The 57,671-nt window shown below is 70.6% G+C and carries 45 protein-coding genes and 1 pseudogene (2 of these 46 running past the window's edge); 21 read left to right on the forward strand and 25 right to left on the reverse strand.

Going from position 1 to position 57,671, the window contains the following annotated elements; all coding sequences use genetic code 11:
• Nucleotides 1–1,613 carry the 3' portion of an N-acetylmuramoyl-L-alanine amidase gene (locus tag ACTWPV_RS33710; protein ID WP_443154852.1) on the forward strand. 301 nt of this gene lie to the left of the window's left edge, so 1,613 of the gene's 1,914 nt are visible here — the last part of the coding sequence; its start codon lies off the left edge, out of view; the stop codon is at nt 1,611–1,613.
• Here ACTWPV_RS33710 and ACTWPV_RS33715 read toward each other — a convergent pair.
• Nucleotides 1,576–2,472 carry a MurR/RpiR family transcriptional regulator gene (locus ACTWPV_RS33715; protein ID WP_132604877.1) on the reverse strand — a complete coding sequence of 299 codons (897 nt, stop codon included), beginning with the start codon at nt 2,470–2,472 and terminating at the stop codon, nt 1,576–1,578. The two genes, ACTWPV_RS33710 and ACTWPV_RS33715, sit on opposite strands and share 38 nt — an antisense overlap.
• A gap of 42 nt (nt 2,473–2,514) precedes the next feature.
• Nucleotides 2,515–5,097 (reverse strand): alpha-glucan family phosphorylase, encoded by a 2,583-nt coding sequence (gene glgP, locus ACTWPV_RS33720; protein WP_443154853.1) that lies wholly within the window; start codon nt 5,095–5,097, stop codon nt 2,515–2,517.
• A 289-nt stretch (nt 5,098–5,386) separates the two neighbouring features.
• Here glgP and ACTWPV_RS33725 point away from each other — a divergent pair, with 289 nt between their 5' ends.
• The 8 genes from ACTWPV_RS33725 to ACTWPV_RS33760 all read left to right on the forward strand — a co-directional run bounded on the left by ACTWPV_RS33725 (nt 5,387) and on the right by ACTWPV_RS33760 (nt 18,816).
• Nucleotides 5,387–7,477 carry an alpha-1,4-glucan--maltose-1-phosphate maltosyltransferase gene (locus tag ACTWPV_RS33725; RefSeq protein WP_347645449.1) on the forward strand — a complete coding sequence of 697 codons (2,091 nt, stop codon included), beginning with the start codon at nt 5,387–5,389 and terminating at the stop codon, nt 7,475–7,477.
• Between the two features lie 71 nt (nt 7,478–7,548).
• On the forward strand, nt 7,549–9,249 hold the full coding sequence (gene treS / locus ACTWPV_RS33730) for a maltose alpha-D-glucosyltransferase (protein WP_443154854.1): 1,701 nt from the start codon (nt 7,549–7,551) through the stop codon (nt 9,247–9,249).
• Between the two features lie 3 nt (nt 9,250–9,252).
• Nucleotides 9,253–10,578: a maltokinase N-terminal cap-like domain-containing protein gene (locus ACTWPV_RS33735; protein ID WP_443154855.1), complete on the forward strand. Its 1,326-nt coding sequence runs from the start codon at nt 9,253–9,255 to the stop codon at nt 10,576–10,578.
• Between the two features lie 64 nt (nt 10,579–10,642).
• Nucleotides 10,643–11,158: a pyridoxamine 5'-phosphate oxidase family protein gene (locus tag ACTWPV_RS33740; protein ID WP_443154856.1), complete on the forward strand. Its 516-nt coding sequence runs from the start codon at nt 10,643–10,645 to the stop codon at nt 11,156–11,158.
• Between the two features lie 223 nt (nt 11,159–11,381).
• The gene (gene glgB / locus ACTWPV_RS33745; protein ID WP_443154894.1) at nt 11,382–13,568 is read left to right on the forward strand and encodes a 1,4-alpha-glucan branching protein GlgB; all 2,187 of its coding nucleotides are present in this window, start codon (nt 11,382–11,384) and stop codon (nt 13,566–13,568) included.
• A 152-nt stretch (nt 13,569–13,720) separates the two neighbouring features.
• Nucleotides 13,721–15,751: a S8 family serine peptidase gene (locus ACTWPV_RS33750; RefSeq protein ID WP_443154857.1), complete on the forward strand. Its 2,031-nt coding sequence runs from the start codon at nt 13,721–13,723 to the stop codon at nt 15,749–15,751.
• 186 nt (nt 15,752–15,937) lie between these two features.
• On the forward strand, nt 15,938–17,311 hold the full coding sequence (locus tag ACTWPV_RS33755) for a S8 family peptidase (RefSeq protein ID WP_347645455.1): 1,374 nt from the start codon (nt 15,938–15,940) through the stop codon (nt 17,309–17,311).
• A 149-nt stretch (nt 17,312–17,460) separates the two neighbouring features.
• A complete protein-coding gene (locus ACTWPV_RS33760) occupies nt 17,461–18,816 on the forward strand; it encodes a S8 family peptidase (protein ID WP_347645456.1) in 1,356 nt (451 codons plus the stop codon).
• Nucleotides 18,817–19,059: 243 nt separating this feature from the next.
• Here the strand turns inward: ACTWPV_RS33760 and ACTWPV_RS33765 are convergent, their stop codons facing one another.
• On the reverse strand, nt 19,060–21,822 hold the full coding sequence (locus ACTWPV_RS33765; protein WP_443154858.1) for a BTAD domain-containing putative transcriptional regulator: 2,763 nt from the start codon (nt 21,820–21,822) through the stop codon (nt 19,060–19,062).
• A 61-nt stretch (nt 21,823–21,883) separates the two neighbouring features.
• Complete coding sequence (locus ACTWPV_RS33770; protein ID WP_443154859.1) at nt 21,884–23,323, reverse strand: AAA family ATPase; 1,440 nt, start codon at nt 23,321–23,323, stop codon at nt 21,884–21,886.
• Between the two features lie 83 nt (nt 23,324–23,406).
• On the opposite strand from ACTWPV_RS33770, the gene sppA reads away from it, so the two are divergent.
• Nucleotides 23,407–25,104 carry a signal peptide peptidase SppA gene (sppA, locus tag ACTWPV_RS33775; protein ID WP_443154860.1) on the forward strand — a complete coding sequence of 566 codons (1,698 nt, stop codon included), beginning with the start codon at nt 23,407–23,409 and terminating at the stop codon, nt 25,102–25,104.
• Between the two features lie 76 nt (nt 25,105–25,180).
• On the opposite strand, the gene ACTWPV_RS33780 is transcribed toward sppA, so the two are convergent.
• From ACTWPV_RS33780 to ACTWPV_RS33800, 5 genes are read right to left on the reverse strand one after another with little or no spacing between them, the layout of a single operon-like run.
• Nucleotides 25,181–25,663: a flavin reductase family protein gene (locus ACTWPV_RS33780; RefSeq protein WP_347645459.1), complete on the reverse strand. Its 483-nt coding sequence runs from the start codon at nt 25,661–25,663 to the stop codon at nt 25,181–25,183.
• Nucleotides 25,664–25,703: 40 nt separating this feature from the next.
• A complete protein-coding gene (locus ACTWPV_RS33785; protein ID WP_443154861.1) occupies nt 25,704–26,624 on the reverse strand; it encodes a glycine betaine ABC transporter substrate-binding protein in 921 nt (306 codons plus the stop codon).
• Nucleotides 26,625–26,661: 37 nt separating this feature from the next.
• Complete coding sequence (locus ACTWPV_RS33790; protein WP_443154862.1) at nt 26,662–27,354, reverse strand: ABC transporter permease; 693 nt, start codon at nt 27,352–27,354, stop codon at nt 26,662–26,664.
• Nucleotides 27,351–28,031 carry an ABC transporter permease gene (locus tag ACTWPV_RS33795; protein ID WP_347645462.1) on the reverse strand — a complete coding sequence of 227 codons (681 nt, stop codon included), beginning with the start codon at nt 28,029–28,031 and terminating at the stop codon, nt 27,351–27,353. The genes ACTWPV_RS33790 and ACTWPV_RS33795 overlap by 4 nt, the downstream gene beginning before the upstream one ends.
• Complete coding sequence (locus ACTWPV_RS33800; protein WP_443154863.1) at nt 28,024–29,085, reverse strand: ABC transporter ATP-binding protein; 1,062 nt, start codon at nt 29,083–29,085, stop codon at nt 28,024–28,026. The genes ACTWPV_RS33795 and ACTWPV_RS33800 overlap by 8 nt, the downstream gene beginning before the upstream one ends.
• Before the next feature lie 266 nt (nt 29,086–29,351).
• Between ACTWPV_RS33800 and ACTWPV_RS33805 the strand changes: the two genes are divergently transcribed.
• Nucleotides 29,352–30,875 carry a hypothetical protein gene (locus ACTWPV_RS33805; protein ID WP_443154864.1) on the forward strand — a complete coding sequence of 508 codons (1,524 nt, stop codon included), beginning with the start codon at nt 29,352–29,354 and terminating at the stop codon, nt 30,873–30,875.
• 28 nt (nt 30,876–30,903) lie between these two features.
• On the opposite strand, the gene ACTWPV_RS33810 is transcribed toward ACTWPV_RS33805, so the two are convergent.
• From ACTWPV_RS33810 to ACTWPV_RS33835, 6 genes are read right to left on the reverse strand one after another with little or no spacing between them, the layout of a single operon-like run.
• The gene (locus ACTWPV_RS33810) at nt 30,904–32,070 is read right to left on the reverse strand and encodes a lipid-transfer protein (RefSeq protein ID WP_443154865.1); all 1,167 of its coding nucleotides are present in this window, start codon (nt 32,068–32,070) and stop codon (nt 30,904–30,906) included.
• A 17-nt stretch (nt 32,071–32,087) separates the two neighbouring features.
• On the reverse strand, nt 32,088–32,501 hold the full coding sequence (locus tag ACTWPV_RS33815; RefSeq protein WP_443154866.1) for a MaoC/PaaZ C-terminal domain-containing protein: 414 nt from the start codon (nt 32,499–32,501) through the stop codon (nt 32,088–32,090).
• Entirely contained in the window at nt 32,501–33,433 is a 933-nt protein-coding gene (locus tag ACTWPV_RS33820) for a bifunctional MaoC family dehydratase N-terminal/OB-fold nucleic acid binding domain-containing protein (protein WP_443154867.1), read from the reverse strand. The genes ACTWPV_RS33815 and ACTWPV_RS33820 overlap by 1 nt, the downstream gene beginning before the upstream one ends.
• Entirely contained in the window at nt 33,430–34,584 is a 1,155-nt protein-coding gene (locus ACTWPV_RS33825; RefSeq protein ID WP_347645468.1) for an acyl-CoA dehydrogenase family protein, read from the reverse strand. The genes ACTWPV_RS33820 and ACTWPV_RS33825 overlap by 4 nt, the downstream gene beginning before the upstream one ends.
• Nucleotides 34,584–35,753: an acyl-CoA dehydrogenase family protein gene (locus ACTWPV_RS33830; RefSeq protein WP_443154868.1), complete on the reverse strand. Its 1,170-nt coding sequence runs from the start codon at nt 35,751–35,753 to the stop codon at nt 34,584–34,586. Before ACTWPV_RS33830 ends, ACTWPV_RS33825 begins: the two co-directional genes overlap by 1 nt.
• Nucleotides 35,753–37,369: an AMP-binding protein gene (locus tag ACTWPV_RS33835; protein WP_443154869.1), complete on the reverse strand. Its 1,617-nt coding sequence runs from the start codon at nt 37,367–37,369 to the stop codon at nt 35,753–35,755. The genes ACTWPV_RS33830 and ACTWPV_RS33835 overlap by 1 nt, the downstream gene beginning before the upstream one ends.
• A gap of 187 nt (nt 37,370–37,556) precedes the next feature.
• Between ACTWPV_RS33835 and ACTWPV_RS33840 the strand changes: the two genes are divergently transcribed.
• The 5 genes from ACTWPV_RS33840 (at nt 37,557) to ACTWPV_RS33860 (ending at nt 42,372) form a co-directional block, all read left to right on the forward strand.
• Complete coding sequence (locus ACTWPV_RS33840) at nt 37,557–38,219, forward strand: TetR family transcriptional regulator (protein WP_347645471.1); 663 nt, start codon at nt 37,557–37,559, stop codon at nt 38,217–38,219.
• A gap of 225 nt (nt 38,220–38,444) precedes the next feature.
• Nucleotides 38,445–39,440, forward strand: coding sequence for a sigma-70 family RNA polymerase sigma factor (locus ACTWPV_RS33845; RefSeq protein WP_347645472.1), 996 nt, complete (start codon nt 38,445–38,447; stop codon nt 39,438–39,440).
• Between the two features lie 43 nt (nt 39,441–39,483).
• Complete coding sequence (locus ACTWPV_RS33850; protein ID WP_347645547.1) at nt 39,484–40,599, forward strand: steroid 3-ketoacyl-CoA thiolase; 1,116 nt, start codon at nt 39,484–39,486, stop codon at nt 40,597–40,599.
• 44 nt (nt 40,600–40,643) lie between these two features.
• Nucleotides 40,644–41,666, forward strand: coding sequence for an MBL fold metallo-hydrolase (locus tag ACTWPV_RS33855; protein ID WP_347645473.1), 1,023 nt, complete (start codon nt 40,644–40,646; stop codon nt 41,664–41,666).
• 25 nt (nt 41,667–41,691) lie between these two features.
• The gene (locus tag ACTWPV_RS33860) at nt 41,692–42,372 is read left to right on the forward strand and encodes a FadR/GntR family transcriptional regulator (RefSeq protein WP_347645474.1); all 681 of its coding nucleotides are present in this window, start codon (nt 41,692–41,694) and stop codon (nt 42,370–42,372) included.
• On the opposite strand, the gene ACTWPV_RS33865 is transcribed toward ACTWPV_RS33860, so the two are convergent.
• Nucleotides 42,373–43,104 (reverse strand): SDR family NAD(P)-dependent oxidoreductase, encoded by a 732-nt coding sequence (locus ACTWPV_RS33865; RefSeq protein WP_443154870.1) that lies wholly within the window; start codon nt 43,102–43,104, stop codon nt 42,373–42,375. It abuts the gene before it with no gap.
• A gap of 101 nt (nt 43,105–43,205) precedes the next feature.
• Between ACTWPV_RS33865 and ACTWPV_RS33870 the strand changes: the two genes are divergently transcribed.
• The gene (locus ACTWPV_RS33870) at nt 43,206–44,066 is read left to right on the forward strand and encodes a helix-turn-helix transcriptional regulator (protein WP_443154871.1); all 861 of its coding nucleotides are present in this window, start codon (nt 43,206–43,208) and stop codon (nt 44,064–44,066) included.
• A 309-nt stretch (nt 44,067–44,375) separates the two neighbouring features.
• On the opposite strand, the gene arfA is transcribed toward ACTWPV_RS33870, so the two are convergent.
• Nucleotides 44,376–45,872 carry an arabinosylfuranosidase ArfA gene (arfA, locus tag ACTWPV_RS33875; protein WP_347645477.1) on the reverse strand — a complete coding sequence of 499 codons (1,497 nt, stop codon included), beginning with the start codon at nt 45,870–45,872 and terminating at the stop codon, nt 44,376–44,378.
• Nucleotides 45,873–45,955: 83 nt separating this feature from the next.
• Here arfA and ACTWPV_RS33880 point away from each other — a divergent pair, with 83 nt between their 5' ends.
• The 3 genes and pseudogenes from ACTWPV_RS33880 to ACTWPV_RS33890 form a co-directional block, all read left to right on the forward strand.
• The gene (locus ACTWPV_RS33880; protein ID WP_347645478.1) at nt 45,956–46,972 is read left to right on the forward strand and encodes a LacI family DNA-binding transcriptional regulator; all 1,017 of its coding nucleotides are present in this window, start codon (nt 45,956–45,958) and stop codon (nt 46,970–46,972) included.
• 9 nt (nt 46,973–46,981) lie between these two features.
• Nucleotides 46,982–47,929: a DNA polymerase ligase N-terminal domain-containing protein gene (locus ACTWPV_RS33885; protein ID WP_443154872.1), complete on the forward strand. Its 948-nt coding sequence runs from the start codon at nt 46,982–46,984 to the stop codon at nt 47,927–47,929.
• Between the two features lie 370 nt (nt 47,930–48,299).
• Nucleotides 48,300–48,557, forward strand: a pseudogene (locus tag ACTWPV_RS33890) (DUF4143 domain-containing protein); the annotation flags it as partial.
• A gap of 10 nt (nt 48,558–48,567) precedes the next feature.
• On the opposite strand, the gene ACTWPV_RS33895 reads toward ACTWPV_RS33890, so the two are convergent.
• From ACTWPV_RS33895 to ACTWPV_RS33925, 7 genes are read right to left on the reverse strand one after another with little or no spacing between them, the layout of a single operon-like run.
• Nucleotides 48,568–49,491 carry an aldo/keto reductase gene (locus ACTWPV_RS33895; protein ID WP_347645480.1) on the reverse strand — a complete coding sequence of 308 codons (924 nt, stop codon included), beginning with the start codon at nt 49,489–49,491 and terminating at the stop codon, nt 48,568–48,570.
• 5 nt (nt 49,492–49,496) lie between these two features.
• Nucleotides 49,497–50,471: an ABC transporter permease gene (locus ACTWPV_RS33900; RefSeq protein ID WP_347645548.1), complete on the reverse strand. Its 975-nt coding sequence runs from the start codon at nt 50,469–50,471 to the stop codon at nt 49,497–49,499.
• 11 nt (nt 50,472–50,482) lie between these two features.
• Entirely contained in the window at nt 50,483–51,964 is a 1,482-nt protein-coding gene (locus ACTWPV_RS33905; RefSeq protein ID WP_347645481.1) for a sugar ABC transporter ATP-binding protein, read from the reverse strand.
• A complete protein-coding gene (locus ACTWPV_RS33910) occupies nt 51,964–52,986 on the reverse strand; it encodes a sugar ABC transporter substrate-binding protein (RefSeq protein WP_443154873.1) in 1,023 nt (340 codons plus the stop codon). The genes ACTWPV_RS33905 and ACTWPV_RS33910 overlap by 1 nt, the downstream gene beginning before the upstream one ends.
• Before the next feature lie 21 nt (nt 52,987–53,007).
• Nucleotides 53,008–53,739, reverse strand: a complete 732-nt coding sequence (locus ACTWPV_RS33915) for an SDR family NAD(P)-dependent oxidoreductase (RefSeq protein WP_443154874.1) — start codon at nt 53,737–53,739, stop codon at nt 53,008–53,010.
• A complete protein-coding gene (locus tag ACTWPV_RS33920) occupies nt 53,736–55,028 on the reverse strand; it encodes an L-fuconate dehydratase (protein WP_443154875.1) in 1,293 nt (430 codons plus the stop codon). Before ACTWPV_RS33920 ends, ACTWPV_RS33915 begins: the two co-directional genes overlap by 4 nt.
• On the reverse strand, nt 55,025–55,870 hold the full coding sequence (locus ACTWPV_RS33925) for a fumarylacetoacetate hydrolase family protein (RefSeq protein WP_443154876.1): 846 nt from the start codon (nt 55,868–55,870) through the stop codon (nt 55,025–55,027). The genes ACTWPV_RS33920 and ACTWPV_RS33925 overlap by 4 nt, the downstream gene beginning before the upstream one ends.
• A gap of 365 nt (nt 55,871–56,235) precedes the next feature.
• On the opposite strand from ACTWPV_RS33925, the gene ACTWPV_RS33930 reads away from it, so the two are divergent.
• Entirely contained in the window at nt 56,236–57,420 is a 1,185-nt protein-coding gene (locus tag ACTWPV_RS33930; RefSeq protein ID WP_443154877.1) for a cytochrome P450, read from the forward strand.
• 66 nt (nt 57,421–57,486) lie between these two features.
• Here ACTWPV_RS33930 and ACTWPV_RS33935 read toward each other — a convergent pair whose 3' ends face one another.
• Nucleotides 57,487–57,671, reverse strand: partial view of a hypothetical protein gene (locus ACTWPV_RS33935; RefSeq protein ID WP_443154878.1) — the 3' portion only. 685 nt of this gene lie beyond the right edge of the window; only the last 185 of its 870 coding nucleotides appear in the window; its start codon lies beyond the right edge, outside the window; the stop codon is at nt 57,487–57,489.

Here is a 57,671-nt window from a genome sequence, read left to right on the forward strand (position 1 = left end):
CCCTCCCCGCCCCGAGCGCGCGTCCCGCGCCCGCCGACCTCCCCGCCTCGCTCCGCACGATGGAGAAGGCCGCCGAACTCACCGGCGAGAGCCGCGAGCGCCTGCGTACGGACGCCGCCGCCAACATCCGCGGCGGCGCGGCGCTGCTCGCGGACTACCAGAAGGCGCTCGGCGCGCCGCTGAGCGACGAGCCAGGCGACTGGTACGGCGCCGTCGCGAGATACTCCGGAGCCGAGGAGGCGGGCGCGGCCAGGTTCTTCGCCGACGAGGTCTTCGCGACGATCAAGGAGGGCGCCGAGCGGACGACGGACGACGGCCACCAGGTCAGGCTGGCTCCCGTCCCCGGGCTCACGAAGATCGAGAAGTGGCTGGACAAGCTCGGACTGCGCAAGCCGAGGACCGGCGGCGTGGAGTGCCCGGCGTCGATCTCGTGCGAGTGGATCCCGTCGGCGTACCAGGAGCTTCCGAACGACGACTACGGCCACTACGACCTGGCGAACCGCCCGTTCAGCCAGAAGATCGAGTACATCATCATTCACGACATGGAGGGATATTTCCTGCCCTCCATCCGCCTCAACCAGGACCCCGCCTACGGCGCCAGCTGGCAGTACTCCGTCCGCTCCACCGACGGCCACATCGCCCAGCACATCAAGGCCAAGGACGTCGCCTGGCAGGCGGGCAACTGGTACGTCAACGCCAAGTCCATCGGCATCGAGCACGAGGGTTTCCTGGCCGAGGGCGGCACCTGGTACACCGAGGCGATGTACCGCTCCTCCGCCCGCCTGGTCCGCTACCTGGCGCTGCGGCACGGCGTCCCGATGGACCGGGCCCACATCCTGGGCCACGACAACGTCCCGGGCACGCTGCCGACCACGGTCAGGCAGATGCACGAGGACCCGGGCCCGTTCTGGGACTGGGCGCACTACTTCCAGCTGATGGGCGCGCCGCTGCACGGCCTCGGCGGCCCCAGATCCGGCTCGGTCATGATAAAGCCGGACTTCGCGACGAATAAGCCGTACTTCTATGGCTGCGACCGCCAGAACCCCGAGGCCGCCTGCCCGCCGCTTCCCGCCCACACCGTCTGGCTCCGCACCGAGCCGCGCGACGACGCCCCGCTCGTCAAGGACATCGGCAAGCACCCCACGGGCGAGTCGCTCTACAGCGTGTACGACCACAGCGCCCGCGCGAGCACCGGCCAGCGCTTCGCCGTGGCCGGCCGGCAGGGCGACTGGACCGCCATCTGGTACCTCGGCCAGAAGGCCTGGTTCCACAACCCGAAGAGCGCGCCCACGGCCGTGCCCTCCATGGGCCTGGTGGTCACCCCCAAGCCCGGCAAGGCGACCGTCCCGGTCTACGGCCGGGCGTACCCGGAGGCGGAGGCCTACCCCGAGGGCATCCCCCACCAGGAGGTGACCCCGCTGCAGTACACGTTCTCGGCCGGCGAGAAGTACACCCTCGCGGGGCCGGCCGCGACGGAGTACTACCGGGCGGTCACGTTCAACCTGGAGGACCACAAGGTGGTGCGGGGCAGGACGAAGTACCTGCAGATCCAGTTCGGCCACCGCGTGATGTTCGTCAAGGCTGACGACGTGCGGGTGACGTTCTCCGGGTGAACGCGTTGACGGCGCGCCTGGTGCTCGCGAGCGCCTCCTGAGAGGAGTCGAACGTACGCTGGGCGACGCCGACGAACACGCAGTCGACGACGAGGAGCTGGCTGATCCGGCTGGCCAGGGCGCCGGGACGGAACTCCGTCTCGCGCCCGGCCGAGATCAGCACGTGTTCGGCCAGCTCCGCGATGGTGGAGCGGGGGTTGTTGGTGATGGCGACGGTCGTGGCCCCGCCCTCGGCAGCCCGGGTCAGCGGCTCGATCACGTCGGGGGTCTCCCCCGACGTGCTGACCCCGAGCGCCACGTCGCCGTGTTTCAGCAGCACCGCGCTGGTCAGCGCCAGGTGCGCGTCCTGGAACGCGTGGCTGGACAGCCCGATGCGCAGCAGCTTCTGGGCGAAGTCCTCGGCCACCAGGCCCGACGCGCCGACGCCGTAGGCGTCGATCCGCCGCGCGCCGACGACGGCGTCGACCACGAGCCCGAGCCGCTCGGAGGTCAGCTGCGCGACCGTGTCGTTGATCGCCTCCGACTCGGCCCGCGCCACCTTGTGGATGACCTCCGAGAGCGGGTCGTCGGGGGCCAGGTCGCCGGGCACCAGCCGGTCGGGCTGCGCGGCGGCGGCCGCCAGGGCTAACCGGAGTTGCGGATAGCCCGCGAACCCGAGCAGCCGCGCCGTGCGCACGATCGTGGCCTCGCTCGTGCCGGAGGCGGCGGAGAGCTCCGTGATGGTGCTCCGCGCCACCGTCGCGGGGTCTTCGAGGATGAGGCGGGCGACGGTCTGGGCGGCAGGCGTCAGGGACGGCAGCACACCGCGGACCGTGGCCACCAGAGTGTCGGCCCGCAGGCCGTTGCCGCTGTCGTCCACGGTCCCGATTATGCCGCTTGCGCCGGGATCCCGAGCTGCTGGTTAGCGCAGAGTCCCGTTCGTCATGCCCGCGGGCTCCTCGGGCACCGTGATGAGGCCCAGCTCGGCCGGGGTGACGACGAGCGGGTGGTGCGGGACGACGCGCACGGTGTAGCCGAAGGCGCCCGTGTGGTCGAGCGGGACGACGCCGGTGAAGTGCGCCCGCCCGTCGTCCTCCGCCGAGGCCATCTCCAGCTTCGCGTACGCGGGACGCACCAGCTCGTCGTGCGGCCCGACCCTGCCGTAGACGGCCTCGACCCGCACGTCGGCGGCCTCCAGATCGCCGAGCGCGATCGTGGCGTGCAGCTCGATGGACGAACCGACCTCCGGGGTGTCGCCCACCCCCGTGGCCTCGGCGTGCTCGACCCTGACGCCCGGCCACGCCTTGGCGACCCGCAGCCGCCAGGCGGCGAACGCCTTCGCCGGCGCGTAGCCGTCGGCGGACAGCGCCCTGGCCGCGCCGGCCGCCGGGTTGTACAGGGTCACGACGTAGTCGCGCAGCATGCGCCCGGCGAGCACCTTCGGCCCGAGCGAGGCCAGCGTGTGCTTGACCATCTCCATCCACCGCCGGGGCAGCCCGTCACCGGGACGGTCGTAGAACCGGTCGGACACCTCGTGCTCGATCAGGTCGTAGAGAGCGGCGGCCTCCAGCTCGTCGCGGCGGTCGGTGTCGGCCACGCCGTCCGCGGTGGGGATCGCCCAGCCGTTGGAGCCGTCGTACCACTCGTCCCACCAGCCGTCGCGGATGGACAGATTGAGGCCGCCGTTGAGCGCGGACTTCATCCCGGACGTACCGGACGCCTCCAGCGGGCGCAGCGGGTTGTTCAGCCAGACGTCGCAACCCTGCACCATGAGCCGGCCGAGCGCCATGTCGTAGTCGGGCAGGAAGACGATGCGGTGGCGGACCTTCTGCTGGTCGGCGAACTTGACGATCTGCTGGATCAGCTTCTTGCCGCCCTCGTCGGCCGGATGGGCCTTGCCCGCGATCACGATCTGGACCGGCTTGTCGGGGTCGAGCAGCAGCTCGGTGAGCCGCTCGGGGTCGCGCAGCATGAGCGTGAGCCGCTTGTAGGAGGGGACGCGCCTGGCGAACCCGATCGTGAGCACGTCGGGGTCGAGCGCGTCGTCGATCCACCCCAGCTCGGCGTCGGAGGCCCCGCGCTCGCGCCATGACCGGCGCAACCGCACGCGGGCGCCCTCGACGAGCTGCCTGCGCAGCGTCCCCCTGATCTGCCAGATGTCGCCGTCGGGGATCTTCTGGATGCCGTCCCAGCCGCGGGCGCGTTCGATCAGGGAGGGCAGCTCGCGGTCGGCCAGCTCCATGAACTCGCGCCCCACCCACGTGGGGGCGTGCACGCCGTTCGTGATCGAGCCGATCGGCACCTCGTCCAGGTCGAAGCCCGGCCAGAGGCCCTTGAACATCTCCCTGCTGACCTCGCCGTGGAGGCGGGACACGCCGTTGACGCGCTGCGCCAGGCGCATGCCCATGACGGCCATGTTGAACCGCTGGGGATCGGACTCCGCGCCCAGTGCCAGGATGCGGTCGACGGGCACGGTGGGCCAGGCGTTCGATCCGCCGAAGTGGCGGGCGATCATCTCGACGGGGAAGCGGTCGATCCCGGCGGGCACGGGCGTGTGCGTGGTGAACACCGTGCCGGCCCGCACCGCCTCCCACGCCTCGTCGAAGGAGAGCCGGGCCTCGGTCAGCTCGCGGATGCGCTCGAGGCCCAGGAATCCGGCGTGGCCCTCGTTGGTGTGGAACACCTCGGGTTCGGCATGCCCGGTGATCTTGCAGTACGCCCTGATCGCGCGCACACCGCCCACGCCCAGCAGCAGCTCCTGCATGAGCCGGTGGTCGGTGCCGCCGCCGTAGAGCCGGTCGGTGACGTCGCGGGCGGCGGTGTCGTTGTCGGCCACGTCGGAGTCGAGCAGCAGCAGCGGCACCCGGCCCACCTGCGCCACCCACACCTGGGCGTGCAACATCCGCTCGTCCGGCAGGCCGATGCGGATCTTGACCGGCGCGTCGTCGGCGTCCTTGAGCAGGGTGAGCGGCAGCCCGCCGGCGTCGAGCGACGGGTAGTGCTCCTGCTGCCAGCCCTCGGGCGACAACGACTGCGTGAAGTAGCCGTGGCGGTAGAGCAGGCCGACCGCGAGGATCGGCACGCCCAGGTCGCTGGCGGCCTTGAGGTGGTCTCCCGCCAGGATGCCGAGACCGCCCGAATATTGCGGGAGAGCCGCGGCGATGCCGTACTCGGGGGAGAAGTAGGCGATGGCGCGCGCGGCGTCGGGCAGCGTCTGGTACCACCGCGGCGAGGTCATGTACTCGCGCAGGTCGTCGGCGGCGTCGGCGAGGCGGCGCAGGAAGCGGCGGTCGGCGGCCAGCTCGGACAGCCTGGCGGGGGTGACCGCGCCGAGCAGGGCGACGGGGTCGTGCCCGACCCGCTCCCAGAGGCCGGCGTCGACCTCGGAGAAGAGGTCCATCGTCTCCGGGTGCCAGGACCAGCGGAGATTGTGCACGAGCTCGCCGAGGGCGGCCAGCTCCGCGGGCAGGACGGTGCGGACGGTAAACCGGCGGATAGCTCTCACGTTTCTGCACCCTACGGGCTAGGAGGGACCTCTCAGTCCTTCACCCTCATGATGACCGTTCAAACCCCTTCCAGGAACAAGCATGAAGAGGCACCATTGGGGCAACTTTCCTCTTTGTTGGCCCTCCCACAGACACACTCGGGAGGTCTATCCGCTGCTGTCCAGAAATAACGTGCAAGGATCGTTACTGCCAGGGTAGGCCGCCTCCAGCGGACCACCGGCAACGGCGTGTGCATCCACGGAAAGCCTCCGGCGGCACCGAGTGTGTCGCCGCAAACCCTTGAATGCGATGATCGGACGAATTCCCATCACGGACATCTCCCCCGTCGTCGACTGCGGGCAGTGGCCCGCCAAGGCGGTCGCCGGCGAGACCTTCGAGGTCTCGGCGACCGTGTTCAGAGAGGGCCACGACGCTGTGGCCGCGGGCGTGGTGATGACCGCGCCCGACGGGCAGCGCGGGCGGTTGAGACCGATGCGCGAGCTGGCGCCGGGCACCGACCGCTGGGGCGTGGAGGTGTGCCTGCCGGCCGAGGGCGACTGGCTGTTCCGCGTGGAGGCGTGGAGCGATCCGATCAGCACGTGGCTGCACGACGCCGAGATCAAGATCCCGCGCGGGATGGACGTCGACCTCATGTGCGAGGAGGGCGCGCGACTGTTCGAGCGGGCCGCCAGGGCCGTGCGGGTGGCCGACTGCGCGAACGACCGGCCGGCCCAGGAGGGGCACGCCGGCGCGAACGGGCAGCGCAGGCAGAACGGCAACGGCGACAGCGCGTGCGGGCACCGCGCGGCGCTGCTGTCGATCTCCGCCACGCTGCGGGACGAGGATCTCGACCCGCGGGCGCGGTTGTCGATCGCCCAGCTTCCCGAGACCGCCGCGCTGCTGCAGGCCCACCCGTTCCGCGAGCTGGTGACCAGGTCCAGGTCGCACAAGGTCAGGGTCGACCGGCGCAGGGCGCTCTACGGCTCCTGGTACGAGTTCTTTCCCCGGTCGGAGGGGGCGATCGTCGACGAGTTCGGCGTCTCCAAGTCCGGCACCTTCCAGACCGCCGCCAGGCGGCTGCCCGCGATCGCCAAGATGGGCTTCGACGTCGTCTACCTGCCGCCCGTCCACCCGATCGGCACGACGCACCGCAAGGGGCGCAACAACACGCTCAGCCCCGAGCCCGACGATCCCGGCTCGCCGTGGGCGATCGGCTCGGAGGACGGCGGTCACGACGCCGTCCACCCCGACCTCGGCACGCTGGAGGACTTCGACGAGTTCGTCGGCCGGGCCAGGGAGCTGGGCATGGAGGTGGCGCTCGACTTCGCGCTGCAGTGCTCGCCCGACCACCCGTGGGTGAAGGAGCACCCGGAGTGGTTCACGATCAGGGCGGACGGGTCGATCGCGTACGCCGAGAACCCGCCGAAGAAATATCAGGACATCTACCCGGTCAACTTCGACAAGGACCCGGAGGGCGTCTACGCCGAGGTCAAGCGGGTGCTGCTGCACTGGATGCGGCACGGCGTGCGGATCTTCCGGGTGGACAACCCGCACACGAAGCCCGTGGCGTTCTGGGAGCGGCTGCTGGCCGACATCCACACGACCGATCCCGACGTGATCTTCCTGTCGGAGGCGTTCACCCGGCCGGCGATGATGCGCGCGCTGGCCAAGGTCGGCTTCCACCAGTCGTACACGTACTACACGTGGAAGAACTCCAAGTACGACGTGGAGGGCTACCTGTCGGAGCTGGCCCACGAGACCTCGCACTATCTGCGGCCGAACCTGTTCGTCAACACGCCGGACATCCTGCACGAGTACCTGCAACACGGCGGCGTCCCTGCGTTCAAGATCAGGGCGGTGCTGGCGGCGCTGACGTCGCCGGCCTGGGGTGTCTACTCCGGGTATGAACTGGGGGAGAACGTACCGGTACGCCCGGGTAGCGAAGAATACCTGGATAGCGAAAAATATCAGTACAAGCCTCGCGATTGGGTTACAGCCGAACGCGAGGGACGTAGTCTGGCTCCCTTCATCACTCACCTGAATTTGTTCCGAAGAGCGCATCCGGCACTGCAGGAATTGCGTAACCTACGATTCCACAGGGTCGATCAACCGGACATCGTTTGCTTCTCCAAACGGCTGCCGGGCGCCTACGACCCGGCCACACGAAGGCACGGGATGGGCGACGTCGTACTGGCGGTCATCAACTTGGATCCACACCACACCCATGAGGCGACCGTGGATCTCGACCTGCCCGCCATCGGTCTCGACTGGAACGCGGAGTTCGTCGTCGACGACGAGCTGTCGGGCGAGTCGTACCGCTGGAGGCAGAGCAACTACGTACGCCTCGACCCCCACATCCAGCCTGCCCATATTCTCACCGTACGAGCCGCGCCACGGTAGAACTGAATTCAGCGGGGAGTCTTCAACGTGTGTGACAGCGCCTCCCTCATGAGCACCCTGCGAGGCCGCTCATGAGCATCACACCCATTCCCAACACTTTTGACGAAGAGAAGCCGCGCGACCCCTACTGGTACAAACGCGCGGTCTTCTACGAGGTCCTGATCAGGGGTTTCGCCGACTCCAACGGTGACGGGACCGGCGACATGCGCGGGCTCATCAGCCGGCTCGACTATCTGCAGTGGCTCGGCGTCGACTGCCTGTGGCTGCTGCCGCTGTACGAGTCGCCGCTGCGCGACGGCGGCTACGACATCGCCGACTTCATGAAGATCCTGCCCGAGTTCGGGGATCTGGGAGACTTCGTGAAACTCGTGGACGAGGCGCACAAGCGCGGCATGCGCGTCATCGCCGACCTCGTCATGAACCACACCAGCGACGCCCACCCCTGGTTCCAGGCGTCGCGACACGACCCCGAGGGCCCGTTCGGCGACTTCTACGTGTGGTCCGACACCGACGAGAAGTACCAGGACGCCCGGATCATCTTCATCGACACCGAGACGTCCAACTGGACCTACGACCCCGTACGCGGCCAGTACTACTGGCACCGGTTCTTCCACCACCAGCCCGACCTCAACTACGAGAACCCGGCCGTGCAGGACGCGATGCTGGAGGTGCTGCGGTTCTGGCTGGACCTGGGCATCGACGGGTTCCGGCTGGACGCGGTCCCCTACCTCTTCGAGGAGGAGAACACCAACTGCGAGAACCTCCCGAGGACCCACCAGTACCTCAAGCGGATCAGGTCGGAGGTCGACCGCCTCTTCCCCGACCGGGTGCTGCTCGCGGAGGCGAACCAGTGGCCGTCGGACGTCGTGGAGTATTTCGGTGACCCGGTGGGCGGCGGGGACGAATGCCATATGGCATTCCATTTCCCTCTGATGCCGCGCATCTTCATGGCCGTACGCCGGGAATCCCGCTACCCCATTTCCGAAATTCTGGCCCAAACGCCGAAAATTCCGGAAAATTGCCAATGGGGAATCTTCCTCCGCAACCATGACGAGCTCACCCTCGAAATGGTCACGGACGAGGAACGCGACTACATGTACACCGAGTACGCCAAAGACCCCCGTATGCGGGCGAATGTCGGCATACGCCGCCGCCTGGCCCCCTTGCTGGAGAACGACCGCAACCAGATCGAGCTGTTCACCGCGCTGCTCCTGTCGCTGCCGGGCTCCCCGGTGCTCTACTACGGCGACGAGATCGGCATGGGCGACAACATCTGGCTCGGCGACCGCGACGGCGTGCGCACCCCCATGCAGTGGGACCCCGACCGCAACGCCGGCTTCTCCGACTGCGACCCCGGGCGGCTCTACCTGCCGGTCATCATGGACCCGATCTACGGCTACCAGGCCATCAACGTCGAGGCCCACCAGAAGAACGCCGGCTCCCTGCTGCACTGGACCAGGCGCATGATCGAGATCCGCAAGCGGCACCCGGTCTTCGGGCTGGGCGGTTACGCCGAGCTCAACTCCTCCAACCCCAGCGTGCTGGCGTTCGTACGCGAGCTGGGCGACGACCGCATGTTGTGCGTGAACAACCTGTCGCGCTTCCCGCAGCCGGTCGAGCTCGATCTGCGCAGGTTCGTCGGCGTCGCTCCCGTGGAGACGATGGGTGGGGTCCCATTCCCGGCAATTGGCGAACTTCCGTATCTTTTGACGCTTCCCGGGCATGGGTTCTACTGGTTCACGCTCCCGCCGGCCGTCATCCAGGAGGAGTAGGACGTGCTTGACGAGCTCCTTGCCGCATGGATCGGCCGCCAGCGTTGGTTCGGTGGCAAGGGGCGCCCGATCGACCATCTGTCGATCGACTCGGACGTCGAGCTGACCCTCGGGCTCCGGCATCTGATCGTCGCCGTCTGGCAGGAGGGCTCGCGCGAGCGCTACCAGGTTCTGCTCGGGGAGCGCCCCTCGCTCCCCGACCGGCTCGCCCACGCGCTGATCGGCACGATCGGCGACGTCTACCTCTACGACGCCGTGCACGACGCCGAGCGCACGGACTGGCTGCTCGACGGGATGGCCCGCGACGAGGAGCGCAGCGGCCTGCGCATGCGCCACGTCCCCGGCGCCGCCATCGACACCGAGCCGCGCAGCGTGGTGCTGAGCGCCGAGCAGTCCAACACCTCTCTCGTGTACGGCGACGCCTACATCTGCAAGCTGTTCCGCCGCCTCATCCCCGGCGTCAACCCCGAACTGGAGATCGTCACCGCGCTGGCCGCCAGGAACGCGCCGCACATCGCGCAGCCGTACGGGTGGATCGAGACCGACCTCGACGGCACCGGCACCACGCTCGCGTTCATGCAGGAGTTCCTGTCCACCGCGAACGACGGCTGGGACCTCGCCCTGGCCAGCGTGCGCGACCTCTACGCCTCGCTGCCCGAGGTCCCGGCGTCCGAGGCCGGAGGGGACTTCGCGGCCGAGTCGCTGCGGCTGGGCACGGCCACCGCCCGCGTGCACCGCGAGCTGGCCGCCGCCTTCCCCACGGACCTCATCGAGACCCACGAGGTCAAGCGCATGGCCGAGGGCTTCCGACGCCGGCTCGGCCGCGCCGTGTCCGAGGTTCCCGCGTTGCGCCAGCATGTGACCGTCATTGAGCACGCCTACCACCAGGTGGAACTGCTCACCAACGAGGTGCCCGTGCAGCGTGTTCACGGCGACTACCACCTCGGCCAGGTGATGCGCACCACGACGGACTGGGTGGTGCTGGACTTCGAGGGCGAGCCGGGGCAGCCGCTGGCCGAGCGCAGGGCGCTGTCGTCGCCGCTGCGCGACGTGGCAGGGATGTTGCGCTCGTTCGACTACGCGGCCAGGCACCTGCTGGCCGGCCACTCCGAGGCCGAGGCGCTGGAGCCGCGGGCCCAGGAGTGGGCCGACCGCAACAGGGCCGCGTTCCTCGACGGGTACACCGAGGGCGGCGGCGTGATCACACGCGGCGACGCGGTGCTGCTGAGGGCGTTCGAGCTGTCGAAGGCCGTGTACGAGGTCGTCTACGAGGCCCGCAACCGGCCCTCGTGGCTGCCGATCCCCCTGGCCGCCTTCCGCCCCCGCTAGAGGCCAGAGATCGGGGTAGAAGGGGTAACCCGTGTGGTTCGTCGACCGCCGTTGAGGGGGGACCATGGTTCGTACGCCGGAAACCACCATCGATCCGCGGTACAGCAGCGACGACGCTCGGCCCACCCCGTGGCCGGACGCTGTCGCCCACCTCCGGGACGCGGAGCTGTTCTGGGTGTCCACCGTCCGTCCCGACGGGCGGCCCCACGTCACTCCGGTCGTCGGGGTCTGGCTGGACGACGCCTTCTACTTCTCCAGCGGACCGGAGGAGCAGAAGTCGAAGAACCTCGCGGCCAGCGCGCATTGCGCGGTGACCACCGGGTGCAACCGGTGGAACGACGGCCTGGACCTCGTCCTGCACGGCGACGCCGTCGCGGTGCGGGACCGGCGGCTACTGCGCCAGGTGGCCGATGCCCACACCGCCAAATACGGCAGCGCCTGGGCCGCCGAGGTCGACGACGACGGCGTCTTCCGCATGCACGGGCACGAACCCGTGGTGTACCAGGTGCGCCCGGCCCAGGCCCTGGGGTTCGGCAAGACGGACGGGTTCAGCCACACGCGGTGGGACTTCACCGCCTAGCCCGCCTGGCCTGACGCGGCGCGGCAGGACCGGCCCGCCGGGAAATGGTCTGGCGCTGGTGGCGCGGCGGCGGGGGGACGGTGTGCCGGGTTAAGAACGGGAAAAGACTCTGAGCTCCGCCTTGTGGATGAACCCGGATTTTGCACTTTCGGTGATTGTCTCGGTGATAGCGGGCAGTGCCTGGGATGGACGGTCATCATGGGGCAAGGTGGGGAGTATGCCGATGAGGACAGAGCTCGACCGCCTGGCGGGCGGGGCGCATCACGATCCGCACTCCGTGCTGGGCGCGCATCCCGTGGCGGGCGGGATGGTCTTCCGCGCCCTGCGACCGCTGGCCGAGCGGGTCGAGGTGGTGTTCGACGACGGTACGGCCCACACCATGAAACACCAGGCCCACGGCGTGTTCGAGGTCACCGTCCCCGGGCTCGACAAGGTCCCCGGCTACGCGTTGAGGATCAGGTACGCCGGCGCGGAACCGTACATGATGCGCGACCCCTACCGGCACTGGCCCACGCTCGGCGAGGTGGACCTGCACCTCATCGGCGAAGGGCGGCACGAGCGGCTCTGGGAGGTGCTCGGCGCCCGCGTGATGGAGCACGAGGACATCGACGGCACGGCGTTCGCGGTGTGGGCGCCCAACGCGCGCGGCATCAGGGTCGTCGGCGACTTCAACCACTGGGACGGCACCGGCTACCCGATGCGCTCGCTGGGGCGTTCGGGGGTGTGGGAGTTGTTCATTCCGGGGCTCGGGGTGGGCGAGCGGTACAAGTACCAGATTCTCGGCGCCGACGGGATGTGGCGCGACAAGGCCGACCCGATGGCCAGGCGGACCGAGGTGCCGCCGATGACGGCGTCCGTGGTGGACAGGTCCGAGCACGTCTGGGAGGACGGCACGTGGATGGCCGAGCGGCGGGAGCGGCAGCCGCAGCACGGCCCCATGAGCATCTACGAGGTGCACCTGGGTTCGTGGCGACCGGGGCTGTCGTACGTCGAGCTGGCCGAGCAGCTCTCCGCGTACGTGTCCGACCTGGGATTCACCCACGTGGAGCTGCTGCCGGTGGCCGAGCACCCGTTCGGGGGTTCGTGGGGCTACCAGGTGACGTCCTACTACGCGCCGACGGCCAGGTTCGGCACGCCTGACGACTTCCGCACGTTCGTGGACCTGCTGCACCAGCGCGGCGTCGGGGTGCTGCTCGACTGGGTGCCGGCCCACTTCCCCATGGACGACTGGGCGCTCGCGCGCTTCGACGGCACGCCGCTGTACGAGCACGCCGACCCGGCCAGGGGCGAGCACCCCGACTGGGGCACGTACGTGTTCGACTTCGGTCGCAGGGAGGTCAGGAACTTCCTGGTGGCGAACGCCCTCTACTGGCTGAAGGAGTTCCACGTCGACGGGCTGCGGGTGGACGCGGTGGCGTCGATGCTCTACCTCGACTACTCGCGCCGCGAGGGCGAGTGGACGCCGAACGTCTACGGCGGCAGGGAGAACCTCGACGCGGTGGACTTCCTCAAGGAGATGAACTCCGTGTGCTACCGCGAGGCGCCCGGCATCTCTACCGTGGCCGAGGAGTCGACGGCCTGGCCGGGGGTGTCGCGCCCGGTGCATCTTGGCGGTCTCGGCTTCGGGTTCAAGTGGAACATGGGCTGGATGCACGACACGCTCGAATACCTGCGCCACGAGCCGGTCTTCCGCCAGTACCACCACCATCAGATGACGTTCTCGCTGCTGTACGCGTACTCGGAGAACTACGTGCTGCCGCTGTCGCACGACGAGGTCGTGCACGGCAAGGGTTCGCTGCTGGGCAAGATGCCCGGCGACGAGTGGCAGCGCTTCGCGCAGGTGCGGGCGCTGCTGGCGTTCATGTGGGCCCATCCGGGCAAGCAGCTGCTGTTCATGGGCAGCGAGTTCGGCCAGGGCTCGGAGTGGTCGGAGGAGCGCGGGCTCGACTGGTGGGTGCTGGAGTTCGACGGCCACCAGGGCGTGCAGCGGCTCGTACGCGACCTCAACCGCGTCTACAAGGAGACCCCCGCGCTGTGGCAGCAGGACCACGCGCCCGAGGGGTTCCGCTGGATCGACGCCGACGACGCCTCGGGCAACACGTTCTCGTTCGTCCGTTACGGGACCGACGGGTCCGCGGTGGCGTGCGTGGTCAACTTCAGCGGCGGGCCGCACGAGAGCTACCGGCTCGGGCTTCCGTACGGCGGCCAGTGGACGGAGATCGTCAACACCGACGCCTACGACTACTGGGGCAGCGGCGTGGGGAACATGGGCATGGTGGAGGCGGGTGACGAGCCGTGGCACGGGTTGCCCTACTCGACGACGCTGCGGGTGCCGCCGCTCGGCGCGGTCTGGCTCACGCACGAGGCGCCGGCGGCGGACGGCGACCGATCGGTGCCGGACGAGGGCTGATCGGCGGCTGATCGGCGGTCGATCGGCTGCTGATCGGCGGTGCACGGTGGTTGACCGGCGGTCACTGAAAGTTCGGTGAGAAAGCGGCGGGAGCCCTGTGCCTGTCGGGCAAATCACCATAAACTCCGAGATCATCCCTTCTCGGAGGACGCGTGCGACTTCGCCCCCTGATCGTATGCTCGATCGCCCTGGCCCTGCTGCCGCTGTCCGGCCCGGCCCATGCCGACGATCCGACGACCACCCCGTCGCCCACCGTGACGGAGTCGCAGGCGCCCCCGGCCGAGTCCCCGTCCCCGGCCGGGTCCGAGGCCACTCCGGACGCACCCCTCGGGACACCGGCGGACACACCGGCTGAGTCCCCTGCCCCCACCCCCTCCTCGCCCGAGGACAAGGTCGAGGAGGGCTTAGGGGTCGACGGCGGCACGGCGCGGGCCATCGTCGAGCTGACCGGCCCCACGGAGAACGCGCCCGTGGCGGCCCAGGCCGCCGCCGAGAGCGTGGACGTGGTGCTGCAGCCGCAGAACCAGACGTTCATGGTCGTGAACGGCACCGCGGAGGAGCTGGCCAAGCTGGCCGAGGACCCGCGGGTCGCCTCCATCCGCCGTGACAGGACGTACACGCCCACCCAGGTCGGCTCCAACCTCACGCTGATCGGCGCCGACCAGGCGCACGCGAAGGGCCACACCGGCGCCGGTCAGGCGGTGGCGGTGCTCGACACCGGCATCGACCCCGACCACCCGTGGTACAACGGCAGGGTCGTGGCCGAGGCCTGCTTCTCCGCGGTGGAGCCCGGCGTCGAGACGCTCTGCCCGAACCAGCAGACGCAGCAGACCGGGCCCGGCGCGGCGGACGCGACCACCGAGAAGTGCCTGTCCGGCGGCGTGAACCTGTGCGACCACGGCTCCCACGTGGCCGGCATCGCGGCCGGCAGCAGCGGCGTGGCGCCGGGGGCGAGCATCGTGGCGGTGCAGGTGTTCAGCCGGGTCAACGACGAGAACCTCTGCGGCGAGCCGTCGTGCCTGCTGGCCTACGAGTCGTCGTTGCTGCAGGCCATGGACTACGTCGCCGGGCTGAGCCAGCCGATCGCCGCGGTCAACCTGAGCCTGGGCGGGATGTTGTACGAAGGCGCGTGCGACACCTCCGAGGAAGGCTCGGTCTTCAAGCCGAAGATCGACGCGCTGCTGGCCAGGGGCATCGCCACCGTGGTGGCCGCGGGCAACGAGTACTTCGAAGGGGCTTCGTACCCGGCCTGCATCTCCAGCGCCGTGGCCGTGGGCGCGAACGACGGAGGCGACGCCATCGCGGACTTCTCCAACCGCGGCGCCCTGCTTGACCTGTTCGCGCCCGGCGTGGACATCGAGTCGTCGGTGCCGGACAACGCGACCACCGTCTACAGCGGCACCTCCATGGCGACACCGCACGTGGCCGGCGCGCTGGCACTGATGAAGGCGGCCTCCCCGGACACCCCGATGGCCGACCTGATCGACAAGCTGAAGACGACCGGCAGGCCGTACGTGTACGAGGCCAACGGCGCCCAGGTCACCACGCCGCGCCTCGACCTGGCGGCGGCACTGGCCGGGACGGCCCCGCAGCCGCCGATCTCGCAGAGCCCGGTGCCCCCGCCCGACCAGGACCCCGAGCCCGACCCTGGCGACAGCAGCGGGCCCTCCCCCGAGCCCGACGACCCGGCGGATCCGGGCCCGGACCCCGCCCCCGACCCCGACCCCGACCCCGACCCCGAGCCGGTGCCGCTGCCCACCGTGACGGTCACGGTGACGGTCACCGCGAGCCCGGTCGCGAAACCGGCGGCCACCGTCTGCACGCGGGGCAAGGCGGCCAGGAAGCTGACGGTCAAGAAGTGGGCCGTGGAGATCCACCGCAGCAGCGGGACGATCCCCGACGACACACTCACCTGCTACCTGAAGCTGATCAGCAAGTCGAGCAAGGTGTTCCCCGAGCTGACGAAGGCGTCCTCGCTCGGCAAGGCGTACCGGGTGCTGAAGAACACCCGCACCGGCAAGGCCAAGCTGGACCGCGCGCTGCTGACGGCCTGGCTGAACTGGGCGCACGGCACGAACGGCACCACGACGCTGGCCGCCGCCGAGAAGGTGCGGCTCGGCAAGAAGCCGTCCGCGGCGGCGCTGAAGAAGGCGGCCGACAAGGTCATCAAGTCCACCAAGTGATCCATGGGAAAGGGCCGGTCTCTTTCGACCGGCCCTTTCCCATGGGTCGCCCTGAGGCAAAAACGTCTCCAAGGTCGCGCTGCTCGCTTTCATCCCCCACATCACCCTTGTGGCAAGGGGGATGTATGCGGCTGTACGCGGGCGAACGCTCCCGCCTCGAGGACGAACCGACCTTCGGAGGAACATGTGAGGCTACGGTCTCTGCCGGCCCGCGCGAGCGCGCTGGCCGTCCTGTGCGCCGTGCTGTGCGCGGCCCCGCCGCTGCAAGCCGACACGAAAAACACCAACGACCCCGTCATCAGCCCCGCGCTCGTCGCGGAGATCAAGGCGAAGACCCGGGTCCGATCCATCATCCAGGTCAAGCCGGGCCAGAACGCCGAGGCCGTGGCCCAGGACCTGGAACAGGCCTCGGAGGGGAGCCGGGTCCTGGAGGCGGCGTCATCGCCGCACTTCTTCGTCGCCGAGGTGGACCGGCGCACGCTGGCCAAGCTCAGGAAGGACGCGAGGGTCCAGTCCGTCTACAAGGACGAGCTGCGCCACCCGACGCTGGACTCCAGCACCGCCTTGATCCGCTCGGACCGGGCGAACACCGCCGGCTGGACCGGCAGGGGCACGACGGTCGCCGTGCTCGACACGGGGATCGACCGCGACCACCCGTTCTTCCGCGGCCGGCTGGTGGACGAGGCGTGTTTCTCCTCCTCCGACGCCAGCGACGGCACCGTCTCGCTCTGCCCGAACAGCCAGCCGAGCCAGACCGGGCCGGGCTCGGCGGACGCCGAGACCGCCCAGTGCCAGGTCAACGGGTCGAACGCCTGCTCGCACGGCACGCACGTGGCCGGCATCGCGGCGGGCGCCGTGACCGCGGGGGCGCCGTCCAACGGCGTCGCCCCCGCGGCGCGCATCCTGGCGATCCAGGTCTTCAGCCGCGTGGACAACCCGCTGACCTGCGGGTCGGGCGGCGGCAGCGCCCCCTGCTTCCTCAGCTACACCTCGGACCAGAAGCTGGCGCTGGAGTACGTGGCCCGGGTCGCCAGGGCCAGCAACGTCGCGGCGGTGAACCTGAGCATGTCCGGCGGGAGCCTGTTCACCGAGGCGTGCGACGCCGACCCCGCCGCCGCGGGGGTCAAGCCGGAGTTCGACGCGCTCGTGGCGCTGGGCGTGGCGCCGGTCGTGGCGGCCGGCAACAGCGGATCCCCGAACGGCGTCTCCTCCCCTGCCTGCATCTCCACCGCCGTGACGGTGGGCGCGACCGGCGACGACGACACCCCCGCCTCGTTCAGCAACCGGGGGGCCATGCTGGACCTGTTCGCGCCCGGGGTGGACATCAACTCCTCGGTTCCCGACGACGCGTACCGCGAGCTGAGCGGCACCTCGATGGCCGCGCCCCACGTGGCCGGGATGTTCGCGCTGATGAAGCAGGCGTACGCGAACAACACCGTCGCGCAGAGCCTGCAGCGGTTGAAGAGCACGGGCACGCCCATCCGGTACGGCGCCGGTGGCACGTCGACGGTCACCGCCAGGATCGACGCCGAGCGGGCCACCCCTGCCGCACGCGTCTGAACGGGCGTCACGGCCGGAGCCCCGGAGACTCCGGTCACCTCCCTGACCAGAACAAGAACAGGTAACAGAACGCATCCACCCCTCTGACAACAGTTGTCCGATTACTACACTTTCGGCGAGAAATGCCCCCCGAACCACCGGAGGATCAGTTGAGACTGTCGTCTCTGCTGGCAGGCGCGATCGCCTTGGCCGCCTCCGCGGCCGCGCTCGTCGCCACACCCGCCCTCGCCGACCCCAAAACGAAGATCGACCCTGCGATCACGGCGAGCGGCGAGCACCGCGCCATCGTCCGCGTGCAACAGCCCGACCAGGTGAAGTCCCTGCTGTCCAGCGCTGAGAAGATCAAGCGGGGCAAGAAGAACCTCATCGCGGAACCGCCCGCCGCAGTGGCCGGCGCGCTGGACTTCTTCGTCTACCGCGGGACCCGCGCCGAACTCGAGAAGCTCGCCGAGCAGACCGCGGTCGTCTCGATCCGCAAGGACAAGCTCAACAAACCCTCGCTGGTGGAGAGCATCCCCCTGATCGGCGCCGACCAGGCGCACGCCGGCGGCACCACTGGCAAGGGCACGGCCGTCGCGATCCTGGACACCGGGATCGACACCGACCACCCCGCCTTCGGCGACCGCATCGTGTCCGAGGCGTGCTTCTCCGCCGAAGACCCCGCCGACGGCTCCACGCCGCTGTGCCCCAACGGCGCCGAGTCCCAGGTCGGCGCGGGCGCCGCAAGCGCCGAGAGCGCCGCCTGCCTGAAGGACGCCCCGCAGCCGCAGTACGGCCTCTGCTACCACGGCACCCACGTCGCCGGCATCACCGCCGGCCAGCGGACCGCCGACTTCGCCGCCGACGGCGTCGCCCCCAAGGCGCTCATCGTGCCGGTGCAGGTGTTCAGCCGGTTCGACGACTCGCCGTACTGCTCCGGCCGGCCCGTCTGCATCCTGGCCTACGACTCGTCGATCCTGACCGGCATGGCGTACGCCGACCTGATGACGTCCCAGTACAAGATCGCTTCTGTCAACCTCAGCCTGGGCGGCGGCGCCTACACCGCCGCCTGCGACACGGGCGACGGGGCCGACTTCAAGGCCGAGGTCGACAAGCTGCAGGCCAAGGGCGTCGCCACGGTGGTCGCCTCGGGCAACGAGGGCTTCGACGCGTCGGTGTCGTGGCCGGCGTGCGTCTCGAACACCGTCGCCGTGGGCGCCACGGACAAGAAGGACGCCGTGGCCACCTTCTCCAACCGCGGCACGCTGATCGACGTCTACGCGCCGGGCGTGTCCATCACGGGGGCGATCGCCAGCAACACGTACGCGACGCTCAGCGGCACCTCGATGGCCGCCCCGCACGTGGCGGGCGCCTTCGCGCTGCTGCACCAGAAGCGCCCCAACGCCTCGGTGGACACGCTGCTGGAGACGTTGAAGAGCACCGGCAAGCCGATCACGTACAAGAGCGGGAACACGGAGGTCACCACGCCCCGCATCGACGTGTGGGCCGCGCTGAGCGCCAGGTAACCATCGAACACCCCGGGTGGGTGCGGCACCTACCGCCACCCACCCGGTCGGGTGCGCGAAACCCGCCCGATTCGCGCCCCGCTCCGCCCCGCTCTCCGTGGCGGTCAGAAAGTGAGAGCGATCTGATAGCGAGCCCTGATGTGCTGGTCCGACGTCAACCGACGTGTCCGCACATACAGGAGGAAAGCTCGTGACCCGCACGTCGCGGAACTCGTTCCGCCCGAGGCCGCGCACGCTGCGTGATCAGCAGCCCAGGCCCCTGAGCAGCTGATCGAGCCTGGCGTAGTTGGGATCAGCAGGCCTGAGCAGTGCGCGCGCCTCCTCCCAGGAGGCGCGCGCGTCGTCCGGGCGGCCCATCGCGAGCTGGATCTCGCCCCGGGTCGTCAGCGCCTCGACCTGGCCGCTCACGTCGGCCAGCCGCAGGGAGATCACCAGCGCCTGCCGGCAGTGTTCCAGGGCCGTCGGGTATTCGGCGGTCCCCTCGCACGCCGCGGCGAGGTTGGTCAACGCGCACGCCTCCTGCAGCTCCAGGCCGTGCTCCTGGTAGATCTCCAGCGCCTCGCGGGTGTGCCCCAGGGCGTCGGCGCAGCGCCCGGCCAGGATCTCGGTGGCGCCGTAGTTGAGCAGCGCGTGCGCCCGTACCACCGCGGAGGCCGCCGGCCGGGCGGCGATCTCCGCCTCCCGGTGGCAGGCGAGCGCGCGGTCGAAGTCCTCGGCCCGCTGCCAGACCAGCCCGAGCACGCTCAACGCCCGTGACGTCTTCGCGGGGTCGCCGAGCCGCTCGGCGTGCCGCAGGGCTTCGCGCAGCGTCGCGTCGGCTTCGTCGTACGCGCCGGTGACGGAGTAGGCGCCGCCGAGCACGAACGCGGCCTGGTATCCGGCCAGCGGATCGCCGAGCTCCTCCGCGCACTCCAGGCCGGACCGGCCCGCCGCCAGCCAGTCCGCGAAATAGCGTGACCGGTCGAGGAAGTCGCGTATCTCGACAGCCAGCTGCCAGCCGTGGTCCGGCAGGCCGTGATCGGCAGCGGCGCCGACGGCGGCGACCAGCGTGCTCCGTTCGGTCTCGAACCATTCGGTTGCCGCACCGCTGCTGGGAAGGGCGGGCAGCGGAACCGCGCTCTCGCCGATGCCGCGCGAGAGCGGGATCGGGCGTGAGAAGCCGAGCGCGATCCGCGCCTCGTTCGCCGCCCGGACATACCAGTCGAGCACCCGGCGCAACGCCGCCGCGCCCGCCTCGGACCTGTCGGCGGCCAGCCGCTCGGCGGCGTACTCCCTGAGCAGGTCGTGCAGCCGGTAGCGCCCCGGCCGGCGCGCTTCCAGTAGGTGCACGGCGGCCAGCCGGTCGAGCAGGGCGCGCGCCGCGGCCGGCACGACGTCCAGCAGCGCCGCCGCGCCCGGCAACCCGATGTCGCTGCCCGGGTAACAGCCGAGGTGGGTGAACGCGCGCGCCAGGTCCGGCGGAAGCAGGTCGTACGACCACGAGAACACCGTACGCAGGTCGGCTCCCGGATCGCTGTCGGCCAGGGCGTCCAGCGGGCTCCGGCGCTGCCGCAGATCGTCGACCAGCTCGGCGAGGGAACGGTCGGGGTGCTGGGATCCCAGCTCGGCGGCGATGCGCAGGGCCAGCGGCAACCGTCCGCACAGCAGGGCCAGCTCGGCCAGCGCGTCGGGTTCCGCCTCCGCCCTGTGCCGCGGGATCGCCGCCGTCAGCAGCGCCATGGCGTCGGCGTCGGGCAGCTCGCGCAGCGCCACCCGGTGCGCCCCATCGCGCGCGGCCAGGCCGCGCAGGTCGCTCCGGCTGGTCACGATCACGAAGCAGTGGGAGCCCGGCAGCAGCGGCCGGACGTGCTCGGCGTCGTGGGCGTTGTCGAGGAGCAGCAACATCCGGCGGCCGACGAGCAGGGTGCGCAGCAGCGCCGCGGCCTCGCCCGCGTCGTTCGGAACCCGGTCCGCCGGCGTGCCGATCGCGCGCAGCAGCCGGCCGAGCGCCGCCTCCGCCGTGACCGGCCGGCCAGGGCCGTAGCCGTGCAGGTCGAGGTAGAGCTGCCCGTCGGAGAAACGATCCTGCCTCAGCCTGGCCCAGTGCACCGCGAGCGCGGTCTTGCCCGCGCCGCCGACGCCGTGAACCGCCACCAGGGCAAGCCCGCTGCCGGACCAGCGGTCGAGGTGCTCGTCGAGTGCGGCCAGCTCGGCCGTCCGACCGGCGAAGCCCGCCGGCGCCGGGGGCAGCTGCCGCGGCGTCACGCGTTCCGGCTCTGGGCTTCCCGCCAGCAACCGCCGGTGCAGGCGTTGCAGGCGCGCCGACGGGTCCGCGCCGAGGGTGTCCGCAAGCGTGTTCCGTACGGACTCGTACGCCTCCAGCGCCTCGGCCTGCCGCCGGTCCGCGATCAGCACGGTCAGCAGCCGCTCCCAGAGCGACTCGCGTACGGGGAAGCGCGCGGTCAGCACGCGCAGCTCGGCGATCATCGCGCTCGGCGCGCGGTCGCCGAGCGCCAGGTCCAGATCGAGCCGCCGCTCGACGGCCGCCAGGTAACGCTCGGTCAGCGCGGGCGCGTGGTCGCGCTCGAGCGAGTCGGACGCGACGTCGCCGAGCGGCTCGCCCCGCCACAACTCCAGCGCGTCCCGCAGCAGCTCACGGGCGCGCCCGGGCTCGTCGTCCGTGGCCTGCTCCGCGGCGCGGACGAGCCGGTCGAAGCGCGACGCGTCCACCTGATCGGGGTCGACGTCCAGCAGGTAGCCGTCGACGACGTTGCGCACCAGCCCGCCGAACTCCGGCCCGAGCAGCCGCCGGAGCCGGTGCACGTTGTTCTGCACGGCCTCGCGAGGGCTCGACGGCAGGTCGGCGCCCCAGATGCGCTCGATCAGGACGTCGACGGGCACGACGCGCCCCGGCAGCACGGCCAGGCTCGCCAGCAGAGCCCGCTGCCGTTTCGAGGCGATCCTCACGGTACGGTCCGGCAGCCGCACCTCGAACGGTCCGAGAAGGCGGATCGAAACCTCGGGCACCCCGCCGCGCTCCTTTCCCCTGAGCCATGCGTTCAGGTCGAAACTATCTGCAACCGGGCGCTCACGCGTACAGGTCGTCGAGGGCGACCAGCCGGACGTCTCCCGGCATGCCTTCCTGGAAGCCCGCGCCGCCGTAGCAGGTCAGCACCGTCCCGCTGGTGTCGTATCCTTTGACCGCCAGCAGGTCCCTGGCCCGTCGCAGCCGCTCCACGTGGCCGGTGGTCATGACCTTGTCCCACTTCGCCTCCCCCAAGGAGAGCACGCGGCGCGGCCGCCCATGCTCCTCCTGGGCGAGAACCGCCACGTCCACCTCAATCTGCGTGCGATTGTGCGGGTCCGCCACGGTTCCGGCGGCCACCCTGCCGGGAAGCTCGCCGAACATCTCCCCGTCCGAGAGCATCGTCCACTCGCGGCAGATGGCTTCGAAGTGCGGGCCCACCACCTGTGACAGGAAGGTGGCACGGGAGTTGCGCCAAGCGGCCTCGGGCTGGCCGCGCTCCAGCCGGTCCCATTCGCGCCGCATCACTGCCTCATAGAAGACGATCAAAGGTTCGCAGATGCGATAGAGGGATCTGCCTTTTCTGAACGCGTCCGCCTCACGAGCGATCAGTTGTGAATCTTCCAAGACCGATAGCGGGTGCCCGATATCCGGGGATTTCCGGCCTATATGGGAGGCGATGCCACCACGCGTGGCGTTCCCCGAGGCAATGGCCCCCAGCACCGCGTGGTAGATGGCCGTGTCACGGATATCCGACTCCTCCGCCAGCAGGTAGCGCGCCTCGCGGTACAGCGGGATCTGCGCGTTGAGCACCGTACGCCCCACCCAGTCGTCGAAGTCCTCCATCGACTCGGGGGCGTCACCGGCCACGAACTCCCGCCGGTACGCGGGAGTGCCGCCCACGATCGAGTGCACCAGCACCGCGAGTCGTGGGTCGTCGATCCCCCAGAACCTGGCGGCGGCCCGGTAGTCCAACGGCTTGACCACGAGTTCGAGGCTCGCCCGTCCGCGCAAAGGCGCGTTGCCCGCCAAAAGGCGGCCCATCACACCCAGCGCCGAGCCGCACAGCAGCAGCCGCGCCTTTCCCCGCCGCGCGTATCCCCGGGGATCAAGGGCGTGCTGGATCAGTGAGGGCAGGGAGGGGGAGGCCTTGCTCAGGTAGGGAAACTCGTCGATCACCACGAGCCCGTCAGGAACGACGGCGAACAGCCGCTCGAGCGCCTCGTCCCAGTCGGCGAACGCGTATCGCCCGCCTCCGGTCTGCGCTGCCAGAGCCCGGCCGAAGCGAGTCAGCGCCTCGGTCTCCGTCTCGTCCGTGGCCGCGAAGAAGAATCCGCCGACCTCCCGGATCAGGGCGTCGAGCAGATAGGTCTTGCCCTGGCGACGCCTCCCGCTCACGATGCCGAGCCGCACGTCGGGACTGGGAGAGGTGGCGAATCTGACCAGGCCGGCCCATTCGCGCTCGCGGTCGAAGACCTGGGCGGGCTTCTGGATCGTCTGCATCGTAGAAGTGTACAGCTAAGGTGTATAGACCTTAGCTGCATACTCCTAAGCGCGTATCGAATCGTGTCGCTTAGGGTGGCTTCATGGACGCAGGCAAGGCGATCTTCGAAACCGTCGACAAGCTTCGCCAGCGGCGCACCGCCCCGCTGGTGCTGGAGCTCGACCTCACCGAGGGCCTCACCGAGGGCCCGCCGTCGGATCCGCTCGCCGCGGTGTTGTCGATGCGCAAGCCGCGCCTGTCCGACGTCCTGTCGGGGCTGCGGCGGGCCAGGCAGGACCCCAGGGTCAGAGGGCTGGTCGTCAAGGTCGGGGGCAACCCGATGGGCCTGGCCATGGTGCAGGAGTTGCGCCAGGCGGTGACCCACTTCCGCGCCTCGGGCAAGCCGGCCGTCGCGTTCGCCGAGACGTTCGGCGAGTTCGGCGGCGGCACCGTGCCCTACTACCTGGCCACCGCCTTCGAGCGCGTCTACCTGCAGCCGAGCGGCGACGTCGGGCTGACCGGCGTGGCGGTCGAGCAGCGCTTCGTCAAGGGGACGCTGGCCAAGCTGGGCGTCGGCTACGAAGTGGGCCAGCGGCACGAGTACAAAACCGCCGCCAACACCTTCACCCAGGACCACATGACCGAGGCCCACCGCGAGTCGATCGGCCGCATCGTGGAGTCGGTCACCGAGGGCCTGGTCGCGGGCATCGCCGAGGGGCGCAGGCTCGACCCCGCCAAGGTGCGCGAGCTGATCGACCGGGGCCCGTTCACCGCCGCCGAGGCGCTGGAGGCGGGGCTGGTCGACGAGCTGGCCTACCGCGACGAGGTCTACGACGAGGTCAAGCGTTCTGCGGGGGCCGAGGCGCACCTGCTGTACGTCTCCCGCTACGCCAGGGGCACGGCCGTACGCAAGCTGCCGCAGCCGATGGCCGACGCGGTCGCGCTCGTCCACGGCCACGGCATGATCAGGTCCGGCCGCAGCGGGCGCAGCCCGGTGGGCGGGGGCGGGGCGATGGGCTCCGACACGATCAGCGCCGCGTTCCGGGCGGCCCGGCGCGACGAGCACGTCAAGGCCGTCGTGTTCCGGGTCGACAGCCCGGGCGGCTCCTACGTCGCCAGCGACACGGTGTGGCGCGAGGTGACGCTGACGCGCAAGGTCAAGCCGGTGATCGTGTCGATGGGCGACGTGGCCGCCTCCGGCGGCTACTTCGTGTCGATGGGCGCCGACGTGATCGTGGCGCAGCCGGGCACGCTGACGGGCTCGATCGGGGTCTACGGCGGCAAGGCCGTCCTCGCCGAGCTGTTCGAGAAGATCGGGATGAACACCGAGCTCGTGGGCAGCGGGGCCAACGCCGGGATGTTCGCCACGTCCCGCGGGTTCTCCTCCGAGCAGTGGGAGCGGATCAACGCCTGGCTCGACCGGATCTACGACGACTTCGTGAGCAAGGTGGCCGCGAGCCGCGACCTCACCCGCGACCGCGCACACGAGCTGGCGAGGGGCCGGGTGTGGACCGGCGCCGACGCGCAGGCGAGCGGGCTGGTCGACGAGCTGGGCGGGCTGGAGGACGCGCTGGCCCTGGCGCGCGGGCGGGCCGGGCTGGCCGACGACGCGCCGGTGCGCGCCTATCCCCGGCTCAACCCGCTGGAGCGCCTGCGCGGCCCCGACTCGAGCGAGGACAAGTCGGCCGCGCTGGCCAGGATCCGCATGGACGCCTGGGGCCCGCTGGCCCGGCTGTCGGCCGAGCTCGGCCTGCCCGTCGCGGGTCCGCTCATCCTGCCCGCGTGGTACACGATCCGCTGACCTCGGCCGGCGTGCGGCCCGCCGTCACGCGCCCGCGGCGCTGCAGCGGAGCCGGCGGGTGACGTGACGCCCGCGGTCACGCGCCTGTCGGGCGATAGCGGCCGCGGAGTCGTACGAGGGGTTGGAGCTCGGGCTCGACGTAGTCGATCGCGAGGACGGTGGCGATGTAGAGGGTGTGGTCGCCGGCCGGCACCACCTTGGTGGTCTCGGCCTCCAGCGCGGCCACCCCGCCCTCCACCACCAGCGCCTGCGTGTGCGGCCCCCGGTGGTGCGGTGTGCCGGCCACCAGCAGGCGGGCGCTGGGCCGCCCGGCGGTGGCGAACCGGCTGGCGATGGCCGCCTGACCCGACGACAGCAGTGACGCTACCCAGCGGTCCTGGCGCAGCAGCACCTCGTTCAGGTAGCCGCGGCTGCCCAGGCTCACCAGAACGAGCGGCGGCTCCATCGAGACGGACATCAGCGCCGAGATCGTGGCGCCCAGGTCGTCGCGCCCGTCGCGTACGGTCACCACCGCCACGCCGGCCGCGAGTTGCGCCATCGCCTCCGTGAACTCGCTCACCGCGAGGGCCTCCGGCTTCGTGAGGCCCTCGCGGCGGGCGTCAGGCGAGGCCGTTGGAGGTCAGCCATTCCTCGGCCACCATGGCGGGCTCGTCCTTGTTGACGGAGATCTTCTGCATCATCTCCAGCAACGACTCCGTGGTCAGCTTGGCGGAGATCCCGTTGAGCGTCGTGCGGATCGTGTCGGAGGCGGACGCCTTGTGGAGCAGCGGCGTCACGTTCTGGGCCGGGAAGATGTTCTTGGTGTCCTGGAGCGGCACCAGGTTGTTGGCGGCGATCTTCGGGTCGGTGCTGAAGACGTTGCCGACCTGGATCGTGCCGTCCTTCAGCGCGTCGGCCGTGGTGGGCCCGGTGGGCTTCCACTCCTTGAACTCGACCCCGTAGACGTCCTTGAACCGTGCTTCCCACCGCTTCTTGAACTCGGGCGGGCCACCGACGATCATGCTCTTGGAGACCTTGGCGAGGTCTTCCATGGTGGTGAGCGACTGCTTGGTCTGGGTGTCCTTGGTGACGGACAGGGTGTCTTTGTCCTCGGCGGGTGAGGAGTCGAGCACCTCCAGCTCGGTGGGCAGCTTCTCCTTCAGCGCGGTGTTCACCTCGTCGGTGGTGGCGGCCGTGGCCGCCTGGTCGATGAAGGCGAGCAGGTTGCCGTTGTATTCCGGCACGATGGTCAGGCCGCCGCTCTTGACCTGGTCGTAGACGGCCTCGCGGCTGCCGATGCGCGGCTTCTCCTCGACCTGCACGCCCTTGGCCTCGAGGGCCTGGGCGTAGATCGAGGCGAGCAGCACGCTCTCGTCGAAGTCGAACGATCCGATGACGGCCTTGCCCCCGCCCGAGGCCGAACCGCTGGGGGCCGCGCTCGTGGTGTCGAGCGGGTTGCCCGTGCTGCCGCCGCCACCGCAGGCGGCCAGCGTGAGGACCGCTGACACGAGCACCGCCGCGGTGCCGAACATGCGTCTCATGGTGTTTCCCTTCTCAAGCGGGAGGTAATTCAGGAGGTTATCGAACATTCACTCGCTGGCTCACCCCCGGCGAGACCGTCACCCTCTGCGCGAGCGCGAACAGGAGCTGCACCACCAGGGCGAACAGCACAATGAGTACAGAACCCCCGACGACGCTCGCGTAATCCTTCGTCGCGAAACCGTCGATCACGTAGCGTCCGAGGCCGCCGAGCCCGGTGTAGGCCGCGACCGTCGTGGTGGCCACGACCTGGATCGCCGACAGCCGGCAGCCCAGCAGGATCAGCGGCAGCGCGACCGGCACCAGCACCCGGCCGAGCACCTGCCCGCCGCGCAGGCCCATCCCGTACGCCGCGTCGCGCAGCTCGGGATCGACCCCTTTGACGCCCTCGAAGGTGTTGACCAGGATCGGCGGCACCGACAGCAACACCAGCGGGATGATCACCGGCCAGATCGAGGCCGTGCCCAGCAGCAACACGAACATCACCAGCAACCCCAGCGTGGGCAGCGCCCTGGCCAGGTTCGCGGAGACGACGACCAGCACCTCACCCCGGCCCGTGTGCCCGATCGTCAGCCCCAGCGGCACGGCCACCAGCACGGCCAGCAGCAGCGCCAGCGCCGAGAATTCGAGGTGCTCCAGCAGCCGCATGGGGATCCCGCCGGGCCCCGACCAGTTGGCGCCGTTGCCGAAGAACTCGGCTATCCAGACGAAGAACGAGGTCAGCCAGTTCACGACGCCGCCCCCTTCCGCACGCGTACCCAGGGGGTGAGCACCCGCTGAGCCAGGACCAGCAGGCCGTCGGCGATCAGCGCCAGCAGCACGATCAGCACGATGCCGACGATCACCGGCGGCATGAACGGGTTCTGGTACGCCCGGGTGAACAGCCCGCCGAGGCCACCCTGCCCGATCAGCGCGCCCACGCTGACCAGGCTGATGCTGGAGACCGCGACCACCCGGAGGCCGGCCAGCACCACCGGCACCGCGATCGGCAGCTCCACCGCCAGCAGCCGGCGCAGCGGCGAGAAGCCCATCGCGACCGCTGACTGGCGCACGTGGTCGGGCACCGAGTCCAGCCCGCCGACCACGGCCGGGAGCAGGACGGCCACGCCGTAGAAGGCGAGCGGGATGATCACCGTGGTCTGCGACAGCCCGGTCACCGAGATCAGCAGCATGAAGACGGGCAGCGAAGGCAGCGCGTAGATGACGTTCATCAGGCCGGAGGCGGGCTGGTAGAGCCAGCGCCAGCGCACGCAGGCCAGGCCCAGCGGCAGTGCCACGATCAGCGCGAAGAGGATCGGCACGAGCGACATGGTCAGGTGGTCGATGAGCAGGTCCTTGATGCTGCCCGCCCGGCCGGTGTCCCAGTTGCGCCCGATCCATTCCCACAGGGAGGGAGGACCGTCACCCATCTGCGGCCTCCGCCAGCGCCTCGTCGAGCGCCTCCCTGGTGGCCACGCCGACGACCCTGCCCTCGTCGTCCACGGCCACCGAGCAGCCGGACGGCGACAGCAGCGCCGCGTCGAGCGCCGAGCGCATCGAGTCGCGGCCGTACAGGAACGTCCCGAACGGCTCCAGCTCTCCGGGGCGCGCCCCGGAGATCCAGCCGACCGGCCCGCCCTGCTCGTCGACGACCAGCCGCCACGGCTCCTGCGACGAGCCGTCGCCGCCGTCCTGCCGGACCGTCAGATCGGTACGCAGGCGCAGCCCTTCCGTCGAGACGAACTGCAGCCGCCTGATCCCCCTGTCGTGCCCGAGGAACTCGCGGACGAAGTCGTCGGCCGGCTCCGACAGCAGCGTCTTGGGCGCGGCCAGCTGCGCCAGCCGGCCGCCGACGCGCAGCACAGCCACCCGGTCGCCGAGCTTGATGGCCTCGTCGATGTCGTGCGTGACGAACACGATGGTCTTGTTCAGCTCGTCCTGCAGCCTGAGCAGTTCTTCCTGCAGGGTCGTGCGCACCACGGGGTCGACCGCGCTGAACGGCTCGTCCATGAGCAGCACGGGCGGGTCGGCGGCCAGCGCCCTGGCCACGCCCACGCGCTGCTGCTGCCCGCCCGAGAGCTGGAACGGGTAGCGGCCGGCCAGCGCCGGGTCGAGCCCGACGCGTTCGAGCAGCTCCATGGCCCTGTCGCGGGCCTTCTTCCGGTCCCAGCCGAGGAGGTAGGGGACGGTGGCGATGTTGTCGACGATCTTCCGGTGCGGGAACAGGCCGGCCTGCTGGATGACGTACCCGATGCCGCGGCGCAGGGTCGGAGGGTCGATGCTCTGCACGGGCACGCCGTCGAGGAGGATCTGTCCCTCCGAGGCGTCGATCATGCGGTTGATCATCCGGAGTGAGGTCGTCTTGCCGCAGCCCGAGGGCCCGACGAGCACGGTGATCTCGCCTGTGGGAGCCTCCATGGTGAGGTCGTCCACGGCGACCGTTCCGTCCGGGAAACGTTTGGTGACAGCGTCGAATGTGATCACGCGCGAACTCTCGCTCGGTGGGCTTGTGGCAGGGGTCGCAGCCCCCTGCCACGACCGCCGCATGATCTCTTGAACCCACACACTACGGTGATCCGGCCCGCTCTGTCCCCATCGGGGCGGGCTTAAGCGTTTCACTGACCAGGGATATTTACCCGAAATCTGCATCTGGTAGTGCGCCGGACCATCCGGGTTGGCATGATTACCACAACAATCTCCTGACGCGCACCCTCACCCTCAGCGTCGGCCCACAGCAAGAGGATCGGCCCGTGTCCCAGCCGCTCACCGATCAGCGCCCCCGCGCCGAACTGATCGCAGAGCTCTACGACCGTCATGCCGCGGGGCTGTTCGCGTACTGCGCTGACCAGCTCGGCGACCTCGGCTCAGCCTCCGATGTCCTGGTTGCCGTGCTGACCGGGGTCCCGGTCGCCCAGCCGCCCCGCGCAGCTCTCTACGCGTTCGCCCGCCGCGAGATCCACCGGCGGGACATCGTCTACTCCCCGCCCGCCGTCGACCCGCTCATCGACCCGGCCACCGCCCTCGTCGAGCGCGTCCTGCGCGAGCTGCGCCCCCACCAGCGCGAGGTGCTGGTCCTGTCCGCGGTGTGCGGGCTGAGCAGGGCCGAGCTCGCGTGGGTGCTGGACCTCGCGCCCGACACCGCCGACGAGCTCACCGTGGCGGCCGCGAACCGGTTCAGGGAAGCGCTCGGCACGGCACTGGCAGCGACCGGGCTCCGCGTGCCCAAGCCGGTGGCGGACGTCTACGGCGCGCTGCACGTGGCGCCGCTGCACGACGTGCTCGGCCGCCTGCCGTGGCCGCAGCCGCCCGGCGCGCTGCGCATCCACTTCGCAGGCTCCCGTTCCGCGGCTCCCGGGCCGCTGTTCGTGAAGCCGCGCTGGCCCAGCCCGCCGATGTGGCCGCAGCCACTGGCCGAAGCGGATCCCGCCACCAGCACGGTGATCTTCCCGGCCGAGCTGCTGACGCCGCCCTCGCCGGCGCAGGTGCCGGAGCACGACGCGACCACCGCCCCGATGCCCAAGTTCCGCGAGTCCACCGACGATCACCATCGGCTGCGCGACCCGCTGGGCTCCATCAGGCCGCTCAGGGATCCGCTCGGCGGCCCCTGGCCGTCCTCCTCGCCGGCGGGGGAACGACCGTTCTTCATGGCCGCTCCCGAGCCCGACGGTCCCGGGCCGTTCGCGACGGGCGACGTGATCCTGCCCAAGGACGCGCCCGACCCGTACATGACCGGGGACGTCCTCGTCCACAAGGGTCCGGTCCGTGCGGTCCCGCCGCCGCGGGGGGAGGACGAGGTGCGGGAGGCCGCGCCGCTGTTCCGGCCGCGTACCAGGACCGGAGGGAAGGCCGCCGCGGGACCGGCCGCCGCGCCCACGCCGCCCACCGGGCCCGCCAAGCCGTCCGAGCCGGTCTATCGGCTGCCTGACCTGCAGAAGGACCCTCGGAGCGAGGAAGCCCTCGTCGGCGAGCCGCCCGCTCGGAAACCGTCCGGGATCGAGCCGCGTGCAGCGGAGCCGTCCGCGTCCGAGCCGTCCGCGTCCGAGCCGCCCGCTCGCGAGGCGTCCCGTCGCGACGGTAGCGAGGCGTCCTTGCTGGCGCCGCGTCCTGTGCGGGCCAGGCCCGCGCCGAAACGGCGTCCGGCACCGGTCGGGCCGCAGAAGGCGCGGCGCCGCAGGGAACGCCACCACGACTGGGCCTGGGAGCTGGTCGGGTTCCTGATGTGCGTGGCGATCGCGATGATCGTCTTCTTCTCCATGCCGATCTTCAACGGCTGAGACCCCGCCGGCCACCCGGGCCGGCGGGTCAGCCCGCGGACAGGATGAGACCGCTGGTGGGCACGCCCGTTCCCGCCGTGACGAGGACGTTCGTGACGCCGGTGAGCTGGTTGGCGGCGGTGCCCCTGATCTGGCGCACCGCCTCTGCGATGCCGTTCATGCCGTGGATGTACGCCTCGCCGAGCTGCCCGCCGTGCGGGTTGACCGGCAGGCGGCCGTCCAGCTCGATGCCCCCGTCCCTGAGGAACTCCGGCGCCTCGCCGCGGCCGCAGAAGCCGAGCTCCTCCAGCTGGGTGAGCACGAACGGGGTGAAGTGGTCGTACAGGATGGCGGTCCTGATGTCCTGGGGCGTCAGGCCGGACTGTTCCCAGAGCTGCCGGCCGACGACGGACATCTCGGGAAGGCCGGTCATGTCGTCCCGGTAGTAGCTCGTCATCATCATCTGGTCCGCGCCCGCGCCCTGGGCCGCCGCGGTGATGACCGCCGGGGAACGGCGCAGGTCGCGGGCGCGCTCCGCGCTGGTCACGACGAGCGCCACCGCGCCGTCGCTCTCCTGGCAGCAGTCGAGCAGGTGCAGCGGCTCGACGATCCACCTCGACGCCTGGTGCTCCTCCAGCGTGATGGGCCGCTGGTAGAACCAGGCGGCCGGGTTGGTGGCCGCGTGCCTGCGCATGGCCACCGCGACCCGGCCGAGGTCCTCGGAAGTCGCGCCGTGGACGTGCAGGTAGCGCTGCGCGAACATGGCCACCCAGGCCGCCGGGGTCATCAACCCGAACGGCACGTGCCAGCTCATCTCCAGCCCCTGCGAGGTGGGTTCGCCGCCCACCTGTGCGTTCGGCTGGCCGAAGCGGCGTCCCGAACGCTCGTTGAAGGCGCGGTAGCACACCACCGTACGGGCCATCCCCATCGCCACGGCCATGGCGGCGTGCGCCACGGTCCCGCAGGCCGCGCCGCCTCCGTAGTCGACGCGGGAGAAGAACGTCAGCTCGCCGATGCCGGTCTCCCTGGCGACGGCGATCTCCTGGTTGGCGTCCTGGGTGAAGGTCACCAGTCCGTCCACGTCGCCGGGTGACAGCCCGGCGTCGTCCAGCGCCGACAGCACGGCCTCGGCGGCGAGCCGCAGCTCCGGCCGTCCTGACTTCTTGCTGAACTCGGTGGCGCCAATGCCCGCGATGGCGGCGCTCGTTCGTGACAACGCCTGCTCCTTCTGGTTCAACCGGCTGGGGGGAGGATCAGGGAGACGGTGGCGGTGGCGTGGAAGCCCAGGCTCACCTCGCCGCGCACCTCGACCGTGGCATGGCCGCCCTCGCGCGACACAACCGTCCCGGTGAAGCTCAGGCGGTCCCCCGCGTACGCGGGGACGCCGAGCTTGACGTCGATGCCCCTGATGACGGCCTCGGGACCCGCCCAGTCGGTGACGTACCGCTCGACCAGGCCCATGGTGGTCAGGATGTTGAGGAAGATGTCCTTCGAGCCCTGGGCGCGGGCCCGGTCCCGGTCGTGGTGCACCGGGGTGAAGTCCATGGTGGCCAGGGCGGTCGAGACGACCACGGTGGGCGTGAGGTCGATCGACGACTCCGGCAGCCCGGAACCGGCCTCGACCTCGTCCGCTGTCAGCGTTCGCATCACGGCTCCTCCGGGGCCCACATCGGAAGGACGAGCCGGTCGTCCATCGGCCGGTACGTCACGTGCAGCGCCATGCCGATCTCCACCTGCCCGGTCGGGCAGTCCACGACGTTGCCGACGATCCGTACGCCCTCCGGCAGCTCCACCACGCCCACCACGAACGGGGTCTCGCGGCCGGGCACCGGCGGATGGTGGTGGACGGCGTAGCTGTAGAGGGTCCCGAGGCCGCTCGCGACCGTGTAGGTGAGGCGGGAGGAGCGGCAGCGGGGACACAGGGCGCCCGGCGGGTGGCGTAACCGCCCGCAGTCGGCGCAGGTCTGGATGCGCAGCTCGCCGATCTTCGCGCCCTCCCAGAAGAAGGCCGTGTCCTGGTTGATCGCCGGCTGGAGCGGGTACGGGGACCGCTCCTCGCGGGCGCCCTCCCGCGGCCGGAACTTGAGCACGCGGAAGAGCATCTCCGCCACCGGCTCGTCGCCGTCGCCGTACCAGGTGACGTTCCAGGTGGCGAAGTAGCCCACGCCGAGCGCGGTCCGTTTGGGGCCCGCCAGGTCCGTGAACCTGGTGGCGGGTGTCAGCCGTTCCCCCAGGCGCGCGTAGCGGTGGTAGGTCTGCTCGCAGTTCGTCGCCACCACGCCCGTGTAGCCGGCGGCGTCGAGCGCGGCCAGCAGGTCGTCCACCGGCGAGCGGTCCTTGGCCCGCGGGGCCCGCATGGTCCACACCTGCGCCATCGCGGGCGGGGCCAGGCCCTTGTCCAGGTAGGCCGGGTTGGCGTCGCCCATGGCGGCCAGCCAGTGCCGGATCATGGGCTCGTTCACGGGGTCGGGGGCCGGGGCGCCGCGCACCTCGCCCAGCGCCGCCTGCTTGCCCGCGAGCTCGTGCAGCTCGTCCTCGCTCATCGCGGGAGCGCGGGTCGCGGGTCGCGGGTCGCTCATCGCGGGGGCCTCGGCAGGCCCAGGCCCAGCATCGCGATCAGCTCCCGCTGCACCTCGTTCACCCCGCCGCCGAACGTCAGCACCACCGCGCCCTTGACCCCGTGGTCCACGCGTTCGAGCAGTTCGGCCGTCTCCGGGTCGGACGGGTCGCCGTACCTGGCCAGGGTGTCGCCGACGATCCTGCCCGCCTCCTGCATCCGCTCCGAGCCGTAGATCTTGGTGGCCGACGCGTCGGGAGCCCCCAGCCAGCCGAGGTCCATGTTCGCCGCGACCTGCCAGTTGAGCAGCTCGTTGGTGCGGAACGCCGCCCACACCCTGGCCAGCGCGCGCCGTACGTCCGGATGGTCGGCCAGGCCCGTACGGCGGGCCCAGGCGAGGAAACGGTCGTAGGTCTGGCCGAGGTTCCCAGCGGGGCCCAGGGTGACGCGTTCGTGGTTGAGCTGGTTGACGATCAGGTCCCAGCCGCGGTCCACCTCGCCGACCACCATGGTCACGGGGACGCGCACGTCGGAGTAGTAGGTGGCGTTGGTGTGGTGGCGGCCGTCCATGGTGACGATCGGCGTCCACGAGAAGCCGGGGTCGTCCGTGGCGGCGATCATCATGGTGATGCCCTTGTGCTTCCTGGCCTCGGGGTTCGTACGGGCCGCGAGCCAGATGTACTGCGCGTAGTGCGCGCCGCTGGTGAAGATCTTCTGCCCGTTGACGACGTAGTGGTCGCCGTCGAGCACCGCCGTGGTCCGCAGGGAGGCCAGGTCGGTGCCCGCCTCCGGCTCGCTGTAGCCGATGGCGAAGTGGCACTCGCCGGCGAGGATGCGCGGCAGGAAGAAGTCCTTCTGCTCCCGCGTCCCGTACTGCATGAGCGTGGGCCCGACGGTCTGCACCGTGATGATCGGGTACGGCACGCCCGCCCGCGCGATCTCGTTGGCGAAGATCTGCTGCTCCAGAGGGCCGTAGCCGCCACCGCCGTACTCCTCGGGCCAGCCGAGGCCGAGCTTGCCGTCGCGGCCGAGGTTGCGGCAGTGCTCCATGTACGTCTCGCCGAACGGGTCCGCGGCGATCTTCCTGCGGTCCTCGGCGGTCAGGCAGCCCTGGAAGTACTCGCGCAACTCGTCCCGGAGCGCGCGCTGCGGAGGAGTGAGGTCGATCAGCATCAGACGAGCGCTCCGATCAGGTCGAGCTGGGCGTCGGCGCCGCCGAGCAGGTGGGACAGGTGCTTGGCCTGCGCGAAGTAGCGGTGCAGCGGGTAGGTCACGTCGAGTCCGAGCCCTCCGTGCAGGTGCTGGCAGGTGTGGAGCGCCTTGACGGCCTCGCCGGCGTGGTACGCGGCCAGCGCCAGGTCCTGGTCGGCCGGCAGCCCCTCCCCCAGCCGCCACGCCGCCGACCACACGGCCACGTCGAGCGCTCTTCCCGCGATGTAGACGTCGGCGATCTGCATGGTCACCGCCTGGAACTCGGCCAGCGCCCGGCCGAACTGCCGGCGCGTCCTGACGTACGACGTGGTCAGCTCCAGCGCCCCCGCGAGGACGCCGGCGGCCTGGGCGGCGACCGCTGCCGTGAACAGCCGCCTGGTCCCGTCCACCGCCTCCGGCCCGCCCACCCGCTCGGCCGGGGTCCGGTCGAGCACGAGGGTGGCCACCGGCTCGCCGGTGGAGGCGAACTCGGGGATCACCTCCATCCCGCGCACCCCGGCATCGGGCACCCCGCCGGACACTCCGGCCTGCGCGCCGCCGGACGCCCCTGCCCATGCGCCGCCGGACGCCCCGGGCCGTGCGCCGTCGGAGGGAGCCTCGACCAGGAACAGCCCTTCGTCGGCGGCGACCAGCACCGCCGCACCGGGATGGGGCACCGACACCTTCCGCCCCGTCAGCAGCCACCCGCCATCGCCCGCACCGGGAGAAGCCGTCATGCCCCTCACGTCGTCCGGCGCACCGGGCGAAACCGTCGCGCCGGTCCCGTCGTCCGGCGCGCGGCCGGCCCGGCGCGCGGCCGTCACGGGCGGATCGGACAGGGCGCGGCCGGGCTCGCGGAGCGCGACGGTGGCCCTGGTGACGCGACGCTGCTGGTCAGGGGTGCCATAGCGGGCGAGGGCCAGCGTGCTCACCAACGTGGCGAGCGCGGGGACAGGCGCTGCCCGCGCCCCCACCTCGCGCAGCACCACGGCCATCTCCACCGGGCCGAGCCCGGCCCCGCCCGCCGCCTCGGGGACGCACACGCCCATGAGCCCGGCCTGCCAGAGCCGGTCCTCGTCCCCTTCCCTGGCCAGGACCTCGGCCGCCAGTTTCTGCAGATCCTGCTGGGTCTCGTCCAGATTGAAATCCATCAGCGCTCCAAGAGGTGGTACCTGCCGTGCCGTACGAACTCCTCCTCGATCCCCTTGACGTCCGCGTCGGTCAGCTGCCGGAATCCGCTGGGAGTGCGGAGCCAGACCGGGCCGGCGGCGCGCCAGGCCTCGCGGGCGAGGATCCGTTTGATGACCTTGTGCGACGGCGTCTGGGGTAAGTGATCAGAAAGGCGGATATAGCGGGGTAAGGATTTGGCGCCCAGGTCGCGGCGCGACTCGAGGAAGGCCAGGAACGCCGCCGGATCGAAGGGGCCCTCCATGACCAGCGCCGCCATGACCTGATCGCCCGCCGCCGGGTCGGGCACCGGATAGACGGCCGCCTCCACCACCCCGCCGAACTCCCGCAGCGCGGCCTCGATGGGGGCGACGGCCAGGTTCTCGCCGTCCACGCGCAGGCGCTCCGTGCCGCGCCCCGCGAAGAACACGTACCCGCCGGCGTCCGTGTAGGCCAGGTCTCCCGACCAGTACGCACCGTTCCTGACGCGCTCGGCGTCCGCCTCCGGGTCGTTGTAGTAGCCCTCGAACAGCCCGAGCCCGGCCGTGTTGACCAGCTCGCCGACGGCCTGGTCCGGGTTGAGCAGGCGGCCTTGCTCGATGCGGCCAGGCGGGCAGGGACGTCCGGTGGACGGGTCGAGGATCTTCACGCTCTCGGGGAGCCTGCCGAGACAACCCGGCGGCCCTGCCGGGTCGGGGCTGAACGAGATGGCCGTCTCCGTGGAGCCGAAGGCGTCGATCACGCGGCAGCCGAACCGTTCCCCGAACCTCCTGACCGCCACCGCGCTCCCCTCGTTCCCGAACGCGACCTTCAGGGGGTTGTCGGCGTCGTCCGGGCGCTCCGGAGTGGCCAGGACGTAGGAGAGCGCCTTGCCCACGTAATGGAGGTACGTCCCGCCGTACCGTCTGATGTCGGGCAGCAGCCCGGAGGCCGAGAAGCGCCGTCGCAACGCCAGCGCCGCCCCCGACGCCACGGCGGGGGCGTAGGCGGCCATCAGGGCGCCGGAGTGGAAGAGGGGCATCGAGCAGTAGACGACGTCCTCGGGCGTGAGCAGCGCGGCCAGGCTCGTGCCGGGGACGGCGAGCTTGCGCTGCGTGATCCGTACGGCCCTGGGACGTCCCGAGGTGCCGGACGTGAACAACAACATGACGAGGTCCCCGGGCTCCGCGGGCTCAGCCGGAACCACCTGCGAGGTCACCGGCGGGACAGCGGGCGGGCCTGCGGGCAGGGGCAGGGTCGCGATGCCGAGGGCTTCGGCGACGGTACGGGCGGCCTCGGCGTGAGGGGCGTCGGCGAGCAGGAGGTTCACGTCGGTGGCGCGGGCGTCCCGGATCAACTCGCCGGCCGGTCGCGTCGGGTTCAGGGCGACCACCACGGGCCCGCCCAGCGCCGCCGCGCCCACCAGAAGGACCAGCCCTGGAACGTTGTCGCCGAGCACCCCGACGTGCGGCCCCGCGCCCTGCCCCGACAACCACGCGCCCGCGGCCCGGCAGGCGGCGACGTGCTCGCGCCACGACCACACCGCGTCCTCGTACATGAGCCCCGGCCGGTCGTCGTCGGCCCGGGCGAGAAGCAGGGACGCGAGCGTGTCCGCGATCATTGCTCCTCCAGCAAGCGCTAGGTCAGACGAATCGTAAACTAGAACAGATTCTAATATCTGTCCAGTAGTCACCAATCCCAATAAGTCGGGATATACGCCTGTAACCCCATAGACATGGGGCTATACGGCAAGTTTGTAACCCGTGAGTAACAAGCCGCGCCATCGAGAAGTCAGATAACGTGTTCTCATGCGTACCACGCACGCGACGCCCCCTGCGCCCTCCGGCGACGCCGACGGGGCACACGACGGGGCCACCGACAGCCACCCCGCCCCTGGCGGGCACAGCGTCCGTAGTCGCAGCCAGCACCAGCGCCGCAAGCGCATCGTCCAGGCCGCGGCGGCGCTGGCCTCGCGCGGCGGGGTCGAGGCCATGCAGATGCGCACGGTGGCCGAGCGCGCGGGCGTGGCGCTCGGCACGCTCTACCGCTACTTCCCGTCCAAGATGGATCTCGTCGTGGCGGTGGTCGGCGAGGAGATCGACCTGCTGGAGAGCAGCATCGAGCGGCGCCCGCCCGGCGCCGCCACCCCGGCGAGCCGCGCGGTCGACGTGCTGATGCGGGCGACCCGCGGCCTCATGCGCGAGCCCGAGCTGGCCGACGCGCTCATCCGCTCCCTGATCATGGCCGAGGTGCAGACCCCGTTCGGCGACCGGATGACGGGGCTGCTGCTGCGCGTCGCGGCCGACGGCCTGCCGATCGAGGATGCCAGCGAGGAGCAGCTCGACCTCGCGGGGTCGCTGGCGAGCGTGTGGGTGCAGGAGCTGCTGGAGATGTTGCGCGGGCGGCGCACGTACGACCAGATCCAGCGCCGCATCGAGACCGCCGCCACCAGGCTGCTCGCCGGCATCTGAGATCCTTTACGGCTCCGCCGTGGCCGGCCACCCGCCGTCGCCGGCCGGCCGCCCTCCAGGAAACGCCCGCTGACCCTTCAGTGGCGCGCCACCGTTACGGAGCGCGCCCTGGGCCCGCCGAGCGGTCGTGGTTTCCCTGTCGATTCATGATTGTTCCACCCGATTCGGCGGGCCGATGGTAAAGAAATCGCCGTTATGTCAGTGGCGCCGTTTATACAGGGAGGTATGACCGACAAGCCGACGAACGAAGACTTCCTTCGGCAGGCTGATCCGATGCGGCGCGAGCTGCTGGCGCACTGCTACCGGATGATGGGCTCGGTGCACGACGCCGAGGACCTCGTCCAGGAGACGTACTTCCGCGCGTGGCGCGCCTACGACGGCTTCGAGGGTCGCTCCTCGCTGCGTACGTGGCTCTATCGCATCGCCACCACCACCTGCCTGACCGCGCTGGAGAGCCGCGGCAGGCGGCCGCTGCCCACGGGCCTCGGGGCGCCGAGCACGGAGGCCACCGCGCCTCTGGTGCAGGACCACGAGGTGCCGTGGCTGGAGCCCGTGCCCGACGCGCTGGCGGGCGCGGGCGCCGACGACCCGGCCGCGATCGTGACCTCGCGCGAGAGCATCAGGCTCGCGCTGATCGCCGCGCTGCAGCACCTGCCGCCCCGGCAGCGCGCGGTGGTGATCCTGCGCGACGTGCTGCGGTGGAAGGCGGCCGAGGTGGCCGAGGCGGTCGGCGTCTCCACCGCGGCCGTCAACAGCCTCCACCAGCGGGCCCGTGCCCAGCTCAAGGAGGTGTCGCCGACCATGGACGACCCGGTCGAGCCGCTGACGCCTGAGCAGCGTGACCAGCTCGACCGCTACGTCGCGGCGTTCGAGAGCTACGACATCGACAGCCTGGTCCACCTGTTCACCGCGGACGCGATCTGGGAGATGCCGCCGTTCGTGGGGTGGTACCAAGGGCCGCGGACGATCGTCGAGCTCGTCAAGGGGCGCTGCCCGGCGGAGAAGGCGGGCGACCTGCGGCTGGTGCCGATCGCGGCCAACGGCCAGCCGGCCTACGCGCTCTACCACCTCGAGGACGGCGTCCACCGGCAGTTCGCGCTGATGGTGGTGACGTTCTCCGGAGAGCACATCAGCCACGTCGGGATGTTCTTCGAGAAGCGCCTGTTCGACACGTTCGCCCTGCCGGAGACGTTGCCGGCCGAGGCTTCCGCGACAAAGTAGAACGCGTTACAGTCGCCTCCAGAGCATCGTTCTGGAGGTGACAGTGGGCACACCTGTGATCGTCGAGGCCGTCCGCACGCCCATCGGCAAGCGGGCGGGCTGGCTCGCCGAGCTCAAACCGCAACAGGTTCTGGCCACGGCGCTGAACGGGCTGGTGCGGCGCTCCGGCCTCGAGCCGGCCGCCGTCGACCAGGTGTTCGCCGGTTGCGTGACGCAGGCGGGCGAGCAGGGCGGGCACGTCGGCCGGCACGCGTGGCTCTACGCCGGGCTGCCCTACCAGACGGGCGTCACCACGGTCGACGCGCAGTGCGGGTCGTCGCAGCAGGCGGTGCACCTGGCGGCGGCCCTGATCAGCGCGGGCGTGATCGAGACCGGCATCGGGTGCGGGGTCGAGGTGATGAGCCGGGCGCCGCTGGGCAGCAACGTACGCCCCGCCAGCCCGCGCCCCGACGACTGGGCCATCGACCTGCCCGACCAGTTCACGGCGGCCGAGCGGATCGCGCGGCGGCGCGGCCTGACGCGCGAGCGCCTCGACTGGTTCGGGGCGCGCTCGCAGCGGCTGGCGGCCAAGGCGTGGGCCGACGGGCGGTTCGAGCGGGAGATCGTGCCCGTCGGCGAGGTGCGCAGGGACCAGGGGCTGCGCGAGACCACCGTGGAGAGCCTGGCCGGGCTCAGGCCGGTGGCGGAGGGCGCGCTGCACACGGCGGGCACGTCCTCCCAGATCTCCGACGGCGCGGCGGCCGTGCTGGTGATGAGCGAGGGCGCGGCGCGCCGGCACGGGCTGCGGCCCCGGGCGCGCATCCTGGCGCAGGCCCTCGTCGGCGCGGAGCCGTACTACCACCTGGACGGGCCCGTGGACGCGACGGCGAAGGCGCTCGCCGCGGCCGGCATGACGATCGGCGACATCGACAGGTTCGAGGTGAACGAGGCGTTCGCGTCGGTGGTGTTGTCATGGGCCAGCGTGCACGAGCCCGACCTGGACCGGGTCAACCCGAACGGCGGCGCGATCGCGCTCGGCCACCCGGTGGGCGCCACGGGAGCGCGGCTGATCGCCACGGCCCTGCACGAGCTGGAGCGGTCGGACTCGGCGACCGCGCTGGTGACGATGTGCGCGGGTGGGGCGCTGGCGACGGCGACGATCCTGGAGCGCATCGGCTGAATCTTCAGCACACTTGTCACGCAGGGAAACACGATCGGGGGCGTATGAAGACCAGACGCAGGCCGTACACCGAGCAACGTCCGCAGGACCTCGGCGGCGGGGTGTGGAGCGTGCCGGTGCCGATCCCCGGCAACCCGCTCGGCTACACGCTCGTCTACGCCGTCGAGTCACCCGCGGGGCCGGTGCTGGTCGACGCCGGATGGAACCACCCGGAGGCGTGGGAGGCGCTCAGCGGCGGCCTGGCCGCGCTCGGCATGGACGTGGCCGCTGTGCGCGGGGTGGTCGTCACCCATTTCCATCCCGACCACGCCGGGCTCGCCGGGCAGGTCAGGGAGGCGTCCGGCGCCTGGATCGCCATGCACGAGGACGACGCGGCGCTGGTCAGGCTCATGATCGAGTACGCGGGCGACGCGCACGACGCGTTCCAGTCCGACATGCTCAGGCGGGCGGGGGCCGATCCCGGCGAGGCGCGCGAGGCGATGGGCGGCCGTCCCGCGCCGCCGGCGCCGCCCGATCGCGAGCTGCGCGACGGCGACCTGGTGGACCTGCCGGGGCGCCGGCTGCGGGCCGTGCACACGCCCGGCCACACCCCCGGCCACATCTGCCTGCACCTGGAGGACGCCGATCGGCTCTTCACCGGCGACCACGTGCTTCCCGGCATCACCCCGCACGTCGGCATCTATCCCTATGACCGGGACGACATCGATCCGCTCGGTGATTTCCTGCAATCATTGGACCGGGTGGCCGGGTTCGGGCCGCTGGACGCGCTGCCAGCACATGAATGGACATTTCCGGATGTGGCCGCGCGGGCGGCCGAGATCCGCGACCATCACGAGGAGAAGCTCCAGCGGCTGCGCGTCCTCCTGGCCGAGCGGCCGGAGCCGCTGACCATCTGGGAGGTCGCCGCGATGATGACCTGGAACAGGCCATGGGAAGAGCTGTCCCCCATGCTGAGAGGCATGGCGGCCGGCGAGGCCGCGGCCCACCTGCGCGCCCTGGAGGTGCAGGGCCACGTACGCCGCCATGCCGGTGTCGAGCCGGTCCGCTTCCAGGCCCTAGACTCCTAGACATCCGATGTCTAGGGAGAGAAGCGTGGCGGTCACCGACGCGGCCATCGACAAGATCAAGCAGATGATCGTCTCCGGCGAGCTCGCTCCCGGAGACCGGCTGCCCAAGGAGGCCGACCTCGCCGAACGGCTCGGCCTGTCACGCAACTCGCTGCGCGAGGCCGTGCGCGCGCTGTCGCTGATCAACGTGCTCGACGTGCGCCAGGGCGACGGCACCTACGTCACCAGCCTGGAGCCGCGCCTGCTGCTCGACACCATGTCGTTCGTGCTCGACCTGCACCGCGACGACACGGTGCTGCAGTTCTTCGAGGTCCGCCGCATCCTCGAGCCGGCCGCCACGGCGATGGCGACCGAGCTGATGACCGACCAGGACATCGCCGAGCTGCGCGAGATCCTCGACGCGCTGCCCGCCGAGCCCACGGTCGAGGAGCTGGTGGCCAACGACCTGACGTTCCACCAGCGCATCGCCAGGGGGTCGGGCAACAGCGTGCTCTGCTCGTTCATCGAGAGCCTGTCAGGTCCGACCACCCGGGCGCGGGTCTGGCGCGGGCTCACGCAGGAGGGCGCGATGGAGAAGACCAGGGAGCAGCACACCGCGATCTACGAGGCCATCGCCGCCCGCCGGCCCGACGTCGCCCGCTCCTGGGCCACCGTGCACGTGGCCGGGGTGGAGTCGTGGCTGCGCCGGGCCCTGGAACTCGACTGATCACCAGGGATGGCTGCCGCCGAGCTCGCTGAGGAAGACGCCGGTCGGGGGAAGGTCCATGGTGACCTGGCGGGCGATGTGCGCGCCGCCCTCGTCCGCGCTCAGGACACCGCGGTGGCCGTTGAGGTCGGTGGCGCAGAAACCGGGCGAGACCGCGTTCACTTTGATCGGCGTGTCCCGCAGCTCCGCCGCGTACATCAGGGTGACGGCGTTCAGCGCGGCCTTGGAGGAGTTGTAGCCGAGCAGCGTCGCGTACTGACGCAGCTCGGGCGCCGGGTCGGTCAGGAACGCGACCGTGCCGAGGCCGCTCGACACGTTCGCGATGCGGCCGGCTGCCGACCTGCGCAGCAGCGGGAGCATGGCGTTGATCACGGCGACGACGCCGAGCACGTTGGTCTCATAGACCTCGCGCAGGTCCGCCACCGGCATCTCGCTCGGCCCGCGGTGCTGGTCGCGGCTGATCGCGGCGTTGTTGACGAGGATGTCGAGGCGGCCGAACTCCCGGTCGACGAAGGCGGCGGCCGCCTCCACGGTGGCGAGGTCGGTCACATCCAGACGGACGAAGCGGGCGTCCAGCCCTTCCGCCGCCAGCTCCGCGGCCGCCTTCGTGCCCCGCTCCCGGTCGCGGGCTCCGACGAGCACGACGTGGCCTGCCCTGCCGATCGTGCGGGCGGTGGCGTACCCGATGCCCTTGTTCGCGCCGGTGATGAGGACGATCTTCTGTTGCGTCATGGCCTCAGCCTCGCCAGGGCTGCGCCCGACCGGTAGAGACCCGCCGAACCTCGGATCGGCGGTCTCTGGTTACCGTCCGGCAGGTCAGGCATGCTGGCCACATGGACCGCATCAACAGGGCGGAGCTGGCGGGGTTCCTGCGCAGCCGCCGCGAGCTGGTGCGACCGGCCGACGTCGGCCTGGAGAGCGGCGGGCGCCGCCGCACCCCGGGGCTGCGGCGCGAGGAGGTCGCCGCGCTGGCCGGGATGTCCGTCGACTACTATGCCCGCCTGGAGCAGGCGCGCGGGCCGCGTCCCTCGCGGCAGATGCTCGGCGCGCTCGCCAGGGCGCTGCGGCTGACCGACGACGAGCGCTCCCACCTGTACTACCTGACCGGCGAGCCGCCCGGCCCGCCGCCCGGGCCGCCGCGCGACGTCAGGTCCGGCGTGCTGCATCTGCTCCACCGGCTGGACGACACCCCGGCGTTCGTGATCGACGCCAAGTACGACGTGCTGGCCTGGAACCCGCTCGCCGCCGCGCTGATCAGCGACTTCTCCGTGCTGCCGGCGACGGAGCGCAACATCATCTGGCGCTTCTTCACCGACCCGGAGGCCAGGACGCGCCACGATCCCGAGGGGTCCTGGCAGTTCGCCAGGGAGTCGGTAGCCGACCTGCGCGCCGCCACCGCCCGCTACCCCGACGACCCCGGCATCCTGCGGCTCGTCGAACGGCTGCTGGCGTCCAGCGCCGAGTTCGCCGAACTGTGGGCCGGGCATGACGTGACGGTGCGGCGGTCGGCGTGCAAGCGGCTCAAGCATCCGGCCGTGGGCTGGCTGGAGCTCGACTGCGAGGCCCTGCACGTGCCCGAGAGCGACCAGATGGTGGTGCTCTACACCGCCGCGCCCGGCACGCCGTCGTACGAGGCGCTGCGGCTGCTCAAGGTCATCGGCACGCAGGACCTCCAGCGCTCCCCCGGCCGCTGAAGCGCGGAGCATCGGTAAGTACAGGCGAATGTGCCCGCACTGCGAGAAGGGGGACGGCCACGGAGGAGACGCGGGCCGCCCGCATGCGGGAGAAGGGCGCTGGGCAAGCCCGTGGCCGCTCCGCACGGACAGGCGGCTTGCGCAATCCGGTTAGCGGTTCGCCACGTGCCTGGGCGTCGGCTTCGGCCCTGGCCGAACGCGGTCGGTCGACGTCGATGATGCAGGCGCACCAGAAGTTCGCCGTGGATTCCGCGCTCTGACCTGGGCGTGAAGCTGTCACGTCTTGTGATCACATGGCGGACCGGCTCCTCAGGAGAGCCGCGCCTTGAGGACGTTGAAGGACACCGGCGGCAGGACCGCCGTGAGCCGGTCACCGTCGATCTTCGCTCCGTCGACGGCCCTCGGCTCGACCCGGTGCGGGTCCCTCTCGGTGTTGCGCGCGCCCGTGTCGTCGTCGGCGACCGTGACGTGCGAGAGGTCCGACGCCTGCGGCAGGCCGCGCAGGTCGATCTCCACCGGCAGCGGCAGGTCGCCGCGGTTGACCGCGAAGACGGCGAGCCGGTCGTCGTCCAGCGTCGCCGCGGTGGCCAGCACGGGCACCTCGCCGTACCGCTCGGTCGGCATGACCGGCGCCGTGGCCTGCACGCGCAGGATGCGGCCGCGGGCATGGGCAGCGGTCAGCGCGAACGGGTGGAAGATCGTCTGCCGCCAGGCCGGCCCGCCCGGCTCGGTGCGGATGGGGGCGATCACGTTGGCGAGCTGCGCCTGGCAGGCGATGCCGACCCGGTCGGCGTGGTTGAGCAAGGTGATGAGCAGGCTGCCGACGACGGCCGCGCCGGCCACGTCGTACTCCTCCTCGATGATGCGCGGCGCGTGCTCCCAGTCCAGGCTGCTCTCGCCGCCGAACAGGCTCTGCGACCAGACGTTCCACTCGTCGAAGGAGACCTTCAGCCGCTTGCGGCTGCCGAGCTTGGCGGCCACGTGGTCGGCGGTGGCGATCACGCCCTCGATCTGCTGCTCCATCTCCACGGCCGAGGCCAGGAAGTCGGCCCTGCTGCCGCCCACCGGGTCGTAGTAGGAGTGCGCGGAGATGTAGTCGACCTGGTCGTAGCAGTGCTCCAGGACCGTGGCCTCCCACGAGCCGAACGTCGGGATCCGCATGTTCGAGCTGCCGCAGGCGACGAGTTCCAGGCCGGGGTCCACCCGGCGCATGGCCTTGGCCGCCTCGAACGCGAGCCTGCCGTACTCGTCGGCGGTCTTGCCCCCGATCTGCCAGGGCCCGTCCATCTCGTTGCCCAGGCACCAGACCCTGATGCCGTACGGCTCCCGCACGCCGTGCTCGATCCGCAGGTCGGACCACCGCGTGCCGCCGGGGAAGTTGGCGTACTCGACGAGGTCGCGCGCCTCCCGGATGCCCCTGGTGCCCAGATTGACCGCCATCACCGGCTCGGCGTCCACCTCGCGCATCCAGGTCATGAACTCGCCCAGCCCGAAGGCGTTCGTCTCGATCTGCCGCCAGGCCAGGTCGAGCCTGGTGGGCCGCTCGGAGGCGGGCCCGACACCGTCCTCCCATTCGTAGTTGGAGACGAAGTTGCCGCCCGGGTAGCGCACGGTGGTGACGCCCATCTCCCTGGTCAGGTCGATGACGTCGCGGCGCAGCCCGTCGTCGCCCGCCCGCTGGTGCCCGGGCTCGAACACGCCCGTGTACACGCAGCGCCCCATGTGCTCGACGAACGAGCCGAACAGTCGCCTTTCGACCGGGCCGACCTCGAACGCCGGGTCCAGGGTGAGCTTGGCGGATCTCATGGGCAGTCCTCCTTCGTCGGGGCTCTGCCCATCTATACATCGTTGTATTCAACGTTGTAAACTCAATTATAGACTTTCTGTTCATGGAGAAACCCCGCGTCGGTCTCAAGGACGTGGCCAGGCTGGCCGGAGTCTCGGTGAAGACCGTCTCGAACGTCGTCAACGGCTACGTGCACGTCACCTCCGCCACCAGGAGCCGGGTCGAGGCTGCCATCAAGGAGCTCAACTACCGTCCCAACCTGTCGGCCAGAAACCTGCGGCAGGGCCGCACCGGGATCATCGCGCTGGCCGTGCCCGAGCTGGACATCCCCTACTTCGCGGAGCTGGCCAGGTTCGTGGTGACCGCGGCGGAGGAACACGGGCTGACCGTGCTGATCGACCAGACGGGCGCGTCCCGCGAGCGCGAGCAGCTCGTCGCCGAGGGGTTCCGCGCCCACCTGATCGACGGCCTGATCTTCAGCCCGCTCGCGCTGACGCCCGAGGACCTGGCCGCCCGCATGGACGACACGCCCATGGTCCTGCTGGGCGAGCGCGTCTACGAAGGGCCCGCCGACCACGTCGTGGTGGACAACGTTGCGGCGGCCAAGGAGGCCACCCTTCACCTGGCCGCGACCGGCAGGCGGCGCATCGCGGCGATCGGCGCCCAGGACGACGCCGCGGCGGAGACCTCGCGGCTGCGGCTGGCGGGCTATTTCGAGGCGCTCGCCGAGGCCGGCCTGCCCGCCGACGACCGCCTCGTCCAGCACGTCGAGACCTACCACCGCGCCGACGGCGCGCGCGCGATGGCCCGGCTGCTCGACTCGGGCCAGGCGCCGGACGCGGTCTTCTGCTTCAACGACCTGCTGGCCCTCGGCGCCCTGCGCACGCTGCTGGAGCGCGGCCACGCCGTACCCGGCGAGGTGGCGCTGGCGGGCTTCGACGACATCGAGGACGGCAGGTACGCCACCCCGACCATCACCACGATCTCCCCCGACAAACAGGCGATCGCCCGCCAGGCGGTCGATCTGCTGGCCGCCCGCATGACCAAGGGCTCGCCGGCCGAGGCTCGGGAGGTGCGGGTGGCGTACGAGCTGGTGATCAGGGAGAGCACGGGCGGGTAGAAACCTGCTGTGTCCGACAAACTCGCGAGATATCGGAGCAAGCGCGACGACAAACGCACCCCCGAGCCCATCCCCGCCGAACCTCCAGCCCCCGGAGACGACCGGGCGTTCGTCATCCAGGAGCACCACGCGCGCTCGCTCCACTGGGACCTGCGGCTGGAACGCGACGGCGTGCTGGTCTCCTGGGCCGTGCCCAAAGGGCTGCCCGCCGACCCCGCCACCAACCACCTGGCCGTGCACACCGAGGACCACCCCATCGAATACCTCACCTTCCACGGCGAGATCCCCAAGGGCGAGTACGGCGGCGGCACCATGACCATCTGGGACACCGGCACGTACGACACGGAGAAGTGGTCGGAGCGCGAGGTCAAGGTCGTCCTGCACGGCACGCGGGCCTCCGGCCGGTTCGTGTTGTTCCGGACCCGGGGCAACAACTGGATGATCCACCGCATGGACCCCCCGGTCCGCGATCCGTTCCCCGACATCGAGCCCATGCTGCCCACCGAACGCGCCAGACCACCGCGCGACGCCTCCGCCTACGCCTACGAGTTCGCGTGGGGCGGGCGCCGGCTCCTGGTGCCCGTCGAGGGCGGCCGCACCACGGCATCCCGCGAGCACCCGTGGCTGCGCGAGCTGGCGGAGTCGTTCGGCAGCCGCACGGCACTGCTCGACGGCGAGCTCGCCACCCTCGGGGGCGCCGAGATCCTGGTCTTCTACGACCTCCTCTACGACGACGGGCATGCGCTGGTGGACCAGCCCTACACGGCCCGCAGGACCGCGCTGGAGGCGCTCGACCTCGCGGGCACCCGCTGGCAGACCGCGCCATCCTGGCCGGGCGAGGCGGGGCCGGTGCGGCAGGCGGCCCGCGAACAGGGGTTGCCGGGGGTGGTGGCCAAGCGCCTGGACGCGCCGTACGAGCCGGGGCCGTCGAAGGCCTGGCTCTTCGTCCCCTCCTGACCACCCGGTCCGCCGCCGCCGGCCTGGCCACGGCGTCCACGTACGCGGCGACCGATCCACCACGAACCTGGCGACCAGCCCACCACCGGCCCATCGACTGGCTCACCACAACACATGCGACCGATCCACCATGGAAAAAGCGACCAGACCACCATCGAACCCGCGGCCAAACCACCGCTGAGGGCCCGCTCACGTGCCATGGTGAACACTCCTCTCGGCCGGGTGGTGTCCCGTCATGCCGAAGCAGCCCTGACCGAAGCCCTGGCGGACACCTGCGTGGTTCTGGTCAACGGTGCGCGCCAGCCCGGGAAGAGAACGCTGGTGAAACAGGTCGCCAAAGGATCAACAGCGGAGTGGCGACACCCCAGCCGACCTCTACCACTACCGGACCAAGGACGGAGTCGAAGTGGACGCCGTGCTGGAGAACCGGCGTGGTGAGGCGGTGGGCATCGAGGTCAAGGCCGCCTCGACCGTCCGGGCTGACGACGACAGAGGGCTGCGGCACCTCGCCGATCGGCTCGGCGGCGACCTGATCGCGCGGATCGTCCTGCACACCGGCACGCAGGCGCTGTCCTTCGGTGACCGGATGCGCGCGATCCCCGTGAGCGCCCTGCGGGAGGTCGGGTGAGCGGCGTGGGTCAGGCCGGCAGCAGCCCCTCCGCCTTGAGCTCATCCCAGAGCATGTCGGGGACCGGCCGGGACCACAGGGCGGCGTTCGTGTGGACCTCCTCGGGAGCGCGGGCGCCCACGACGATCGACGCGACGGCCGGGTGGCGCAGCGGGAAGGCCATGGCCGCCTGGGGCAGCGTGACGCCGTGTCGCTCGCAGACGGCGGCGATGCTCCTGGCCCGCGCCACCAGCTCGGCCGGCGCCGGCCGGTAGTCGAAGGTGCCCGACGGCTCGTGCGTCGCCAGGATGCCGCTGTTGAACACCCCGGCCGCCAGCACTCTGACGCCGCGCTCCACGCACTCCTCCAGGAGCGGCAGGCCCGACTGGTCGAGCAGGGTGTAGCGGCCCGCCAGCATGACGACGTCGATGCCGGTCTCCCGGACGAAGCGCAGCGGCGCCTGCCACTGGTTCATCCCGACGCCGATCGCCTTCACCACGCCCTGGTCGCGCAGCTCGGCCAGCGCCGGGTACGCCTGCGCGATCGCCTGGTCGACGTGGTCGTCCGGGTCGTGGATGAGCACGATGTCGATCCCGGGCAGCCCGAGGCGGTCAAGAGACTCCTCCAGCGACCTGCGCACACCGTCGCCCGAGAAGTCCCACACCCGCTCGATCGAGGCCGGCACGTCGAAGCCCTCGCCGTCACGTGCGTCCTGCGAGGACGCGGGCACCAGCAGGCGGCCGACCTTCGTGGACAGGACGTAGCCCGAACGCCCGGCCAGCGCCGCGCCCATGCGGCGCTCCGACAGGCCGAGCCCGTAGTGCGGCGCGGTGTCGAACAGGCGCACGCCCCGATCCCACGCGGCGCCGACCGTGGCGCGGGCCTGCTCGTCCGCGACCGACTCGAAGAGGTTGCCGAGGGGCGCCCCGCCAAGCCCGTGGCGCGGCAACTCCATCACGTTCAATCTTGTGCCTTCCCGCCCGCTATTCTGCTGATCATCAGCGCGATGAGGATGATCGCGCCGTAGATGACCGGCTGCCAGAAGCCCGACACGCCGATCAGTGTGAGGATGTTCTGCACCAGGCCGATCACCAACACGCCCGTGAGCGCGCCCAGGATGGTGCCCTTGCCGCCGTCCATGCTGACGCCGCCGATGACGGCCGCCGCGAACACCATGAAGATCCACCCGACGCCCTGGTTGTTGCCGATCGCCCCGAGGCGTCCCGTCTCCAGTATCCCGGCCAGCGCCGCCAGCGTGCCGCCCAGAATGAACACGCCCCAGAGCACCCGGTCGACGCGGATGCCGGCCGCGCGGGCGGCGTCGGCGTTGCCGCCGATCGCGTAGAGAGCCCGGCCGACGCGGAGATAGCCGAGGGCGAAGATGCCGGCGGCGAACAGCGCACCGGCGATCCAGATGGCCGCGGGCAGGCCCAGCCACAGCGCGCTGCCGAGGTAGAGGATCGAGTCGGGCAGCTGGAACAGCGTCTTGCCCTCCGTCGGCCCCTGCAGGAAGCCGTGGACGACGATCAGCATGGCCAGCGTGACGATGAACGCCGACAGCTGGAACCTGATGATCAGGAAACCGTTGAACGCCCCGATGGCGGCGCCGACCAGCAGCGCCAGCGGGATGACCAGCATCCCTGGCAGGCCGATGCCGAATCCGCCCGCCGACACCGGGATGATGAGCATCACGGCGATCGCGGGCGCGGTGCCGACCGTCGACTCCAGCGACAGGTCGAACTTGCCGGCGATGAGGATCATCGCCTCGGCCAGCACGAGCAGCGAGATCGCCGCCTGCTGCTGGAGCACGTTCGTCAGGTTGCCCGCCGTCAGGAAGGTCGGGTCGAGGAACGCGCCTACGACGAGCAGCAGCACGATCACCGGCACGAGCGTGAGGTCGCGGAACCGGGCCAGCCGCACCCGGGGGGCCGGCACAGTCAAACTGGTCACTCTTCCATGCCTTCCATCACGGCCACGAGCTCGTGGTCGGTCCAGCCACGCGGCATGTCCCTGACGACCCTGCCGTGGAACATCACCAGCACCCTGTCGCAGATGCGCAGGTCGTCGAGCTCGTCGGAGACGACCACGGCGCCCGCGCCCCGCTCTACCGCGTCCTCGACGGCGCCGAGCAGCGCCTGCTTGGCCTTGACGTCGACACCCGCGGTCGGGTTGATCACCACCAGTACCGACGGGTCGTCCACGAGCGCCCGCGCGAACACCACCTTCTGGGCGTTGCCCCCGGACAGGTCGCCGACCGGCTGATCGGCTCCTTCCGTCTTGATGTGCAAACTTTCGATCATCTCCTCCGCCTTGGCCCTGCGGCGCGCCGGCGACACCAGGCCGTAGCGCCCCAGCTTGCGGGCGATCGGGAACGTGGCGTTCTCCCCCACGGACAGCCGCGGGACGAACCCCTCGCGGTGGCGGTCCTGTGGCACCCAGCCGAGCCCGGCCCGCAGCGCGGCGGGCACGTCGCCCGGCCGGATCCGCCTGCCGTTGACCGTGACGGTGCCGGAATCGGCTGTGTGCAGCCCGACCAGCGTCTCGGCGAGGCCGACCTTGCCGCTGCTCGCGGAGCCTGCCAGGCCGACGACCTCGCCGGATCTGACCGAGAGGTCGACGTCCTGGTAGCGGCCGGCGAGCGACAGGCCCGCGCCCGACAGCACGACGGTGTCGCCGGGCGTGCGCGAGCGGGACGCGTACGCGACCGTGGCCTCCCCCGTCATCGCGGCGACCAGCTCGTCGTGCGGGAGGTCGGCGACCGGGCTGGTCACGATGTGGCGGGCGTCGCGGAACACCGTGACGCTCTGGCAGATCTCGTAGACCTCGTCAAGGTGGTGGGAGATGTACATCATCGTGACGCCCTGCTCGCGGAGGGAGCGCATGCGGGCGAACAACCGCTCGATGGCCGGCCCGTCCAGCCTCGCGGTCGGCTCGTCGAGGATGATGAACCTGGCCCCGAACGACAGCGCGCGGGCGATCTCGACGAGCTGGCGCTGCTCCACGGTGAGGTCCGCGGCCAGCGCCTGCGCGTCGACGTCCACCTCGTACGTGTCCAGCAGCTCGCGCGCCCTGTCCCGCAGCGCCCGCCACCTGATCACGCTGCCCCTGCCCGACTGGCGGTTGAGGAAGAGGTTCTCGGCCACCGACAGCGCGGGGATGATCGTCGAGTGCTGGTAGACGCAGGCGACGCGCCGCCGCCAGGCGTCGCGGTCGGCGAGGGGCGGGGCCGGCTCTCCCGAGAACCGCACGTCGCCCTGGTCGGGCCGCAGGAGCCCGGTGAGGATCGACACCAGGGTGGACTTGCCGGCGCCGTTCCTGCCGACGAGCGCGCGGGTCTCGCCCTCGGCGATCTCGATGCCCGCGCCGTCGAGCGCGGTGGTGGGGCCGAACCGCTTGACGATGTTCCTGGCTGCGACATGAAGGTTCATCAGCCGGCCTGGTTGCCCCAGAGACCCTTGTCGTCCACGTTCTCCTTGGTCACGAGCGGCGCGGGAAGCTGGTCCTCCAGGCCGTTCGGGAGCTGGATGATCGTGCTGCCGTGGTCGGTCGGACCGGGTTTGAACGTCTTGCCGTCCGCCGCCGCCTTGGCGTAGAAGAGCGCGTACTTCGCGTACAGGTCGGCCGGCTGCGAGACGGTGGCGTCGATGTCCCCCTTGCGGATCGACTCGTACTCCTGCGGGATGCCGTCATTGGAGACGACGAAGATGTGCTTGGGGTCGCTCGGCGGCACGAGCAGCCCCTTCTGCTTGAGCACCTGCAACGTCGGGGCCAGGTGCACGCCTCCGGCGTGCATGTAGATCCCTTTGATGTCGGGGTTCTGCTCCAGGCGGGTCTGCAACATGGACGCCGCCTTGCTGCCCTCCCACTCGGTCGGCTCGCTGAAGACCGTGATGCCGGGGAACTCGGCCTTCATGCACTGCAGGAACGCCTCCGACCTGTCACGGCCGTTGATCGAGCTGAGCGCGCCCTGGAGTTGCACGACCTTGCCCTTGCCGCCGAGCTTCTCGCCGAGGAACTCGCACGCCTTGGTGCCGTACGCGCGGTTGTCGGCCCGTACGACCATGTAGACCTTGCCCTTGTCCGGCCGGGTGTCGACGGTCACGACGGGGATCTTCTTGTTCTCCAGCTGCTGCAGCGTGTTGGCGACCGCGCCGGTGTCCTGCGGGGCCATGACGATCACCTTGGCCCCCTGGCCGATCAGCGCCTGCACGTTGTTGACCAGCTTCGCCACGTCGTTCTGCGAGTTGGTGGCGGGCATGAGGTCGACCTTGAGCTCGCCCGCCATCTGCGGAACGTACTTGATGTAGGAGTTCCAGAAGTCGGAGTCGGCGCGCGGGTGATCGATGCCGATCTTGGTGCCGCCGTTCCCTCCTCCCGCCGTGGTCCCTGAGCCACACGCGGTGACGATCGTCAACAGGGCCGCCGCCGCGACCGCCGATCCGAGCTTCATGGGGGGTGTCACCTTTCTCGATCAGTTGGGTCTGAGCCGCAACCCCTGCATGCCGCCGTCGACCGCGAGCACGGTGCCGGTGGTGGCGCTCGCCTGCGGACCCGCGAGGTAGGCGATCGCCGCGGCGACCTCCTCCGCGGTGACCAGGCGGCCCATGGGCTGCCTGGCGTTCAGCGCCGCCCGCTCCGCCTCGGGATCGTCGGCCGCGTCGAGCAGCCGGGCGACCCACGGCGTGTCGGCGGTGCCCGGGTTGACGCAGTTGACCCGGATGCCCTCGCGGATGTGGTCGGCGGCCATGGCGAGCGTCAGCGACTGCACCGCGCCCTTGGTCGCGCTGTAGAGCGCCCGGTTCGGCAGCCCTGCGGTGGCCGCGACCGAGCAGACGTTGACGATGGCGGCATGCTCGGACCTCCTGAGGTACGGCAGCGCCGCCCGCGCCACCCGGACCATGCCCAGCACGTTGATGTCGTACACCTTGTGCCACTCGGAGTCCGGGTTGTCCTCGATGGTCCCCTGAGCGCCGACGCCCGCGTTGTTGACCAGCACGTCGATGCCGCCCAGGCGCTCGGCCGCCTCCGCCACCGCGGACCTGACCATGGCGTCGTCGGTGACGTCCGCCTTGATCCCGATGTACGGCTCGCCCGGCGGGTTGAGGTCGAGGCAGGCGACCTTCATCCCGCGCCCGGTCAGCTCGGCGGCCGTGGCCAGGCCGATGCCGGAACCGCCGCCGGTCACGATCGCTCTCAGCGTCACGACGCGTTCCTCCAGACCTCGCCGTCGGGGAAGGTGTGGGCGGCGATCGACGCCGCGTGCATCTCCGCGCTGAAGCCCGGCGCGGACGGGGCGACGTACCGGCCGTTCCTGATGACGACGGGGTCGACGAAGTGCTCGTGCAGGTGGTCGACGTACTCGATCACGCGGCCGTCCATGGAGCCGGTGACCGCCACGTAGTCGAACATCGACAGGTGCTGCACCAGCTCGCACAGCCCGACGCCGCCCGCGTGGGGGCACACCGGGACGCCGAACTTGGCCGCGAGCAGCAAGATCGCGAGGTTCTCGTTGACCCCGCCGACGCGGGCCGAGTCGATCTGCACGTAGGAGACGGCCTCGGCCTGCAGCAGCTGCTTGAACACGATGCGGTTCTGGACGTGCTCGCCGGTGGCCACCGGGATCGGCGCGATGCCCCGCGCGATGGCGGCGTGGCCGAGCACGTCGTCGGGGCTGGTCGGCTCCTCGACCCAGTGCGGGTCGAACTCCCGCAGCGCGTTGATCCACGCGATGCCGGAGCCGACGTCCCAGCGCTGGTTGGCGTCGATCGCGATCGGGTAGCCGGCCCCGCACACCTCGCGGGCCACCCTGAAGCGGCGCCGGTCGTCGTCGAGATCGGCGCCGACCTTCAGCTTGATCTGCCCGAAGCCCTGATCGATGGCCTCCTTGCAGAGCCTGCGCAGCTTCTCGTCGTCGTAGCCGAGCCAGCCGGGCGAGGTCGTGTAGGCGGGGTAGCCGGCCTCGACCAGGTGGCTGATGCGCTCAGCCTTCCCCTTTTCCGCCTTTTTCAGGATTTCGAGGGCTTCGTCCTGGGTCAGTGCGTCGCTCAGGTAGCGGAAGTCGATGAGGCCGACGATCTCCTCGGGCGACATCTCGGCCAGCAGCCGCCACAAGGGCTTGCCCGCCCGCTTGGCCTTGAGGTCCCACAGGGCGTTGACCACGGCGGAGATCGCCATGTGCATGACGCCCTTCTCCGGCCCCAGCCATCGCAGCTGCGAGTCGTTCACCATGTCGCGGTAGAGGGCGCCGAGGTCCTCGACGTCCTTGCCGACGACGTACGGCTCCAGCGCGGTGATGGCCGCGGTCTGGATGTCGTTGCCGCGCCCGATCGTGAACGCGAACCCGTGGCCCTCGTGCCCGTCGTCGGTCGTGAGGACGACGTAGGCGGCGGAGTAGTCGGGGTCGGGGTTCATCGCGTCCGAGCCGTCGAGCTCGCGCGAGGTCGGGAAGCGTACGTCGTGCGTCCTCATCCCGGTGATGCGGTAACCGCTCATGCCTGGCCCACCGTCTGGCGCTGCCTGCCCAGCCCTTCGATCTCCAGCTCCATCACGTCACCGGCCCGGAGGTACGGCTGGCCCGGCATCCCCATCGCCACCCCGGCGGGCGTCCCCGTGTTGATCACGTCGCCCGGCTCCAGGACCATGAACTGGCTCAGGTAGCGCACCACCTCGGCCACGTCGAAGATCATGTTCTTCGTGTCGCCGTCCTGGCGCAGCTCGCCGTTCACCCAGAGGCGCAGGGGCAGCCGCTGCGGGTCGCCCACCTCGTCGGCCGTCACCAGCCAGGGACCGAACGGGTTGAACGTCTCGCACGACTTCCCCTTGTCCCACTGGCCACCGCGTTCGAGCTGGAACTCGCGCTCGGAGACGTCGTTGGAGATCGCGTAGCCGGCGATCACCCCTCGGGCCTCCTCCGCGCTGCCCAGATAGCGGGCCTCCTGGCCGATGACGATGGCCAGCTCCACCTCCCAGTCGGTCTTCACGCTCCCCCGCGGGATCAGTACCTCGTCATCAGGTCCGATCATGGTGCTGGAAGCCTTCATGAAAACGACCGGCTCGGCCGGCACCTCGGCGCCGGACTCGGCGGCGTGGTCGCTGTAGTTCAGGCCGATGCAGACGATCTTGCCGGGGCGCGCGAGAGGGGCGCCGATCCGCACCCCCTCGGCGTCGACGACGGGCAGATCGCCGCGTTCGAGCGCCTCGCGGACGCGCGCCACTCCCCCGGAGGCGAGGAAGGCGCCGTCGATCTCGGGCTCCCCGATGTCGCGCAGCTTCCCGGCGTCATCCAGCACCACCGGCCGCTCCTGGCCGGCAGGTCCTACTCGCAGCAGCTTCACACCGCATCCTTCATCTATACATCGGATGTCTCAACCTCTGATGCTCGTGCGAGCGTGCTGGGCATGTCAAGGGGCACCGATCCGATACATCCGATACGTGACTCGTGGAAGATTCCCGGGGCAGGGTCGTGGGCTGTGATACGCGGTACCGCTCCGATGGCTATGTTCACATAGCCAGAATTTCACCGCCCTAAACATCGGAGGTAAAACATGCACCATGAAAGGAAGGCGGTGCGAGCACCCATCGGCCCCACCAGGAACGATCTAAGGCTTGGCGGACAGGTCTCCTTGACGGCCGTACAGTGTCGTAATAGAACACGTTTCAGTACCGCGTAACCAAGCGCTTGATCAAGAGGGTGATCCGGGTGCACATCGACCTCGTCGACAGGGACGTTTACGCGACCACCGGCCCTCCGCACGACCAGCTGGCCTGGCTGCGCGCGAACTCGCCGATCCACTGGCACGACGGTGATCCCGGTTTCTGGGCCGTCACCACGTACGACGAGGTCGTCCACGTCTCACGGCACTCCGACCTCTTCTCCTCCTACCGGCGGCTGGCCCTGTTCGACGAGATGGCCGACGACCAGATCGCCCTCCAGCGGCACATGATGCTCAACCAGGACCCGCCCGAGCACACGAGGCGGCGTTCCCTGGTCAACCGGGGCTTCACCCCGCGCACGATCGGAGCCCTCGAACAGCACATCCGCGACATCTGCGACGACCTGCTCGACAAGTGCTCCGGCGAGGTCGACTTCGTCACCGAAGTGGCCGCGCCCCTGCCCCTCTATGTGATCTGCGAGCTGCTCGGCGCGCCCGTGGCCGACCGCGACAAGGTCTTCAACTGGTCGAACCGCATGATCGGCGCCCAGGACCCCGACTACGCCGCCTCTCCCGAAGAGGGCTCCGCCGCCGCCATGGAGGTCTACGCCTACGCCAACCAGCTCGCGGCGCAACGCCGGGCCAACCCCAAGAACGACATCGTCACTAAGCTCATCCAGCCCGACGAGCAGGGCGAGACGCTCGACGAGAACGAATTCGACCTGTTCGTTCTCCTCCTGGTCGTGGCGGGCAACGAGACCACCCGCAACGCCGCCTCGGGTGGCATGCTCGCCCTCTTCGAGCACCCCGACCAGTGGCAGCGGCTGGTCGCCGACCCCGCCCTCGCCAGGACGGCCGCCGACGAGATCGTCCGCTGGGTCTCCCCGGTCAACCTCTTCCGCCGCACCTCGACGACCGACCAGGTGCTGGGCAGGCAGCAGATCAAGGCCGACGACAAGGTCGTGGTCTTCTACTCCTCCGCCAACCGCGACACCACGGTCTTCCCCGACGCCGAGGTCTTCGACATCGGCCGCGACCCGAACCCGCACATCGGCTTCGGCGGCGGCGGCGCCCACTTCTGCCTCGGCAACCACCTGGCCAAGCTGGAACTCCGCATCCTCTTCGAACAACTCGCCCGCCGCCGCCCCCGCCTCCGCCAGACCGGCCCGGTCCGCCGGCTGCGCTCGAACTTCATCAACGGCATCAAAGAACTCCCGGTGTCCATCGGCTGACACGGTCACGGACGGACCAACGGACACGGTCGCGGGCGGAACAACCAGACATCCACCGGCCCTACATCAGCCACGTTCGCCGAACAGGTCATGGAGAGTCTGGGTGGTGGCAGCACGGACGGCCCAGTCCTCGAGCTGAGCCAAGTCAGCGCAGGTCACGATCCGGGCACGGGTGTCGTCAGGGACGTCGAATCCGCGAGCGGTCAGCACCAGCAGCACCATCCTGGCCGCCTCTTCAGCTCTGCCTTCCG

This window comes from Nonomuraea sp. KM88, assembly GCF_052245635.1.
Classification (GTDB): Bacteria; Actinomycetota; Actinomycetes; order Streptosporangiales; family Streptosporangiaceae; genus Nonomuraea.

Excerpts from the sequence above, each read along its gene's own strand:
- ACTWPV_RS33725 (WP_347645449.1), top strand. The coding sequence starts at position 5,387 with ATGATCGGACGAATTCCCATCACGGACATCTCCCCCGTCGTCGACTGC.
- treS (WP_443154854.1), top strand. The coding sequence starts at position 7,549 with ATGAGCATCACACCCATTCCCAACACTTTTGACGAAGAGAAGCCGCGC.
- ACTWPV_RS33740 (WP_443154856.1), top strand. The coding sequence starts at position 10,643 with ATGGTTCGTACGCCGGAAACCACCATCGATCCGCGGTACAGCAGCGAC.
- glgB (WP_443154894.1), top strand. The coding sequence starts at position 11,382 with ATGAGGACAGAGCTCGACCGCCTGGCGGGCGGGGCGCATCACGATCCG.
- ACTWPV_RS33770 (WP_443154859.1), bottom strand. The coding sequence starts at position 23,323 with ATGCAGACGATCCAGAAGCCCGCCCAGGTCTTCGACCGCGAGCGCGAA.
- sppA (WP_443154860.1), top strand. The coding sequence starts at position 23,407 with ATGGACGCAGGCAAGGCGATCTTCGAAACCGTCGACAAGCTTCGCCAG.
- ACTWPV_RS33785 (WP_443154861.1), bottom strand. The coding sequence starts at position 26,624 with ATGAGACGCATGTTCGGCACCGCGGCGGTGCTCGTGTCAGCGGTCCTC.
- ACTWPV_RS33795 (WP_347645462.1), bottom strand. The coding sequence starts at position 28,031 with ATGGGTGACGGTCCTCCCTCCCTGTGGGAATGGATCGGGCGCAACTGG.
- ACTWPV_RS33815 (WP_443154866.1), bottom strand. The coding sequence starts at position 32,501 with ATGCGAACGCTGACAGCGGACGAGGTCGAGGCCGGTTCCGGGCTGCCG.
- ACTWPV_RS33820 (WP_443154867.1), bottom strand. The coding sequence starts at position 33,433 with ATGAGCGACCCGCGACCCGCGACCCGCGCTCCCGCGATGAGCGAGGAC.
- ACTWPV_RS33825 (WP_347645468.1), bottom strand. The coding sequence starts at position 34,584 with ATGCTGATCGACCTCACTCCTCCGCAGCGCGCGCTCCGGGACGAGTTG.
- ACTWPV_RS33830 (WP_443154868.1), bottom strand. The coding sequence starts at position 35,753 with ATGGATTTCAATCTGGACGAGACCCAGCAGGATCTGCAGAAACTGGCG.
- ACTWPV_RS33835 (WP_443154869.1), bottom strand. The coding sequence starts at position 37,369 with ATGATCGCGGACACGCTCGCGTCCCTGCTTCTCGCCCGGGCCGACGAC.
- ACTWPV_RS33840 (WP_347645471.1), top strand. The coding sequence starts at position 37,557 with ATGCGTACCACGCACGCGACGCCCCCTGCGCCCTCCGGCGACGCCGAC.
- ACTWPV_RS33845 (WP_347645472.1), top strand. The coding sequence starts at position 38,445 with ATGACCGACAAGCCGACGAACGAAGACTTCCTTCGGCAGGCTGATCCG.
- ACTWPV_RS33855 (WP_347645473.1), top strand. The coding sequence starts at position 40,644 with ATGAAGACCAGACGCAGGCCGTACACCGAGCAACGTCCGCAGGACCTC.
- ACTWPV_RS33865 (WP_443154870.1), bottom strand. The coding sequence starts at position 43,104 with ATGACGCAACAGAAGATCGTCCTCATCACCGGCGCGAACAAGGGCATC.
- ACTWPV_RS33870 (WP_443154871.1), top strand. The coding sequence starts at position 43,206 with ATGGACCGCATCAACAGGGCGGAGCTGGCGGGGTTCCTGCGCAGCCGC.
- arfA (WP_347645477.1), bottom strand. The coding sequence starts at position 45,872 with ATGAGATCCGCCAAGCTCACCCTGGACCCGGCGTTCGAGGTCGGCCCG.
- ACTWPV_RS33880 (WP_347645478.1), top strand. The coding sequence starts at position 45,956 with ATGGAGAAACCCCGCGTCGGTCTCAAGGACGTGGCCAGGCTGGCCGGA.
- ACTWPV_RS33895 (WP_347645480.1), bottom strand. The coding sequence starts at position 49,491 with ATGGAGTTGCCGCGCCACGGGCTTGGCGGGGCGCCCCTCGGCAACCTC.
- ACTWPV_RS33905 (WP_347645481.1), bottom strand. The coding sequence starts at position 51,964 with ATGAACCTTCATGTCGCAGCCAGGAACATCGTCAAGCGGTTCGGCCCC.
- ACTWPV_RS33910 (WP_443154873.1), bottom strand. The coding sequence starts at position 52,986 with ATGAAGCTCGGATCGGCGGTCGCGGCGGCGGCCCTGTTGACGATCGTC.
- ACTWPV_RS33920 (WP_443154875.1), bottom strand. The coding sequence starts at position 55,028 with ATGAGCGGTTACCGCATCACCGGGATGAGGACGCACGACGTACGCTTC.